Source organism: Shewanella sp. SP1S2-4, assembly GCF_031932075.1.
GTDB classification, from domain to species: domain Bacteria; phylum Pseudomonadota; class Gammaproteobacteria; order Enterobacterales; family Shewanellaceae; genus Shewanella; species Shewanella baltica.
Window position 1 is genome coordinate 1 of record NZ_JAUOET010000010.1, and the last position, 57671, is coordinate 57671.

General features: G+C 45.4%; 48 protein-coding genes (1 of these 48 running past the window's edge). 21 read left to right on the forward strand and 27 right to left on the reverse strand.

All coding sequences use genetic code 11. The annotated features are described in order from the left end of the window. Together Q4Q52_RS11105 and topA are read right to left on the reverse strand one after the other, a co-directional pair. On the reverse strand, window positions 1-233 hold a 233-nt coding region (locus Q4Q52_RS11105), incomplete at its 3' end, for a helix-turn-helix domain-containing protein (RefSeq protein WP_409373422.1). Window positions 234-352: 119 nt separating this feature from the next. Next, window positions 353-2995: a type I DNA topoisomerase gene (gene topA, locus Q4Q52_RS11110; RefSeq protein WP_311990637.1), complete on the reverse strand. Its 2643-nt coding sequence runs from the start codon at window positions 2993-2995 to the stop codon at window positions 353-355. Between the two features lie 330 nt (window positions 2996-3325). Between topA and astB the strand changes: the two genes are divergently transcribed. Continuing rightward, window positions 3326-4660, forward strand: a complete 1335-nt coding sequence (astB, locus tag Q4Q52_RS11115; RefSeq protein ID WP_311990638.1) for an N-succinylarginine dihydrolase — start codon at window positions 3326-3328, stop codon at window positions 4658-4660. A gap of 126 nt (window positions 4661-4786) precedes the next feature. On the opposite strand, the gene Q4Q52_RS11120 is transcribed toward astB, so the two are convergent. Then, a complete protein-coding gene (locus Q4Q52_RS11120) occupies window positions 4787-7243 on the reverse strand; it encodes a hypothetical protein (protein ID WP_311990639.1) in 2457 nt (818 codons plus the stop codon). A 222-nt stretch (window positions 7244-7465) separates the two neighbouring features. Here Q4Q52_RS11120 and Q4Q52_RS11125 point away from each other — a divergent pair, with 222 nt between their 5' ends. The 4 genes from Q4Q52_RS11125 to Q4Q52_RS11140 all read left to right on the forward strand — a co-directional run bounded on the left by Q4Q52_RS11125 (window position 7466) and on the right by Q4Q52_RS11140 (window position 11560). Further along, on the forward strand, window positions 7466-8788 hold the full coding sequence (locus tag Q4Q52_RS11125; RefSeq protein WP_311899639.1) for a dicarboxylate/amino acid:cation symporter: 1323 nt from the start codon (window positions 7466-7468) through the stop codon (window positions 8786-8788). A gap of 210 nt (window positions 8789-8998) precedes the next feature. Then, window positions 8999-9358: a hypothetical protein gene (locus Q4Q52_RS11130; RefSeq protein ID WP_311990640.1), complete on the forward strand. Its 360-nt coding sequence runs from the start codon at window positions 8999-9001 to the stop codon at window positions 9356-9358. Window positions 9359-9545: 187 nt separating this feature from the next. Next, window positions 9546-10220: a response regulator gene (locus tag Q4Q52_RS11135; RefSeq protein WP_006081964.1), complete on the forward strand. Its 675-nt coding sequence runs from the start codon at window positions 9546-9548 to the stop codon at window positions 10218-10220. Continuing rightward, window positions 10211-11560 (forward strand): sensor histidine kinase, encoded by a 1350-nt coding sequence (locus Q4Q52_RS11140; protein ID WP_311990641.1) that lies wholly within the window; start codon window positions 10211-10213, stop codon window positions 11558-11560. Before Q4Q52_RS11135 ends, Q4Q52_RS11140 begins: the two co-directional genes overlap by 10 nt. An 81-nt stretch (window positions 11561-11641) precedes the next feature. Here Q4Q52_RS11140 and Q4Q52_RS11145 read toward each other — a convergent pair whose 3' ends face one another. Beyond that, entirely contained in the window at window positions 11642-12337 is a 696-nt protein-coding gene (locus Q4Q52_RS11145) for a 2OG-Fe(II) oxygenase (protein WP_311990642.1), read from the reverse strand. Window positions 12338-12455: 118 nt separating this feature from the next. Here Q4Q52_RS11145 and Q4Q52_RS11150 point away from each other — a divergent pair, with 118 nt between their 5' ends. Continuing rightward, on the forward strand, window positions 12456-13718 hold the full coding sequence (locus Q4Q52_RS11150) for a DUF3391 domain-containing protein (protein ID WP_311990643.1): 1263 nt from the start codon (window positions 12456-12458) through the stop codon (window positions 13716-13718). A gap of 196 nt (window positions 13719-13914) precedes the next feature. Here Q4Q52_RS11150 and corA read toward each other — a convergent pair whose 3' ends face one another. From corA to cobB, 4 genes are all read right to left on the reverse strand, one after another. Then, window positions 13915-14862 (reverse strand): magnesium/cobalt transporter CorA, encoded by a 948-nt coding sequence (gene corA, locus Q4Q52_RS11155; RefSeq protein ID WP_311989272.1) that lies wholly within the window; start codon window positions 14860-14862, stop codon window positions 13915-13917. A gap of 126 nt (window positions 14863-14988) precedes the next feature. Further along, a complete protein-coding gene (locus Q4Q52_RS11160; RefSeq protein ID WP_311990644.1) occupies window positions 14989-15360 on the reverse strand; it encodes a hypothetical protein in 372 nt (123 codons plus the stop codon). Window positions 15361-15732: 372 nt separating this feature from the next. Then, a complete protein-coding gene (locus Q4Q52_RS11165; protein WP_311990645.1) occupies window positions 15733-16182 on the reverse strand; it encodes an ATP-binding protein in 450 nt (149 codons plus the stop codon). Continuing rightward, on the reverse strand, window positions 16179-16910 hold the full coding sequence (gene cobB / locus Q4Q52_RS11170) for a Sir2 family NAD+-dependent deacetylase (RefSeq protein ID WP_311905710.1): 732 nt from the start codon (window positions 16908-16910) through the stop codon (window positions 16179-16181). The genes Q4Q52_RS11165 and cobB overlap by 4 nt, the downstream gene beginning before the upstream one ends. A gap of 257 nt (window positions 16911-17167) precedes the next feature. Here cobB and fur point away from each other — a divergent pair, with 257 nt between their 5' ends. Continuing rightward, window positions 17168-17599, forward strand: a complete 432-nt coding sequence (gene fur / locus Q4Q52_RS11175) for a ferric iron uptake transcriptional regulator (RefSeq protein WP_106650752.1) — start codon at window positions 17168-17170, stop codon at window positions 17597-17599. An 82-nt stretch (window positions 17600-17681) separates the two neighbouring features. Here the strand turns inward: fur and Q4Q52_RS11180 are convergent, their stop codons facing one another. The 10 genes from Q4Q52_RS11180 to sdhC all read right to left on the reverse strand — a co-directional run bounded on the left by Q4Q52_RS11180 (window position 17682) and on the right by sdhC (window position 28705). After that, on the reverse strand, window positions 17682-18179 hold the full coding sequence (locus Q4Q52_RS11180; RefSeq protein ID WP_106650753.1) for a GNAT family N-acetyltransferase: 498 nt from the start codon (window positions 18177-18179) through the stop codon (window positions 17682-17684). Window positions 18180-18282: 103 nt separating this feature from the next. Beyond that, window positions 18283-18690: a nucleoside diphosphate kinase regulator gene (gene rnk / locus Q4Q52_RS11185; protein ID WP_220590440.1), complete on the reverse strand. Its 408-nt coding sequence runs from the start codon at window positions 18688-18690 to the stop codon at window positions 18283-18285. 380 nt (window positions 18691-19070) lie between these two features. Further along, a complete protein-coding gene (gene sucD, locus Q4Q52_RS11190; RefSeq protein ID WP_107947892.1) occupies window positions 19071-19943 on the reverse strand; it encodes a succinate--CoA ligase subunit alpha in 873 nt (290 codons plus the stop codon). After that, window positions 19943-21109, reverse strand: a complete 1167-nt coding sequence (gene sucC, locus Q4Q52_RS11195) for an ADP-forming succinate--CoA ligase subunit beta (protein ID WP_006081976.1) — start codon at window positions 21107-21109, stop codon at window positions 19943-19945. Before sucC ends, sucD begins: the two co-directional genes overlap by 1 nt. A gap of 105 nt (window positions 21110-21214) precedes the next feature. After that, window positions 21215-22405 (reverse strand): 2-oxoglutarate dehydrogenase complex dihydrolipoyllysine-residue succinyltransferase, encoded by a 1191-nt coding sequence (odhB, locus tag Q4Q52_RS11200; protein ID WP_311990646.1) that lies wholly within the window; start codon window positions 22403-22405, stop codon window positions 21215-21217. Window positions 22406-22436: 31 nt separating this feature from the next. Further along, window positions 22437-25268 carry a 2-oxoglutarate dehydrogenase E1 component gene (locus tag Q4Q52_RS11205; RefSeq protein WP_311990647.1) on the reverse strand — a complete coding sequence of 944 codons (2832 nt, stop codon included), beginning with the start codon at window positions 25266-25268 and terminating at the stop codon, window positions 22437-22439. A 214-nt stretch (window positions 25269-25482) separates the two neighbouring features. Then, the gene (locus Q4Q52_RS11210) at window positions 25483-26190 is read right to left on the reverse strand and encodes a succinate dehydrogenase iron-sulfur subunit (protein ID WP_106650759.1); all 708 of its coding nucleotides are present in this window, start codon (window positions 26188-26190) and stop codon (window positions 25483-25485) included. A gap of 11 nt (window positions 26191-26201) precedes the next feature. After that, window positions 26202-27968, reverse strand: coding sequence for a succinate dehydrogenase flavoprotein subunit (sdhA, locus tag Q4Q52_RS11215; RefSeq protein WP_063884037.1), 1767 nt, complete (start codon window positions 27966-27968; stop codon window positions 26202-26204). Continuing rightward, window positions 27969-28316, reverse strand: a complete 348-nt coding sequence (gene sdhD, locus Q4Q52_RS11220; protein ID WP_311990648.1) for a succinate dehydrogenase, hydrophobic membrane anchor protein — start codon at window positions 28314-28316, stop codon at window positions 27969-27971. Next, a complete protein-coding gene (sdhC, locus tag Q4Q52_RS11225) occupies window positions 28310-28705 on the reverse strand; it encodes a succinate dehydrogenase, cytochrome b556 subunit (RefSeq protein ID WP_012089416.1) in 396 nt (131 codons plus the stop codon). The genes sdhD and sdhC overlap by 7 nt, the downstream gene beginning before the upstream one ends. 415 nt (window positions 28706-29120) lie before the next feature. Between sdhC and Q4Q52_RS11230 the strand changes: the two genes are divergently transcribed. The 4 genes from Q4Q52_RS11230 (at window position 29121) to Q4Q52_RS11245 (ending at window position 38084) form a co-directional block, all read left to right on the forward strand. After that, a complete protein-coding gene (locus tag Q4Q52_RS11230) occupies window positions 29121-30407 on the forward strand; it encodes a citrate synthase (protein WP_071939348.1) in 1287 nt (428 codons plus the stop codon). Between the two features lie 298 nt (window positions 30408-30705). Beyond that, the gene (locus tag Q4Q52_RS11235) at window positions 30706-31770 is read left to right on the forward strand and encodes an efflux RND transporter periplasmic adaptor subunit (RefSeq protein ID WP_311990649.1); all 1065 of its coding nucleotides are present in this window, start codon (window positions 30706-30708) and stop codon (window positions 31768-31770) included. 12 nt (window positions 31771-31782) lie between these two features. Beyond that, complete coding sequence (locus Q4Q52_RS11240) at window positions 31783-35040, forward strand: efflux RND transporter permease subunit (protein WP_311990650.1); 3258 nt, start codon at window positions 31783-31785, stop codon at window positions 35038-35040. Then, window positions 35037-38084: an efflux RND transporter permease subunit gene (locus Q4Q52_RS11245; protein ID WP_311890364.1), complete on the forward strand. Its 3048-nt coding sequence runs from the start codon at window positions 35037-35039 to the stop codon at window positions 38082-38084. The genes Q4Q52_RS11240 and Q4Q52_RS11245 overlap by 4 nt, the downstream gene beginning before the upstream one ends. A 142-nt stretch (window positions 38085-38226) precedes the next feature. Here Q4Q52_RS11245 and yqfB read toward each other — a convergent pair whose 3' ends face one another. Then, the gene (gene yqfB, locus Q4Q52_RS11250) at window positions 38227-38544 is read right to left on the reverse strand and encodes a N(4)-acetylcytidine aminohydrolase (RefSeq protein WP_311990651.1); all 318 of its coding nucleotides are present in this window, start codon (window positions 38542-38544) and stop codon (window positions 38227-38229) included. Window positions 38545-38909: 365 nt separating this feature from the next. On the opposite strand from yqfB, the gene Q4Q52_RS11255 reads away from it, so the two are divergent. Next, on the forward strand, window positions 38910-39107 hold the full coding sequence (locus Q4Q52_RS11255; RefSeq protein ID WP_106650766.1) for a DUF2986 domain-containing protein: 198 nt from the start codon (window positions 38910-38912) through the stop codon (window positions 39105-39107). A gap of 232 nt (window positions 39108-39339) precedes the next feature. Here Q4Q52_RS11255 and Q4Q52_RS11260 read toward each other — a convergent pair whose 3' ends face one another. Continuing rightward, a complete protein-coding gene (locus tag Q4Q52_RS11260; protein WP_311990652.1) occupies window positions 39340-40887 on the reverse strand; it encodes an MATE family efflux transporter in 1548 nt (515 codons plus the stop codon). Window positions 40888-40935: 48 nt separating this feature from the next. Further along, on the reverse strand, window positions 40936-41790 hold the full coding sequence (locus Q4Q52_RS11265; protein WP_311990653.1) for an ion transporter: 855 nt from the start codon (window positions 41788-41790) through the stop codon (window positions 40936-40938). Between the two features lie 172 nt (window positions 41791-41962). Between Q4Q52_RS11265 and Q4Q52_RS11270 the strand changes: the two genes are divergently transcribed. The 3 genes from Q4Q52_RS11270 (at window position 41963) to Q4Q52_RS11280 (ending at window position 43899) form a co-directional block, all read left to right on the forward strand. After that, window positions 41963-42475 carry a murein L,D-transpeptidase family protein gene (locus tag Q4Q52_RS11270; RefSeq protein ID WP_106651838.1) on the forward strand — a complete coding sequence of 171 codons (513 nt, stop codon included), beginning with the start codon at window positions 41963-41965 and terminating at the stop codon, window positions 42473-42475. 175 nt (window positions 42476-42650) lie between these two features. Then, window positions 42651-43331, forward strand: a complete 681-nt coding sequence (locus tag Q4Q52_RS11275; RefSeq protein WP_259510553.1) for a VOC family protein — start codon at window positions 42651-42653, stop codon at window positions 43329-43331. A 307-nt stretch (window positions 43332-43638) separates the two neighbouring features. Beyond that, on the forward strand, window positions 43639-43899 hold the full coding sequence (locus Q4Q52_RS11280; RefSeq protein WP_106650770.1) for a DUF5062 family protein: 261 nt from the start codon (window positions 43639-43641) through the stop codon (window positions 43897-43899). 151 nt (window positions 43900-44050) lie between these two features. Here the strand turns inward: Q4Q52_RS11280 and Q4Q52_RS11285 are convergent, their stop codons facing one another. Together Q4Q52_RS11285 and Q4Q52_RS11290 are read right to left on the reverse strand one after the other, a co-directional pair. Further along, complete coding sequence (locus Q4Q52_RS11285; RefSeq protein WP_311990654.1) at window positions 44051-44914, reverse strand: M23 family metallopeptidase; 864 nt, start codon at window positions 44912-44914, stop codon at window positions 44051-44053. Between the two features lie 442 nt (window positions 44915-45356). After that, complete coding sequence (locus Q4Q52_RS11290) at window positions 45357-46229, reverse strand: 6-carboxytetrahydropterin synthase (protein WP_106650772.1); 873 nt, start codon at window positions 46227-46229, stop codon at window positions 45357-45359. 482 nt (window positions 46230-46711) lie between these two features. Between Q4Q52_RS11290 and Q4Q52_RS11295 the strand changes: the two genes are divergently transcribed. Continuing rightward, on the forward strand, window positions 46712-47710 hold the full coding sequence (locus Q4Q52_RS11295) for a cytochrome-c peroxidase (protein ID WP_311990655.1): 999 nt from the start codon (window positions 46712-46714) through the stop codon (window positions 47708-47710). Window positions 47711-47867: 157 nt separating this feature from the next. Here the strand turns inward: Q4Q52_RS11295 and yejK are convergent, their stop codons facing one another. After that, entirely contained in the window at window positions 47868-48896 is a 1029-nt protein-coding gene (yejK, locus tag Q4Q52_RS11300) for a nucleoid-associated protein YejK (RefSeq protein WP_259212567.1), read from the reverse strand. A 77-nt stretch (window positions 48897-48973) separates the two neighbouring features. Between yejK and Q4Q52_RS11305 the strand changes: the two genes are divergently transcribed. Both Q4Q52_RS11305 and Q4Q52_RS11310 read left to right on the forward strand, forming a co-directional pair. Next, entirely contained in the window at window positions 48974-49192 is a 219-nt protein-coding gene (locus tag Q4Q52_RS11305; protein ID WP_011847036.1) for a YejL family protein, read from the forward strand. A gap of 66 nt (window positions 49193-49258) precedes the next feature. Then, window positions 49259-51046, forward strand: coding sequence for a DUF3413 domain-containing protein (locus Q4Q52_RS11310; RefSeq protein WP_311990656.1), 1788 nt, complete (start codon window positions 49259-49261; stop codon window positions 51044-51046). A 304-nt stretch (window positions 51047-51350) separates the two neighbouring features. Here the strand turns inward: Q4Q52_RS11310 and Q4Q52_RS11315 are convergent, their stop codons facing one another. Next, window positions 51351-52457 (reverse strand): NADH:flavin oxidoreductase/NADH oxidase, encoded by a 1107-nt coding sequence (locus Q4Q52_RS11315; protein WP_311990657.1) that lies wholly within the window; start codon window positions 52455-52457, stop codon window positions 51351-51353. 117 nt (window positions 52458-52574) lie between these two features. Between Q4Q52_RS11315 and Q4Q52_RS11320 the strand changes: the two genes are divergently transcribed. Beyond that, a complete protein-coding gene (locus Q4Q52_RS11320; protein WP_311990658.1) occupies window positions 52575-53441 on the forward strand; it encodes a LysR family transcriptional regulator in 867 nt (288 codons plus the stop codon). A gap of 84 nt (window positions 53442-53525) precedes the next feature. Here Q4Q52_RS11320 and trmY read toward each other — a convergent pair whose 3' ends face one another. Further along, complete coding sequence (gene trmY / locus Q4Q52_RS11325; RefSeq protein ID WP_006086220.1) at window positions 53526-54122, reverse strand: tRNA (pseudouridine(54)-N(1))-methyltransferase TrmY; 597 nt, start codon at window positions 54120-54122, stop codon at window positions 53526-53528. A gap of 773 nt (window positions 54123-54895) precedes the next feature. Further along, window positions 54896-55654 carry a TetR/AcrR family transcriptional regulator gene (locus tag Q4Q52_RS11330; RefSeq protein WP_259520258.1) on the reverse strand — a complete coding sequence of 253 codons (759 nt, stop codon included), beginning with the start codon at window positions 55652-55654 and terminating at the stop codon, window positions 54896-54898. 345 nt (window positions 55655-55999) lie between these two features. Here Q4Q52_RS11330 and Q4Q52_RS11335 point away from each other — a divergent pair, with 345 nt between their 5' ends. Together Q4Q52_RS11335 and Q4Q52_RS11340 are read left to right on the forward strand one after the other, a co-directional pair. Beyond that, window positions 56000-57520 (forward strand): flavocytochrome c, encoded by a 1521-nt coding sequence (locus Q4Q52_RS11335; RefSeq protein ID WP_311990659.1) that lies wholly within the window; start codon window positions 56000-56002, stop codon window positions 57518-57520. A 5-nt stretch (window positions 57521-57525) separates the two neighbouring features. Then, on the forward strand, window positions 57526-57671 hold the beginning of the coding sequence (locus tag Q4Q52_RS11340; protein WP_012089430.1) for a cytochrome c3 family protein. Its footprint extends 223 nt past the window's final position; only the first 146 of its 369 coding nucleotides appear in the window; its start codon is at window positions 57526-57528; its stop codon lies off the right edge, out of view.

Below are 57671 nucleotides of genomic sequence, written 5' to 3' on the forward strand. Positions count from 1 at the left end.
GGGGTTTCTTTTGACTTAGGCATAAGGGGATGCTGAAAAGGTTTCGACCAATCGAGTCTACCATGTTTTCTAAGCCAAACGAGTACAGTTGAACGGCCTTGAATACCAAAATGGGCTTGGGCTTGTTTGTACGTCATTTCGCCTTTTTCAACACGCTCTACAACGCCTAATTTAAAGGCTAAGGTGTAATCTCGTTGTGTGCGCTTACGGCTTGAGTTAATTGATGTTGTCATAAAGAAGTCCTCTTTATGTCAACGTATTTCAGGACGGGACACGAAACAAAAAAAAGCCAAGTCATCATTGACTTGGCTTTTTTGTTATTATCTTGCCGTTAAGCTAACTCAATCCGCCGCTATGCGCTTTTCTTGGCTTTCTTGGTGGTCTCACTTACCCACTTGCCATTAACGTAATGCGCTGACCAACCAGTAGCTTTACCGTCGACTTCAGTCGCAACGTATTGCTCTTTCGTCTTACGGCTAAACTTCACCGCAGCTTTATTGCCTTCGTCATCAGTGACGGGGGCATCGGCTAAATACTGGTATTTAGGCCACAGTAGTTCACGGTATTGAACCAGCTCTTCAACCAGAGGTGCGCGGGTTTCCCGTGATTTAGGGAAAGTGCTGGCTGCTAAGAAGATCCCTGCTGCACCATCACGTAATACGAAATGGGCATCCGATTTGCTGCATTTCAGATCAGGCAAATAGATAGGATCTTCTTTTGGTGGCGCAGCCTCACCGTTCTTCAGTAATTTACGGGTATTTTTACATTCGCTATTGGTACAACCAAAATACTTACCAAAACGGCCGTTTTTCAGTTCCATGTCGTGGCCACAGCGATCACACTCAATCAGCGGACCTTCATAGCCTTTGATCTTGAATTGGCCTTCTTCGACTTCATAGCCTTCACAAATCGGGTTGTTACCACAGACGTGTAGCTTACGCTTCTCATCGATGAGGTAACTGTCCATTGCGGTACCGCAAATACCACATCGATGCTTAGCACGCAGCGCATCAGTCTCGGCATCTTCACTGTTTTCACTGATCGCCTCAACGCCAGGCGTGAGGTTCATCGTTGTCTTACAACGCTCTTTAGGCGGTAATTCATAACCAGAACAACCAAGGAAAACCCCAGTTGTTCCCGTGCGTATCCCCATAGGACGGCCGCAGGTTGGGCACTTGATATCCGTCATCACCATTTGGTTCAGACGCATACCACCTTCTTCGGGATCGAGCTCCGCTTTTTCTAATTGCTTAGTAAAGTCAGCATAGAAACCATCGAGCACTTTTTTCCAGTCTAACTCGCCGCGAGCCACATCATCCAATGTTTGCTCCATGCTGGCGGTAAAGTCATAGCTCATCAAATCAGCAAAACTGCTGACTAATCGCTCGCTGACAATTTCACCCATTTTTTCGGCATAGAAACGACGATTCTCAACTTTTACATAACCTCGATCTTGAATCGTTGAAATGATGGTTGCGTAGGTCGATGGACGGCCAATGCCACGTTTCTCTAATTCTTTAACCAAAGAGGCTTCGCTGTATCGCGCTGGCGGCTTAGTAAAGTGTTGCTTAGGCTGCAACTCTTTCAATGCTAATACATCGCCTTGCGCCACAAATGGCAACGTATTGTCTTCTTCGTTTTTCTTTTTGAGTGCAGTTTGCACCCGAGTCCAACCATCAAAACGTAAAGTACGTCCCGTTGCTTTAAGCTCATAGTCACCCGCTTTTACGGTCAACTTAGTGGCATCATATTGTGCTGGCGTCATCTGACACGAGACAAACTGGCGCCAAATCAGCTCATATAAGCGCTGAGCATCACGCTCCATGTCTGATAAGCTTGCCGCTTGTACCTGAACATTCGATGGACGAATCGCTTCGTGAGCCTCTTGTGCGCCTTCCTTAGAACCGTAGCGAATGGGTTCAGCGGGTAGATATTTATCACCAAATTCTTTGGCAATCATATCGCGCAAGCTTTCAACGGCTTCTTGACTCAAATTGGTCGAGTCGGTACGCATATAAGTGATATGACCGGCTTCATAAAGTCGCTGGGCCATCATCATGGTCTTCTTGACACCGAAACCTAAGCGCGTACTCGCTGCCTGTTGCAATGTCGACGTAATAAAGGGCGCAGAAGGTTTGCTTTGGGTCGCTTTGTCTTCGCGGGCCAGCACGGTAAAACTCGCCGCCGATAACGCTTGAACCGCGGCCATCGCTTGCTGTTCGTTGATGGGATTAAAGGCAGCATCTAGATGCTTAACCACTTCCATCCGCAAAGCTTCTTGAGCTGGCGTATTGAGCTCTGCATGTACATCCCAAAACTCTTCAGGCACAAAAGCTTTAATTTCACTTTCACGTTCAACCACTAAGCGAACAGCAACCGACTGCACTCTACCTGCGGACAAACCGCGAGCGACTTTTTTCCACAGCAGTGGCGACACCATAAAACCGACAACTCTGTCTAAGAAGCGACGAGCTTGCTGGGCATTAACCATGTTAGTGTCGAGTGTCGACGGCTTGCTAAAAGCGTCTTGAATCGCAGACTTAGTAATTTCGTTGAAAACCACACGTTGATACCGTGAAGGATCACCACCAATCACCTCTTGCAAATGCCAGGCGATAGCTTCTCCCTCACGGTCTAAGTCGGTTGCGAGATAGATTTGGTCGGCAGAATCGGCAAGTGCCTGTAACTCTTTAACGACCTTTTCTTTACCCGGCAAAATTTGATACTTAGCTGCCCAGCCCTTTTCAGGGTTTACGCCCATGCGAGACACCAGCGCTTGCTGATCTTTCACCTTTTTATATTGAGCTTTTTCTTCTGGCGACATTTTCTTAACTTCGGCAGCGGATTTAACCTTTTCATTGCCTTCTGAAGTCGATGATGTCGGCAGATCACGGATGTGACCTACGCTCGATTTAACGATGAATTCTTTGCCAAGATATTTATTAATAGTCTTAGCTTTGGCCGGTGATTCGACAATAACTAGCGATTTACCCATAGTTTAATTTGCGCCAAAAAATCTCAAGAAGGTGGAAATTGGCACCATATATAGAGGGTTGTACTGATAGTTTCAAGTTAATCCCTCTTTTATATGTACCAGCGAGTCACTTTTTAATCAAAGTTGAAAAAATGTAAAAATATAATATGCGTAATTAAAAACTAATATTTCATTATTTGCCAGCAAGCAAGAAATAGTTATGCATTTATCGTGAAAAAGTCGCTTTGAGCACAAAACCGTCCGCTTGTGCACTCGAAAAGCTTCAGTATACTGGGTTCCCTCAGGGACCATATGAACAAATAATAACTTTCCCTATCACAAGGATAAGCAATGAAGCACTTTGAAGCGAATTTTGATGGACTCGTTGGACCAACACACAATTACGCAGGGTTGTCTTTTGGCAATGTCGCCTCTCTCAGCAATGCCGCCTTAGTTTCCAACCCCAAAGCTGCTGCGAAACAAGGACTCCAAAAAGCCAAAGCACTTGCCGATATGGGCATGGTTCAAGGCATGTTAGCCCCTCAGGAGCGTCCAGACCTCTACACATTGCGCCGAATTGGATTTTCCGGCTCTGACGCCAATGTATTAAAACAGGCTGCGAAAGAAGCGCCTATGCTGCTTAATGCCTGCTGCAGTGCATCCAGTATGTGGACTGCCAATGCCGCAACTGTCTCACCAAGTGCAGATACGCGTGACGGCAAACTGCATTTCACCCCAGCAAATTTAGTCGATAAACTGCATCGCAGCATCGAGCCCCTCACAACGGGGCGCATATTAACAGCAACTTTCAGTGATCCCCACTATTTTCATCACCATAGTCACTTACCTGAGCATAATAGCTTCGGTGATGAAGGTGCGGCGAACCACACTAGGCTATGTATCGAGTACGGCCATGCCGGTGTAGAATTGTTCGTTTATGGACAAGAAGCCACCAATCCCAATGCCCCTAAACCGCAAAAGTATCCAGCAAGACAAACCTTAGAGGCATCGATGGCAGTGGCACGCTTACATCAGCTGGAAGAGGATAATTGCGTCTTCATCCAGCAGAATCCTGATGTCATTGATCAAGGCGTATTCCATAACGATGTTATCGCAGTCGGTAACCAGAATGTGCTGTTCTATCATGAACAAGCCTTCTTAAATACCCAACATAAAATTGATGAAATTAAACGTAAGCTCGATACCGAACTGTATTTCATTGAAGTGCCCACCGCCAAAGTGGCGATTAACGACGCAGTCAAAAGCTATTTATTCAATACCCAGATTATTACGCTTCCCTCTGGTGAAATGGTCATTGTTGCCCCAACTGATTGCCAAGAAAATCCCGCCGTATTTGCCTATTTGAATGAACTACTGACACTAAACACCCCCATTAAGCAAGTGCTTTACTTCGACGTAAAACAAAGCATGCAAAATGGCGGCGGTCCCGCCTGCCTTCGTTTGCGTGTTGCGATGAATGAGATGGAAGTCGCGGCCGTAAATCAACACACCTTAATGAATGATGCCTTATTTGCGCGTTTAAATCTTTGGGTAGACAAACATTACCGTGACAGATTAACCACCCAAGATCTTGCTGACCCTCAGATAATCATCGAATCACGCACTGCATTAGATGAGCTCACGCAAATCATGAAACTAGGTAGCGTGTATCAGTTCCAGCGATAATGAATAAATATAATTCCAAAAACTAGACAATAAAAGCGCACAATTAAGTGCGCTTTTAACTTATATTATTGACCCGTCCTAAATAGCGTTAACACTTGTCGATAATTTTATTTCATAGACAATAGACTAGTGGATAACGACAGGGATCGTTGCAATCTGCGTTAAAACACCTTTTTTAGTCAGTGCTTCAATCACTAATGACCCTGCATCAGGTTGGTCAGCACCTTTTATAAGAACGCTATACTTTCCTGCCCCGTTATCATTTGAAGATGCGATAGTGAAAGAGCCTTTACTTGCTAAGCTACCAGCTGAGGGGGTAAACGTAATGACTGTTCCTGAAGGCAAAGGCTGATTATGTAAATCCCCAATAATAATAGTTACGCCACCAGTCGACTTACCAATAATGTCAATCGTATTGTTATCGTTTAGACCATCACACACATCAACTATAGCTTTATCATCAATACAACTATCAGTAATTACTGGAACAGAAGCCATAGCATCACTACCCGACATTACCAAGACTAACGAAGCACGCACATTCAGCGAAGTATTACCCGCTGCACATCCGGCATGTTTACTGCCATTAGCATCCAATTGGCACAAACTACCATTGTATAAACCATCTGCTTGGTCATAAACGCCATTACTATTAAAATCAGTAAACACTTCAGCATCCCCTCCCTCTTCACCACCAGCTACACTTGGGTTAAAAGTACGGTCTTCATTATGGTCGACAAACGCTTCACTTAAGTCATATGGATTACCCGATACATCCTTTTTGCTTAAAAAATTCGCCACTTCAGATGCGTCAAAACGTCCATTGCTATTAGTATCTGGGAAAGACTCTTCACCGATAGCCGTAGCTAATATCGTCACGCGTCCACCATAAGGTTGACCCAATTCCGCATCTAACGAAGGTTCTTTACCTTGCATTGCTAACGTATCACCAGTAGGGCGAGGATTTTGGCTTGTCCATTTAACTGAACAAGCACCATTAACTGTCAAACACGAAGACGCTATCACACCGCCCTCTGTGGTAAAGGAAACAGCTGTGCCATCGGGTACAGGGTTGTTGAATGCATCAGCCAATCGTGCCGTCACATCAACCTCAATGCCATCGTAGTCCCAACCTTCAGGGCTTAGGTTTGATGCCGATAAAGAAAAGCTATCTTGGTCAGGTAAACCTGTCGAAATAACTAATTGATTCGATTGACTTGATATTGCTGGCGTACTGCCAGCAACCACTGCAGTAACCCTGACACTTGTTGATACTGAGCCCGAATTAACTACCGTTTGAACAACTCCCTGACCATTTGTAGTAGCAAACTCAGGATCAAGAGTGATATTGCCAACTTCAGTATTGAGTGAGAAATTCACACGTTGATTACTAACCGGAATACCATTTTTATCCATTACTTTAAATTTCACGGTTGAGGCTTCTGCCCCACCGGTTCCTTTAAGCCTAATGACTTCGGGTAATGCCTCTAGGAAAAAGATACTGCCGACACTTGCTGGTAAGACATTTACCGTCGCCTTGGCGGTTAGAGATTTTCCACCAACATTTGCGCTTATATTTATAGTATCGTCCCCCACACAACCTTTTGCTAAGTAGGTGCTGGTTGCAATACCATTAACCGCGACTACAGGCGTGCTTAATTCAGCTTCAGCATTCGCCTTCAAAGCACAAACAGAGGTGAATTGCACTTCAACTGGATCGGCAAATGGATTTCCTGCGTCATCCTGAATAGCTACAGAGACACTTGAAGTCCCACCCGCTGAAACAACCGAAGGCTCAACGGATGCAACACCATTTTGAAATGGAGAACCACTCCCCATAAATACATTAGTCGCACCGATACTAAACACTAGTGGTTCCGATTTTTCTCCCGTTAGTAACGTTGCTGTCGCACTACCTGCACCCGGCTGGGTACCTGCTAAAATTTGAACATAAGCAACACCTTGTTCTGTAACCGCGGTATCAATGGGTAATTCACCGCGCGTACTGGAAAATTGCACAATTGTTTGCTTGGAAATACCTGTCACATTAGCAATGAGATAACCAGGTGAAAGTGACGTTATTGCTTTTATTGGTGTATTTGATTCAAGATCGCTCACCAACATCAAAGATACCTGAGCACCGCCAGTTGATGCGCCACCATCACCTTTAGTGTTAAATTCAATAAGATTTGATGTTACAGCTGTCCCGCTAGCAGGCGTATATGTTGCAGTAATCCCACCAGAACCCAGCTTATTTCCCGGTAAAACATCAATAGAAACTTTGCCATCAGCATTAGTCACACCACTATCAGGTGTTAAAACCCCGTCACCTTCTAAACTAAAAATAATGCGCCCAACATAAGGGCTACCATTTTTAGTTAATGTAGCATTCAATTTTCCAGGGATTGCATTCGAAATATCTGTTATTACCTGACCATCTGAGTTTACTAATTCCAATTTAACAACAAACTTATCAGATGGTGTCGTGCCGGAACCATCATCGGAGATGCTGCCTCCACCACCACATGCAATTAAAAAAAGTGAACACAATCCTGCGAGAAAAACCTTATACGCTGACTTCATTGTCAGGCTCCCTGTTACTCTGATGATGATACTTAAGCTAGACGCTTATTACTTATAGGCTAACATTACACAATTTTCACCAATTTTACTCGCTACAACCTTATTTTATTTCACAAATAACACAAATACTTTAACGCTATTTGTCATTTCATCTTCGCCGTTTTCTTGCTAGTCTTGTGAGCGCCAAAAAATAGAATGTATAAAAAACACACAGGACTCCCCATGGCAATTTCGATAAAAAATAAACTCGGCCTTACAAGTAAAATTCTGATCGGTATGGGAACAGGTATTGTCTTAGGTCTCATACTCCGCAATGCCTTTCCAGAAAGCGATATCGTAAAAGACTATATTACCGAAGGTTTTTTACATGTTATCGGTACCATTTTCATCTCCAGCTTAAAAATGTTAGTTGTTCCTTTAGTCTTTATTTCATTAGTTTGTGGCACTTGCTCACTGAGTGAGCCTTCAAAATTAGGCCGTTTAGGGGGCAAAACCCTTGCTTTCTATTTATTCACCACCGCAATTGCTCTCGTAGTTGCGATTGTCAGTGCCGTACTTATACATCCAGGGAACGCTTCACTCGCTTCAGAAAAAATGGAATACATTGCCAAAGAAGCGCCCAGTCTTTCAAGCGTGATTATCAATATAGTCCCCACCAATCCGATGCAGGCATTGAGTGAAGGCAATATGCTGCAAATCATTATTTTTGCGGTTATTTTTGGCTTTGCTATTGCCCATATTGGTGAACGAGGTAAACGAGTTGCGGCTTTGTTTGAAGATTTAAATGAAGTCATCATGCGCGTCGTGACACTGATTATGCAATTGGCACCTTATGGTGTGTTTGCGCTGATGGCAAAACTAGCATTAACGCTTGGTTTAGAGACCTTTGGTAGCGTAGTTAAATATTTCTTCGTGGTTCTCGGTGTATTACTGGTCCATGCGTTTATTGTTTATCCGACACTTCTAAAACTCTTCTCAGGCCTCAATCCATTAATATTTATTCGTAAAATGCGCGATGTGCAATTGTTTGCCTTCTCAACAGCAAGTTCAAATGCCACTTTACCTATTACCATAGAAGCCTCTGAGCATAGATTAGGGGTCGATAATAAGATTGCTGCCTTCACGCTCCCCTTAGGTGCGACCATTAATATGGATGGCACTGCAATTATGCAAGGTGTGGCCACTGTATTTATCGCCCAGGTTTTTGGCATTGAACTCTCGCTCACCGATTATGCCGCTGTTGTTGTGACAGCAACATTGGCATCCATTGGTACAGCTGGCGTTCCGGGTGTTGGACTTATCATGCTGGCCATGGTATTGAATCAAGTTGGATTACCGGTTGAAGGTATTGCATTGATTATCGGTGTTGATCGCCTACTCGACATGGTACGTACCGCAGTTAACGTGACGGGCGACTGTGTCGCAACAGTGATTATTGCGAAATCTGAAGGTGAATTTAACGAGCAAGTGTTTAACAACACACAAGCGGGTAAGGCTGCTAGAAGTTTTGATGAGCAAGTTCATCATTCAGATAAATCTAACTAGCCTTAGTTAAATACCCATCACGCCCAGCCTCTGTGTTGGGCGTTTTTATTTATATTTTTTGTTCACACTTAAACCTGCGCTGTTTGTTTACATTAATGATGCCAATTCATTTTTCTAAAATTAGTAAAATGTGAACATGCCAATAGTACGGAAGTTTGTTTTTAGATACATTATGTTTACTATTTTGATACGTTAATTGGAGTTGAACAAATGTGGTGGAGAAGTCTTTGGATCCTGATAGCTTGCTGGCTATTGTGTGCCCACTTTGTACGTTATGAACAAATTAGCTTTGCCATCCCCTTTGCAATTGCGCCCTTAGCTTTATGCTTTAATTCGGTTTATTTACTGCGTTTATTACAAGTTCTATTATTTGTGAGTGTCTTTACCGTCTGGGGTGTCACCACGATTGAAGCGATACAAATGCGTTTAGCGCAAGAAGCGCCTTGGTTGAGATTATCTTTTATTATGATGGCGGTGATGTTATTTACCTTAGGTGCAATTATCTGTGGTAACGGTATTTTGCGGATCAGAAAACAAAAGTCTCCTTGGGGAAATTCACCGATACGCTAGCAATTCATCAGTAAAACTTTCATATTCAACAATAAATGAGTACTTATTTTGACCACACGTTCTGCTCGGTCAGCAAAGGTTAAGTTCAACTAAGATATGCTGATACTCTATTTAGTTATCAGTGTGATTTTGCGTAGACTGCTTTGCTAACTAAGGCTTAGCTCATCCACTTTAAGGCATGTATATTATGAGAATTTTGGTTGTTGAAGACGATCCTATTTTATCCCACCACTTAAAAGTGCAATTAAGCGATCTCGGCAATCAAGTTCAAGTGGCGCTCACTGCCAAAGAAGGTTTCTATCAAGCCACGAATTATCCCATCGATGTGGCTATTGTCGATTTAGGTTTACCCGATCAAGATGGCATTAGCTTAATTGAACAACTCAGAGAAGCGGGTCTTAAAGCGCCGATATTAATCCTCACCGCCCGAGTTAATTGGCAGGATAAAGTCGAAGGCCTTAATGCTGGTGCCGATGACTATTTAGTCAAGCCCTTTCAAAAAGAAGAACTCGTCGCGAGACTCGATGCCTTAGTACGCCGCAGCGCAGGTTTTGTTAAACCTGTGATTTGCAGTGGAGAATTAAAACTTGATCTCGCCGCTAAACAAGTCACTCTGAGCGATGAAATCATGGAAGTCACTGCCTTTGAATATTTGATCCTCGAATATTTAATGCGTCATTGCCATGAGGTGGTTGCCAAACAACGTTTGCTCGATGTGATTTATGGCGATAAAGAAGGCGATCCGAATACAATTGAAGTCATGGTCAGCCGCCTACGTAAAAAACTGACCCGCGATGGGATAGACAACCCAATCGTCACCATTCGCGGCCAAGGATATAAATTTAACCTGCCATGCAATTAAGATTAAAATTTAAGAAACGTCTGCTGACGCGGATGTTTCTCACCTCACTATCGATTATTGCCTTAGTGGGTTTTGGGCTCGCATGGATGGTCAATATCCTGCATGCGCAGAATAGTTATAACGAAGAAACCGCACAACTCATTGCAGAAATTCCCCAAGTCGCCGCCGAATTACGGGAGCACGATCTCATCCCCGATACCAGTGCGTGGCTGGAGGAAAATAATAAGCAAGAACGCTATGTGATTGCGAGTTGTGATGAAAAATTCAAACAAGTTTGGACTTCATCCCTCGCAGTAGACCGTGGCTTATTTGATACTTGCGAGCGTTTTAACGAAATTCGCAACGATTCTCCGCCCTATTATCTTACTATGGCCGATGACAGAGGTTACTTCGTCTATTTGCTCGCGGTGGAAATTGCTAGCGTACATTACAACCTGCTCGTCCTCAAAGATGCCGCTAAACTCGAGCAGGAATACAGTAAGTTCAGTAAACGCACTTATATTCGACTCGCCATGGTATTAGCCTTAGCGTTAATTCTATTGGTCAGCGCCGCCTATTGGGGAATGCGCCCCTTAGTACGGATGCAGAATGAACTGCAATCGATTAACCAAGGTAAGAGTAAATCACTTTCTGAGGGTTATCCTGTTGAACTCGAAGGGGTAACCCAAGCACTCAACCAAATGCTGCAACAATCGAGCGCCCAACAACAGCGCTATCAAAATGCCATGAATGACTTAGCACACAGCCTTAAGACCCGCTTAGCCGCTGTGCATGCCATCACAGATGACGCCAGTTTGAGTAAACAATCGGCGAGCGAAAAAATCATGGAACAGGTCAGCCAGATGGATCAGCTGGTCAAATATCAATTAAAACGCGCCATGTTAGGCCGCCAAGGCCTGAAGCAAGAACAGACTGTGATTGCGCCCTTAGTCGATCAATTAGCGCAAATGTTATTTAAAATTTACCGCGATAAGCAAGTGCAGTTCTCAGCGAGCATTCCCCCTTCCTTAATGTTCCCCGGCAACAAGGGCGACTTGATGGAGCTGTGTGGTAACCTGATGGAAAACGCTTTCCGCTTATGTATCAGCCAAGTACATGTATTGGCTAAGCTTAATTCACAAGGTGAGTTTGAACTTATCGTCGAAGATGATGGCCCAGGTGTCGAAGAAAGCCTTAGACAGAAGATTATCCAACGCGGCGTGCGAGCCGATACCCAGTCACCAGGACAAGGTATCGGATTAGCCGTATGTGATGAAATCGTTCACAGCTACGGTGGTAGTTTAAAAATTGAGGAAAGCCGCTTAGAAGGTGCACTCTTTAGGATCAGTATCCCTGTTTAAGGACAGGGATAGCTCACAACAAAGGCTAAATACAAATAGTTAAAACAAGGATGTGTAACTATGTGTGAATAGTGAACTTTATCAGGCAATCACAGCGTATAACTGCTCAGCTCGATTGAACATGATCCAAGAGGTAGCAATATATTTGTCACCACTCACAGGTTTATTACCCCTATGCGTATGAGTAAATCCCGCAGGTGCTATCACCATAGTGCCTTTTTTCGGGGAAATTTTACGCTGCTGATAATAAAATTCGGTTTCACCGCCCTCTTCCACATCATTTAAATAAAACATGTAAAGCACGACGCGATGCAAGGCTTCATTGTGACCATTCTGCGGGAATTGCTCCGAATGCCAGTGGGGATAACCGCCTTTATTCTGCTGATACTTTTGAACATTAATACTGCCACTGCGATACAAATACTTCACTAAACCATCGGCCCTAGGCGCACCCAGCGCCGCAAAATTAGCAGGGTTTAGCGTTACAGGTTGGCCTTGTTCATCACTCACAGACACTGCGACCGCGCCCATTAGCGCCATTGAGTACTTTGTGAAATAATCTACTGCGCCCTTTAAGGTATAACCTAAGAGTTCGTTTCTGAGGGGCTGCAGGTCGACGAAACTATCTAAAGCCAAATCGCGGCTGATCTTCTTCTCCAAATCAACGCCATTGCCCGTTTGTCCATCAACAACGCCAGCGTGTTGCTCAAATGCCAGAATGAGACGGTCACACAAGTCATTCGGCAACGCATTAGGGTATACTTCAATAAAGTCCATACTTCCTCAATGGATTGACTACTTTCTAGGCTTACTATGCTGACATGTTAGTTAAGTAATTGTAAAGCAGCATCATTGAGATAAAATAACTCACATTAGGCTTCACGATAACAAGAATATGAAAAAAAGCTGTAAAGTCTCAGTCCATCAACTTCAAGTCGGCAACTTTGTGCGTTTGCCTGTGGCTTGGAAAGATCATCCCTTTTTATTCAGTAGCTTTCATATTAAACAAGCTGCACAAATCGAGTTGATTAAAAATCTAGGCATCGAGCATGTCATTGTCGATTTAGAACGCAGTGATGTCGCTCCCATAGATGCTGACGCAGTCAACCCAATCAAATTACCGCCAAGTGCTGAGATCAATGTGCTTAAGAACGACATGGATCAGTACAAGGCCGAACAAATCGAAGTGCAAAAAAAATTACGCCGCGATATTCATAAAACCGAGCAAAACTTTACCCGTTCGGTAGCCATGATGCGCAGCCTCATCTCTAAGCTGCGTAATCGCCCCTTAAATGCGGTCGATGACGCCAAAGATTTAGTACACTCCATCGTCGAACAGCTGCTTAATTCAGATAACTTAGTGCTACATTTAATGAGCGATGCTAAGCAGGATGAAAGCATTTACTACCATTCTTTGAACGTCGCGATTCTTTCCATGTTGATCGCTAAAGAACTGGAATGGGATAGAAGTGAGATTGAAACAGTGGGTCTCAGTGCCCTATTCCACGACGTGGGTAAATTAAAAGTCCCGCCACAAATTCTTAAAAAATCGACCCCTTGGTCGGCGCCAGAACTTAATTTCATCAAGCAGCATCCGTTACTTGGGATTGAGCTGCTCAAATTAGCCGATAATTTTCCCCAAGCGGCCTTGGCTCCCATCACCAATCATCACGAGTGTCTCGATGGCAGTGGTTATCCCAAAGGCCTAAAGGAAGAGGCTCTCGATAAAGTTTCGCAATTGATTGCGGTAGTGAACGAATATGACTCCCTGTGTTATCCAAGCCAACAGGGCAAAGCCAGAATGCCCTATGCCGCTCTGGGACATTTATACAAGCAATACAAAACTAAGCTTAATCAAGAATACATTGGCAAGATGATCAAGATGCTCGGCATTTATCCTCCCGGCAGTGTGGTGGAATTATCCAGCGGTCAATATGCCATGGTGATGTCGGTTAACTTAACTAAACTGCTATGCCCTAAGATATTGGTTTACGATGCGTTAGTCCCTAAAGATCAAGCGCCTATCGTTGATTTAGAGATTGAAGGGATAAGCATAGTGCGCTGCTTACCCCCTGCGGCGCTTCCTGAAAAAGTTCACGAGTACTTGAATCCCCGCGAACGAGTGAGTTACTACTTTGGTGGTGACAGTCGTAAATGATGACTGAGTTAAATAGCCTTACAGTTGGTGCATAACTGGCGGCACTGATTTAATCAAAGTCATAGAGTTAGACTCGTGACATAAAGCTCATTAAATCAAGTGAAGTGATTAAATCACAGTGATAAGAATAAGGGTCGAATATAATATTCGACCCTTATTCTTTTATTCGACAAAACCAACACGTCTAGCGGCTGACTTATAACCAATGTTTACGTTTAAAGAAGAAGTAAGTACCGGCGGCACTGGCTAACATCATCATAATCGCCATAGGGTAACCGTATTGCCACTCAAGCTCAGGCATACTGGTAAAGTTCATCCCATAACTACTGGCAATCAAGGTTGGCGGCAGAAACACCACAGCGGCAACCGAGAAGATTTTAATGATTTTGTTCTGTTGCAGGCCACTGAAACCCATGGCCGCATCAAGCAAGAAGTTTAATTTATCGAAAATAAATTGACTGTGGGGCATCAGCGACTCGATATCCGATAACATTTCCCGCAAATCCTTCAAGTGCTCATCGGATAGCTGACCACGATAGTAACGCTGCATATAACGCAGTGAACGCTGGGTATCGAGCAAACTCAAACGGATTTTACCATTGGAGTCTTCTTGCAGAGTGATGAGCTTAAATACATCGTCAAGCTCATCGTTATCAAACACTTGCTCACCGACATTTTCGAGAACAGTGTAAACGTCTTCGATTAAGTCAGACAGATAATCCACTTTCAGATTAAATAATTCGAGAAATAATTCCTGCGGCGTCGACACGTCTAACCGGCCCAAACGTAAATAGTTACGTAGCAAGCGGATAAGACCGACGTCTTCTTCACGGATTGTCAGTAAAAAATTGGCCCGAAGGTTGAAGGACACGTTAACACCACGCACATCTTGGCCGACACGCTGGGGAAATAACGAATTGATGTGCAAGCCGTCGCTGTTTTGATAAAAACGTGCAGAGGCCTCAATTTCATTGATATCTTCTTCGTCAGGCACTTCTTCAACAGAAAAATGACTTAACCATTCTCGCTCCGCATCATCGGGTTTATACAGATCTAACCAAATGGTCGACGCGGGAATACTGTCCAGTATGCCGAGCTCTGTCACAGTAAGGTGACGATTTTCATACACATAAGCAGTAATCATTTGTCCTCCTGAAAAAAACTTAAGTTAACGATCCCACTTAAGTGCAGGCTAAAAAATTGTCGCTAGTTTACCGCATAAGTTGGCAATGAAAAGGCGCGAAGGATAATTTAGTAAAATAAATATGCCTTAATCGGTCTCGATGATCGTCAGCCGTTCTTGGGTCGAAAAGCGAATATGGATGCCATCGATCGTCACCATTTTCGAATCTGAAATATCGCCTTTGCGCACGCGATACTCGCCGTTATTGTCGGTATTGGGTGACACGATTCTTACCGTGACTATTTTGTGCTGATCGCGCCAATACCAAACACTATAACTGAGCACACTCAGTCCAAGCACCACAAACACGCCTGTGAGTAAATAACGACGCCACAGGGGTTCATTTAAACGTTTAGTGCTGATATTCGCGGCCTGAGGCACAATTTGTCGCTGGCGCTTCATCAGCAAAAACCAAGCGCCAGCAATGACTAAGACTGTCAGTAAAATTTTAGTGAGCATGGCCCCTTCCTTTGATGTACTTAGCCTGCGCGCAATAATTAATATAATGCCAACTACAATCGAGCATTAACTCGTTAATGTCACACATAAGTTCGCGCATTATACATTGACCATCATACGCTGACTTAAGTGGATAAACTGTCTTTGGGATCAAGCTTAAGGCTCACAGCTAAAGAGATAAGGAAAATGGCGAGTAACAGTATGCAAAAGCAACAGCTTGAAACAGAGTACAACAGCCTTGTTACAGGACAAAAATGACAGGACGAAAAGTGACAGGGCGAAAACATCGCAGGGCAAAGGTAAAGTAAAGGGCCTAATCAGATTTACCGCGACAAAAGCGTCACAGTACTCATGATGACTTAGCGCCTTATTTTAAAAATCCTCAAATACCTTTGCCATACGTTGAATTTGCGCCAAAGGCACGCCATGACGATTACGTTTTGCGCATTCCAACTGATGGGCAGGATTGCTCGGTTCGCCTATCAGCATAATTCGGACTTGATAACCTAAGGCTTTTGCCGCCGCTTCATAGGCCATGTATTCCCAGCGGCACAGATTAGTGTTATCGCAAATCACCACGGGCTCGCCTGAAGACAGCGCCTGAATAAACCCCGCCAAATTACATTGATGGTACTCAGGTAACTTCTTGGCATCGAAGCGGTATTCATCTTGGTGATAGAAAAAGCTATCGGTCGAAAATACGCAGCGTTGGCGCACGCTGATGGCTTTTTCTAAAGGAAGGGAAAGAATATAAGTTTCAACCCAATATGACTTACCACTGCCCGGTAAACCACGCATAATAATCGCGATTTTATTACTCATGCATTCGACTCACTGCCAATCACTCGGCCCGCTAAAATAGTCTCGACCAACTGAGGCACTAGCTCCCCCGCTTTGCCCGTGAGATGGTACTGGAACTGACTGTGTCTATCGGGTGCCATCATATTCACTTCAACCGTTTGCGCGCCGTGATGATTAGCTGTATCAACAAAGCCTGCGGCAGGATAAACAGTACCAGAGGTGCCAATGGCAATAAACAAGTCGCAGTTATCGAGCGCATCGTGGATACGGTCCATTCCTAAGGGCATTTCACCAAACCACACCACATGGGGGCGTAATCGCTGAGCCGGAATACAACAAGTACAGCAATTATCGGCACCAAAGAGCTCACGTAAAATAAAAGTCTGACGCGAACGCGGACAACGGCCTTTGGATAATTCACCGTGCATATGCAATAAGCGGCGCGAGCCCGCACGCTCATGCAGATCATCAATATTTTGTGTGATGATAAGTAATTGACCTTTAAAGTCCGCTTCCAACTTTGCCAAGGCCACATGCGCTGCATTGGGTTCAACCGTGCCACTGTGCAATTGCTGCCAACGACTATTGTAAAAGCGTTCCACAAGTTCAGCATCACGTTCATACCCTTCAGGTGTGGCAACGTCTTCAATATGATGTTCTTCCCACAAACCATCTTGATCGCGAAAGGTGCGTAATCCCGATTCCGCAGAGATCCCCGCGCCAGTTAACACCACAATTTGCTGGTACATGCCGATTCCTTATTATTTTATTTATTTGAATTATTCTTACTGACTTTGGCAGCCGTGAATATTATTCCTTGGTATAACCATACAAAAACTATGCTTGAATTGCCGCAAAATATTGTGATTTAACGCCTATTGACACAATTTATCTGCATATCGCGCTATAAAGCCAGAACAAAGGTTTAAGTTTTCAACCTGAGCCCCTATAATGGCAAACACTATCCACGGATGAACCTATTGGTTCTGCAATCAAGAGATTAGCAATGACAGATGGAAATCAAGCGCTAAAAAAAGCGGGTTTGAAAATTACCCTGCCACGAGTCAAGATCCTAGAACTGATGCAAGGACCTGAAAACCAACATATCAGTGCAGAAGATTTGTACAAGAAGCTGCTGGATTTGGGTGAAGAAATTGGTCTAGCCACCGTCTACCGTGTGTTAAACCAATTTGATGATGCTGGCATTGTCAGTCGTCACCATTTTGAAAGCGGTAAAGCTGTTTTCGAACTCTCAACTCAGCATCACCATGATCACTTAGTATGCCTGTCGTGTGGTAAAGTGATTGAGTTTTCAGATGAAGTTATCGAACGTCGTCAAGATGAAATTGCCATGAAACACAACATTAAGCTGACGAATCACAGCTTATATTTGTACGGCACTTGCACCAATGATACCTGTGAGCATAACGACGCTTAGTCGACTTCAGCTTTCATCGCCGAGACACAAAAAACCAGCTTTAGGCTGGTTTTTTTATTGGATGATGTTAATCGGCAAATCGTTATAATAGCTTGGCGTAGATATTCACTTTATGGCCCATAAACTCATTTTGCTCGCGCCAGTGCATCCCCACTCGCTTAGCCACGCCTTCTGAACCGAGATTCCCTTCTAAGATAAGTGCAATTGTCTGCTCTATGCCAAAACGCTTAAATTCGGCTAATGCAGCAGATGCGGCCTCAGTGCCAATCCCTGTGCCCCAATACTCAGGGAAATAACGATAACCCAGTTCGACTTCATTAAATTCTGCAATGAATTTCGGGCCACAAAAACCGATCACACGTTTATCGGCTTTATGCTCTACCGCCCAGCGACCAAAACCATGTTGCTGATAATCGGCTTGGATCACCTGGTGAAATAACTCAACCGCCTGCTCACGAGACGTAAAAGCAGCAGTGGGAATGTATTTCAGCATCGCCGGATTACTGTTCATCAAATACAGGGCTTCACAATCTTGCTCAGTAAATGGCCGAATAATTAATCGTTCAGTTTGGGTTATCATCTTTACTCCTTCAAAAATGGATCGCTTAATACATCAGCCTATCGATAAATGGTTACTATTGGCGTAACGTCAACGACACTACGCCAGAACCTTAAGCTTAAGCTTAACGGTGGTAATCACCACTGCGCTCAGGCTGATACAGGATTTCTTCAATACGCACTTTTACCATAGAACCACCAGGGCCTGGCCATTCAATCTCATCGCCTTGAGACAACCCTAATAATGCACTCCCCACCGGCGCCAAAATAGAAATCGTGCCCGCGCCATTGATGTCTTTTGGATATACTAACCGTAAACAGAAGGTTTCATTACTGGATGAAACGCTAAACTTCACTTCCGAATTCATGGTCACCACATTTGCTGGCATCTGAGATGCAGGCACGATATCGGCCCTGTCTAATTCAGCCTCCAATGCCGCTTTGCCCGGAAACGCATTTGCCGGCAGTGACTCCAATAATCGCTCTAGTCTTTCTAAATCGATTTCCGAAATAATGATTTTAGGTGTTTTCACAGTCTTTCCCTCGTAAAGAAACGTGATGTTCAAGCCGTGACTCAGGCTAACATCGACTCAGTGGCTTACCCTCCCCCAATGCGGTAAGCCCCATAATACAAATACGCTCGCAGCGATAGGCTGCAACCGTGTGATAAAAATTTGAATTCAAGATATTTTGCAGAAACAGCACTGAAGCCATAAGCACTTAGCTCATGGTTAATGGCTCTCATCACGCTATGCTCGCCCATGGCGCAGGCGACTGCTGAGTAGAGAAGCATCAATCTAACCCGTAGAAGAAAAAATATCTAGTCTTCATGGTGTTAGCTCAATCCCATTCCTGTCTTATACAGCCAATAAAAAAGGCGCCTTAGGCGCCTTTTAGTATCGAACGGTTTAGCTTACCAACCAGTACGAGTACGCAGCGCTTTGCCGATATCAGCTAGCGAGCGGACAGTTGTCACGCCAGCTGCTTCTAATGCAGCAAATTTGTCTTCTGCAGTACCTTTACCGCCAGCGATAATCGCGCCAGCGTGGCCCATACGCTTACCAGCAGGTGCAGTTACACCCGCAATGTAAGACACAACAGGCTTAGTTACGTGTGCTTTGATGTAAGCAGCCGCATCTTCTTCAGCGTTACCACCGATTTCACCGATCATCACGATCGCTTCAGTCTGTGGATCGTTTTGGAACATTTCCAATACGTCGATGAAGTTAGTACCTGGAATTGGGTCACCACCGATACCTACGCAAGTAGATTGGCCGAAACCTTCATCAGTCGTTTGCTTAACCGCTTCATAGGTCAGTGTACCTGAACGTGAAACGATACCCACTTTGCCTTTTAAGTGGATGTGACCTGGCATGATGCCGATCTTACATTCACCTGGGGTGATAACACCTGGGCAGTTAGGGCCGATCATGCGAACGCCAGTTTCTTCAAGCTTCACTTTAACTTGCAGCATGTCAAGTGTAGGAATGCCTTCAGTGATACAAACGATAAGCTCAATGCCACCGTCGATAGCTTCAAGAATGGCATCTTTACAGAAAGGAGCCGGAACATAGATCACAGAAGCAGTCGCGCCAGTAGCAGCTACAGCGTCTTTCACAGTGTTAAACACTGGCAGACCTAAGTGAGTTTGACCGCCTTTACCAGGAGACACACCGCCCACCATTTGCGTACCGTAATCGATAGCTTGTTGTGAGTGGAATGTACCTTGACCGCCAGTGAAACCTTGGCAAATTACCTTGGTATCTTTATTGATTAAGACAGACATTATTTGCCCTCCGCAGCTTTAACAACTTGCTCAGCCGCGTCAGTCAGACTGGTAGCTGCAATGATATCAAGACCTGATTTAGCTAATACTTCACGGCCAAGTTCAGCGTTAGTACCTTCTAAACGAACCACAACAGGTACTTTAACGCCCACTTCTTTAACAGCGCCGATAATACCTTCTGCGATCATGTCACAACGTACGATACCGCCGAAAATGTTAACCAGAACCGCTTTCACATTGCTGTCAGACAGAATGATTTTGAAAGCTTCTGCTACACGTTCTTTAGTCGCGCCGCCGCCTACGTCTAGGAAGTTCGCTGGCTTGCCACCGTGCAAGTTAACGATATCCATAGTACCCATAGCCAGACCAGCACCGTTCACCATACAGCCAACGTTACCGTCTAATGCTACATAGTTCAGTTCGAACTTAGCAGCGTGAGCTTCGCGGGCATCATCCTGTGATGGATCGTGCATGCCTTTGATTTTTGGTTGACGGTAAAGTGCGTTACCGTCGATACCGATTTTACCGTCTAGGCAGTGTAGGTTGCCTTCAGTGGTAATAACCAGCGGGTTGATTTCAAGCAATGCGAAATCATGATCAACGAACATAGTCGCCAGACCCATGAAAATCTTAGTGAACTGCTTCATTTGAGTTGGGTTTAAACCTAACTTGAAGCCAAGATCACGTGCTTGATAACCTTGTGGACCAGTCAAAGGATCGATGATTGCAGTGTGGATGAGTTCTGGCGTTTCTTCTGCCACTTTCTCAATTTCAACACCACCTTCAGTCGACGCCATGAACACTACGCGACGAGTCGCGCGGTCAACAACGGCACCTAGGTACAGTTCGTTAGCAATGTCGGTGCAGCTTTCTACTAAAATTTTAGCAACTGGCTGACCTTTCTCATCAGTTTGATAAGTCACCAGATTTTTGCCTAACCAGTGTTCGGCAAAGGCTCTGATTTCTTCTTTATCGCCAGTGACTTTAACGCCACCCGCTTTACCGCGGCCGCCTGCGTGTACTTGACACTTAACAACCCATAAATTTCCGCCAATATGGCCTGCCGCTTCTACAGCTTCTTGGGCTGTATCACATGCAAAACCTTCTGACACTGGTAAACCATATTCGGCAAATAAGGATTTTGCCTGATACTCATGCAAATTCATGATGATCTATCCGTATACTTCTAATCAAATCCAACTGGCCCGTTTGGGCCAGTCACGAGGGTATGTCTGGCTATTTCTTTAAGCGCAAACTCTTAGCGAGTTGTCTTACAGATCAAGCAGCAGACGAGTTGGGTCTTCTAGGAAGTCTTTAATCGCCACCAAGAAACCAACAGACTCACGGCCATCAACAATACGATGGTCATATGAGAGTGCCAGGTACATCATGGGCAGGATTTCAACCTGACCATTGACTGCCATTGGGCGATCTTTAATGGCATGCATGCCTAAAATCGCGCTTTGTGGCAGGTTAAGAATTGGTGTAGACATCAATGAACCGAAAACGCCACCGTTAGTCACAGTGAAGTTACCGCCAGTCATGTCAGCCACAGTCAGCTTACCGTCACGGCCTTTAAGGGCTAAGTCACGAACTGCTTTTTCGATTTCAGCTAAGTTCATGGTATCAGTGTCACGTAACACTGGTGTTACCAGACCACGTGGCGTTGATACTGCGATGCTGATGTCGAAGTAGTTGTGATAAACGATATCATCGCCATCAATAGACGCGTTGACTTCTGGGAAACGTTTCAGCGCTTCAGTCACAGCTTTGATGTAGAAAGACATAAAGCCTAAACGGATACCGTGGCGCTTTTCAAAGATATCTTGGTATTGCTTACGGATATCCATGATTGGCTTCATGTTCACTTCGTTAAATGTCGTGAGCATAGCGGTAGAGTTTTTCGCTTCTAACAAGCGGTTAGCGATTGTCTTACGCAGACGTGTCATTGGCACGCGCTTCTCGCTACGGCCAGCCGCTAACGGAGCCACAGCAGGTGCTGCTGGCGCCGCTGCTTTAGGGGCAGACTTAACAAAAGCTTCAACGTCTTCTTTCGTAATACGACCACCCACACCCGTGCCTTTTACTTTGCTAGCATCAACATTGTGCTCGGCAAGTAAACGGCGTACAGATGGGCTTAACGCATCACTGCTTTCATCGCTGGTTTCAGCTGCTGGCGTTGCCGCTTCTGCTTCAGCTTTAGTCACTTCTTGGCCAGAAACTGCACCAGCGATGAACTTAGCGATCACTTGTTCACCTAAAACAGTGGCTCCTTCTTCAAATAAAAACTCGCCAATGTGGCCATCTTCTGGCGCAACCACTTCAAGAACCACTTTATCGGTTTCAATATCAACCAGGTTTTGATCACGAGAAACTTGCTCGCCCACTTTCACATGCCAAGTGGCAATCGTGGCATCGGCAACAGATTCTGGTAGTACAGGTACCTTGATTTCGATACTCATGAAAAACTATCCTTTTATAAAATGTCTATTACTACAGTGTGATTGTAAGTTTCAGGGCAATGTTCACTAAAGATTCTTGCTGATGTGTATGTAACTCAGGGTAACCACATGCTGGCGCAGCTGACGCTTCACGGCCGGCATAAGTTAACTGTGCACCTGCAGGAATCGCGGCCCAGAAATGGTGTTGACTCGAGTACCAAGCACCTTGGTTCTGTGGCTCTTCCTGACACCAAACAAAATCTTTAACATGTTGGTAATCAGCCAAAGCAACGATCATTTCATCATGTGGGAACGGATATAACTGTTCAACACGAATTAACGCTACGTTAGTGATGTTTTCTTTACGACGTTTTTCCAGTAGTTCGAAGTAAACTTTACCACTACAGAAAACAACGCGATCCACTTTGCTTGCTTCCAAGGTATCGATTTCACCGATCACATTTTGGAAACTACCACTGGCCAATTCTTCCAAACTCGACACGGCTAATGGATGACGCAGCAATGATTTAGGCGACATCACGATAAGCGGTCGACGCATTGGGCGCACCACTTGACGGCGCAACATATGGTAAACCTGTGCAGGTGTTGAAGGCACACACACTTGCATGTTGTGGTTAGCACACATTTGCAAGAAACGCTCTAAACGGGCGCTTGAGTGCTCTGGACCTTGGCCTTCATAACCATGGGGCAACAACATAGTCAGACCACATAAACGGCCCCACTTTTGTTCACCCGATGACAAGAACTGGTCAATAACCACTTGGGCACAGTTGGCAAAGTCACCAAACTGGGCTTCCCAAATGGTCAGGCCGCCAGGTTCTGCCGTCGCATAGCCGTATTCAAATGCCAATACTGAGGCTTCAGATAACACTGAGTCAGTAATATCAATCGGACCTTGCTCATCGGCAATGTTGCGTAGTGGCATGTAAGTCGTGCCATCGTTTTGATTGTGCAACACAGCATGACGATGGAAGAAAGTGCCACGGCCAGAATCTTGACCTGTGATACGAACGCGCTTGTTGTCTTCCAGAATCGAGGCATAAGCCAAGGTTTCTGCAAAGCCCCAATCGAGTGGTTTCTCACCCTTTGCCATAGCAACACGGTCGCCATAAATCTTAGCAACACGGGATTGTAATGGATGGCTTTCAGGAACGTAGCTCAATTTGTCCGCAAGGTTTTGTAAACGTTCTGCCGACATCGCAGATTCGAACGCTTCGTCCCACTCACGACCAATATAAGGTGTCCAGTCAACAGAATGCAGCGTCATTGGACGCCATTCTTTCACCACACAATCACCCTGATCTAATGCGTCACGGTAATTATTGATAAGACCAGTCACCTCATCGGCAGCAATCACGTTTTCAGCAATTAACTTGTCTGCATAAATCTTACGTGGCGTTGGGTGTTTCTTGATCTTGGCATACATCAGCGGTTGAGTTGCACTTGGCTCATCGGCTTCGTTATGGCCATGACGGCGATAACAGACTAATTCAACCACCACATCACGTTTGAACTCGTTACGATAATCAACGGCTAACTGCGATACAAATGCAACCGCTTCTGGATCGTCAGAGTTAACGTGGAAAATCGGCGCCTGAACCATCTTAGCGATGTCAGTACAATATTCAGTTGAACGCACGTCCGCATGGTTAGACGTAGTGAAACCCACTTGGTTGTTCACTACGATGCGAATACTGCCGCCCACTTTAAAACCGCGGGTTTGAGACATGTTGAATGTCTCTTGTACTATCCCTTGACCCGCAATGGCTGAGTCACCGTGAATAGTAATAGGCATGACTTGTAAGCCATCCTTACAACCGCGACGGTCTTGGCGGGCACGTACCGAACCAATGACCACAGGGTTAACGATTTCAAGGTGCGATGGGTTAAAGGCTAGTGCTAAATGCACATTGCCGCCCGGCGTTTCGAAATCAGAGGAGAAACCTTGGTGGTACTTAACGTCACCCGAACCGTGGGTATCAGCATGCTTACCCGCGAACTCATCAAACAGTTCAGCAGGACGCTTACCTAATACGTTAACCAGTACGTTTAGACGACCACGGTGAGCCATACCAACGACGATTTCTTTAGTACCCGCTTCACCTGCACGATAAATAATTTCGCGCATCATAGGCACTAACGCATCGCCGCCTTCTAACGAGAAACGTTTCGCACCAGGGAATTTAGCACCTAAGTATTTTTCAATGCCTTCTGCGGCGTTTAAGCCTTCAAGAATGCGTGTCTTAACACTTTTATCGTAGTTAGCTTTACCTAAGGAAGGTTCGAGACGTTGTTGGATCCAGCGTTTCTCATCGGTATCGGTAATGTGCATATATTCAGCACCGATAGAACCACAATAAGTGGCTTTCAGTGCTTTTACCAAATCCGCAAGCTTCATGGTTTCGCCACCATGAGCAAAAGAACCAGTATTAAACTCACGATCCATGTCTTCTTTAGTCAGGCCGTGGAAGGCAGGATCTAAATCGGCCACAGGTTCGCGTTTCCACAGTTCTAGGGGGTCAAGGTTAGCACCTTGATGACCACGGAAACGATGGGCGTTAATTAACTGCAGGACTTTAACTTGCTTAGCATCCAATTCAGGATCCGTCACACGAGCAGAGCTCTTATGGCGTCCTTCTAACGCTAAACTGCGAAAATAATCACGTACTTTTGAGTGAGCAGCTTCAGGCGCATCAACAGAGGCACCGTTCACAGGAGGGAGATTATCAAATACCGCACGCCAATCATCAGCGACTGACTGTGGGTTTTCTTGATAGGCTTCATACATCTCTTCTACGTAGGTCGAATTTGCACCACTTAAGTGAGATGATTCGAGCCAGGCTTTCATGATGCCTTGGTGCATTTCTATTCCTTTCAAACTTTATACACGTGCTTAGCCATAGTATTAAATATGCAGTCTGTAGAGATTACCTTCGACGCATAATTTCTGCCGCCCCTAGATGTCCAGATATACGGCGCGTTGTCTTCCATTACATACGCAAAAGAGTCACCTTCTGCTACCAGAAAGTGACTCTTCAAGAGCTATATTATTATTGGTTTCAGCTCGGGTTCTCGCATTACACTGCTCGCTTCAACAGCATGGACTTAATATGACCAATTGCTTTAGTCGGATTAAGACCTTTTGGACACACGTCAACGCAGTTCATGATGCCGTGGCAACGGAACACACTATAGGCGTCGTCCAGCTCAGATAAACGTTCTTCTGTTGCTGTATCGCGACTGTCGATCAAGAAACGATATGCGTGAAGCAGACCGCTTGGACCGATAAACTTATCAGGATTCCACCAGAATGATGGGCAAGCCGTAGAACAACAGGCACACATGATACATTCGTACAGACCATCTAAATGAGCACGCTCTTCAGGTGATTGTAAGTGTTCACGGGCTGGTGCTTTCTCATCATTGATGAGGTAAGGCTTGATCTTCTCATACTGCTTATAGAACTGAGTTAAATCAACAACTAAGTCACGAACAACTGGCATACCTGGTAATGGGCGTATTTCTAATTTCTTGCCTTTAAAGGTTGAAATTGGGGTAATACACGCCAGACCATTTTTACCATTCATGTTCACACCGTCAGAGCCACACACACCTTCACGGCATGAGCGACGGAATGACAGAGTTGGATCTTGCTCTTTCAACTTAATCAGTGCATCGAGCACCATCATGTCAGAGCCGTCAGCTACTTCTAAGCTGTAATCCTGCATATACGGTTTAGTATCTACGTCAGGATTGTAGCGATAAACTGCAAATGTCAATTTCATCTTTGCAACTCCTAGTAGGTACGTTTCTTCGGTGGGAATGCTTCACGTAACTTAGGTGCCATGTTCACTGCACGACGATCCATCGTTTCAGTCACAGGGTCAAATAAGCTGTGGCATAACCAGTTCTCATCATCACGCTCTAAATAATCTTCACGTGAGTGAGCACCGCGACTTTCAGTACGGAAGTTAGCAGCATAGGCCGTAGCGATTGCTGTTGCCATTAGGTTATCTAACTCTAAACATTCAATACGTTGAGTATTGAATTCACGAGAGTTATCAGACAATTTAGCATTTGCAAGACGTTCACGAATCACTTTCAACTGCTCTAACCCTTCAGCCATAGCATCGCCACGACGGAATACAGAGAAGTTTAATTGCATACACAGTTGCAGATCCTTACGGATTTGCGCTGGATCTTCGCCATCTTTGTTGCTTTCCCAACGATTTAGACGAGCCAGTGATGCTTGAATATCCGCATCGCTTGCGTCTTTTGGATCGTCAGTCTCATCCAAAGCTTTACCTAAATGCTGACCCGCTGCGCGGCCAAAGACCACTAAATCGAGCAATGAGTTACCACCTAAGCGGTTTGCACCGTGAACAGATACACAGGCAATCTCACCCACAGCAAACAGACCGATAACATCTTGTTCAGTGCCGTCTTCATTCTTACGAATAACTTGACCACTGACCTTAGTTGGCAGACCGCCCATCATGTAGTGACAGGTTGGTAATACTGGGATTGGACCATCGGCCGGATCGATATGGGCAAAGGTACGAGACAATTCACACACGCCTGGTAAACGTGCTTCTAATGTTTCTTTACCTAAGTGATCAAGCTTGAGTAAACAGTGTGGACCTAATGGACCGTCTAAACCACGACCTTCGCGGATTTCAGTCATCATTGAACGCGCTACCACGTCGCGTGATGCCAAATCTTTCGCGTTAGGGGCATAACGCTCCATAAAGCGCTCGCCGTCTTTGTTCAGCAGATAACCGCCTTCACCACGACAACCTTCAGTCACAAGTACACCCGCGCCGGCGATGCCAGTTGGGTGGAATTGCCACATTTCCATGTCTTGCATTTGCACGCCAGCACGCATTGCCATACCGACACCGTCACCGGTGTTGATATGCGCGTTAGTAGTAGAAGCGTAAATACGCCCTGCACCACCGGTCGCTAGAATCGTTGCTTTGGCTTTGAAATAAACGATATCACCCGTTTCAATTTCAATCGCAGTACAACCCACAACAGCGCCATCATCGTTTTTAACGAGATCTAATGCATACCATTCTGAGAAGACTTGCGTCTTATGCTTAACGTTTTGTTGGTATAAACAGTGCAACAAAGCATGACCAGTACGGTCGGCAGCTGCCGCAGTACGTGCAGCCTGCTCGCCGCCAAAGTTCTTAGATTGACCACCAAATGGACGTTGGTAAATCGTGCCATTTTCGAAACGAGAGAAAGGCAAACCCATTTGCTCAAGTTCAATAACGGCTTCAGGACCGGTTTTACACATGAACTCAATCGCTTCTTGGTCACCGATAAAATCGGAACCCTTCACGGTATCGTACATATGCTGTTCCCAATGATCTTCATGGGCGTTACCTAACGCAACAGTGATACCACCCTGCGCAGATACGGTATGAGAACGAGTTGGAAATACTTTTGATAAAAGCGCACAGCTTTTACCTTCTTTGGAAATCTGCAGCGCTGCACGCATACCAGCGCCACCGGCACCGATCACTACAGCATCAAATTCGCGTACTGGAATACTCACTTAGACACCCCACACAATAACAATGCCGGCCGCAAAATAACAAAATACGGTAACGACAAAGGTGAACTGTAAAACACCACGTAACGACGTGCACTTGACGTAATCTGTCAGCACTTGCCATACACCAATCCAAGCGTGTACGAGTAATGCAACCAGCGTCAGAAGTGTAAACACTTTCATTGGCAGAGCGCTAAAAAGGCCATGCCAGACGTCGTAGGTGAGAGGGGAACTACATGCAATAAAGCCAACCAAGAAAATGGTGTAACAGGCGAGGATCACTGCACTAGCGCGTAGTAGAATAAAGTCATGAACACCACTGCGTCCAAAACTTGCTGCATTGGTTACCATACCCAAATCCCCGCTATGATTGAAAAGGCTACCGTTAAGGCAAATACAGCTTTCGCTGATGCGGCACCCGATGACAATTCTTCCCAACGACCGGTATCCATTACTAAGTGACGTAGGCCACCAAACAAGTGATACGCCAGTGCAGTCATAATGCCCCACAGGATGAACTTCATAACGAAGTTATCAAATAGAGATTGCACGCCAGCGAAACTTTCAGCTGATGCTAAAGATGAATTTAGCAACCAAATGAGAATGCCAACTGCGAACAGCATGATGACACCGGAAACACGGTGAAGAATTGACACAATCGCTGTTGCAGGAAAGCGAATGGTCTGCAGATCTAAATGGACAGGTCTTTGCTTTTTCACGTTCTGCTCACTCAGCTCCATTGAGCATTTTTTTTGTTATGTGAACCGCTTTTGTACAAACTTTAAACTGGGATGTGAATCACGGCAAAAGTAAACACAAAAGCAAAGTTTAAACAAACAGTTAACTATCTGAGCACGCACTCATTTAACATGTAAACAGAGGGTGCTTTATAATCGTTGTTTGCGGCCCTTATTGGGCGAGGCAAGTATACTCGCGGCAAATGTCAAATACAAACATCACAGAATGCAAATTATGTTTTTTTGACGAATTTTTACTGTAAGTGCCAGTTCCGCATGGGAAAGTAAAGGCATTTATACCATGGTCTAACAAATTTAAACGCTTATTTAAATTGAAATGTGATCTAGAATGGCTGTAAAGTAATGGCGGTTTGACATGCCGCACTCACAGATAAGAACTAAGTAAGGAGAACGGGGTATGGCTGATTTAAAAGCCAAATTAGAATTACCAGGGAACGACTCGATAGAATTGCCAGTAAAGCAGGGAACCGCTGGTTTTGACGTAATCGACATCAGTAAACTTGGCAGCAAAGGTTACTTTACTTTTGATCCAGGTTTTCTTGCGACTGCCTCCTGTGAATCTGCAATTACCTACATTGATGGTGATCTGGGTATATTGTTACACCGTGGCTATCCAATCGATCAACTAGCCGTTGACTCCGATTACCTAGACCTGTGTTATCTGCTGCTTTACGGTGAACTGCCGACGAAAGCGCAATATACTGAGTTTGTACATACAGTTAAAACCCACACTATGGTTCACGAGCAGCTAGCCTTCTTCTTTAGAGGTTTCCGTCGTGATGCTCATCCTATGGCCATGTTATGTGGTGTGACGGGTGCATTATCTGCATTTTACCAAGACTCTCTGGATGTTAACGATCCACGTCACCGCGAAATCGCCGCTTATCGCTTAGTCTCAAAAATGCCTACGATAGCAGCCATGTGCTACAAGTATTCTTCAGGCCAGCCATTCGTGTACCCACGTAATGACTTAAGCTATGCGGGTAACTTCTTAAGCATGATGTTTGCTGTGCCATGCGAAGAATACATAGTTAACCCTATCGTTGAACGTGCAATGGACAGGATCTTCATTTTACATGCTGATCATGAACAAAATGCATCGACTTCAACCGTACGTTTAGCCGGTTCTTCAGGTGCTAACCCATTTGCGTGTATCGCAGCGGGTATCGCGTCTCTTTGGGGCCCTGCACACGGCGGCGCTAACGAAGCCTGTTTGCAAATGTTAGAAGAAATCGGTTCAGTTGACCGCATTCCTGAATTCATTGAACGTGCTAAAGACAAGAACGATCCATTCCGTCTGATGGGCTTTGGACACCGTGTTTACAAAAACTTTGACCCACGTGCCAAAGTTATGCGTGAAACCTGTCACGAAGTGCTGAAAGAACTGAAAGTTAACGATCCACTATTGGATGTGGCAATGGAGCTTGAGCGCATTGCGCTTGAAGACGAATACTTCATTTCTAAGAAGCTGTATCCAAACGTCGACTTCTACTCTGGCATCATCATGAAAGCCATTGGTATTCCAACCAGTATGTTCACTGTGCTGTTTGCACTGGCTCGTACTGTAGGCTGGATTGCTCACTGGAAAGAAATGTTAGATCAACCAGGCCACAAAATCAGCCGTCCACGTCAGTTATACACTGGCGAAACTGCACGTGATTTCGTCGCACAAGACAAACGCTAAGTCCCACGACTTACGCATTAAAAAGCGCCTGAGGGCGCTTTTTTCATATCGAACAATCACCTTTTACACTCCCCTTGTTAGACAAAATACATTGTTGCAATTGCCTACTTGCATAACCGCTGTTAACCGCCTTTAGTTATTCTCATCACTTTTTAAACTTTTTAGCTACATTTAGTGAAATCCACACATTAGCCCTAACTTAAATATAGCTTAACTATATGAAATTAAGCTACATTTAACATTGGCATGGTTTCTGCTATCAAATGGCATCACAATAAAGACAACAGGTAACACACTTATGGAAAAGTCAAACATTGCTAAATTCGCCCTACCCCTGCTCATGATTTCAATGCTAGCAGCCTGTGGCAAGGAAGAAATGGCTAAAAAAGAAGAAAAATATGCCATTCCCGTCGAAACCACCACAGTGATGCAAGGAAACGTTTCATCTTTCTACAGCACAACAGCCACCTTAGAAGCACCTCAAGAAGCCAATGTCGTCAGCCGCATTTCTGGACTCATTGAATCATTGGCCGTTGAAGAAGGTGACCGCGTGCAGAAGGGGCAAGTGCTCGCCGTTATCGATGCCAAAAGACAGCAATACGATTTAGACCGCTCAGAAGCCGAAGTTAAAATCATTGAGCAGGAATTGAATCGTCTGAAGAAAATGGGCAACAAAGAATTTATCAGCGCTGATTCGATGGCCAAACTTGAATATAACTTGCAAGCCGCCATCGCTAAGAAAGATCTTGCCGAGCTACAAGTTAGTGAAAGCCGCGTACTGTCCCCTATCAGCGGTGTCGTCGCTAAACGTTATGTGAAAGCAGGCAACATGGCGAAGGAATTTGGCGACTTGTTCTACATAGTCAATCAAGATGAACTCCACGGTATAGTCCATCTGCCAGAGCAACAACTTGCCAGCTTAAGACTTGGCCAAGAAGCACAAGTGTTCAGCAATCAACAAAGTAAAAATGCTATCCATGCCAAAGTGCTGCGGATAAGCCCGATTGTTGACCCGCAAAGTGGCACGTTTAAAGTGACATTAGCCGTACCGAATCAAGAAGCGCGCCTAAAAGCAGGGATGTTTACCCGTGTTGAGCTTAAGTATGACACCCACGAAAACGTGATTACGGTTCCCTACAGTGCACTGATCAACCAAGATAACAGGCAAGCTCTGTATGTTATCGATGGCACCAATGCGAACCGCCGTGAAGTCGAAATTGGCTACCGTGAAGGTGACTTTGTGGAAGTAGTTGCAGGCATTAACCCAGGCGAACAAGTCGTTACCCGCGGCCAGCAAAACTTGAAAGACCAATCCTTAGTCGAAGTGATCACCCCACTCGATCTTGCTTCCGCTAAGAACTGATAGGAGTCTTTCATGTCAATTATCAGCACTTCCGTTAAACGGCCAGTCACGGTATGGATGTTCATGCTGGCGGTGATTTTATTCGGCATGGTGGGATTTTCCCGCTTAGCGGTAAAGTTACTGCCAGACTTAAGCTATCCCACATTAACCATCCGCACTATGTATGACGGTGCGGCGCCAGTAGAAGTTGAACAGCTCGTCTCTAAACCGATTGAAGAAGCCGTTGGCGTGGTCAAAGGCTTACGTAAAATCAGTTCTATTTCGCGCTCAGGCATGTCAGATGTAGTGCTCGAGTTTGAATGGGGCACCACAATGGACATGGCGAGTTTAGATGTGCGCGAAAAACTCGACACTATCGCCCTGCCTTTGGACGTTAAAAAGCCCTTATTACTGCGTTTTAACCCCAACCTTGACCCAATCATGCGTCTCGCGTTGTCTGTCCCCAATGCTTCAGAAGCCGATCTTAAGCAAATGCGCACCTACGCAGAAGAAGAGCTTAAGCGTCGCTTAGAAGCGCTTTCTGGGGTCGCCGCCGTGCGTTTATCCGGCGGCCTAGAGCAAGAAGTACACATTCAGCTCAATCAAGAAAAACTATCGCAACTTAATCTCAATGCCGACGACATTAAACGTCGTATTAATGAGGAAAACATCAACCTCTCTGCCGGTAAAGTGATCCAAGGTGATCGCGAATACTTAGTGCGCACACTTAATCAATTCAATTCATTGGATGAACTTGGCCAAGTGATCGTCTATCGCGACGAGCAAACCTTAGTGCGTTTATTCGAAGTCGCCACCATTACCGATGCCTTTAAAGAGCGTAGCGATATCACCCGTATCGGTAGCCAAGAATCGATTGAACTGGCGATTTATAAAGAAGGTGATGCTAACACTGTCGCCGTCGCCAAAAAACTGCGCGATGAACTCGTCAAAATTAATCAAGATCCTAAGCAAAACAAACTCGAAGTAATTTACGATCAATCCGAGTTTATCGAAAGTGCGGTCAGTGAAGTCACCTCTTCGGCGCTGATGGGCAGTTTATTATCTATGCTGGTGATTTACCTGTTCCTGCGTAACATCATTCCAACGCTGATTATCTCCATCTCGATTCCCTTCTCGGTTATCGCTACCTTTAACATGATGTATTTTGCCGATATCAGCTTAAACATCATGTCATTAGGTGGTATTGCACTCGCCATTGGTCTGTTAGTCGATAACGCCATTGTGGTATTAGAGAACATCGACCGCTGTCGCAGGGAAGGCATGAGTAAGTTAGACGCTGCAGTCACAGGAACTAAAGAAGTAGCGGGCGCGATTTTCGCCTCCACACTGACGACCCTTGCGGTATTTGTACCCTTAGTGTTTGTAGATGGGATTGCCGGTGCCCTGTTCTCCGACCAAGCGCTGACGGTCACCTTTGCTTTATTAGCCTCGCTGTTAGTCGCCTTAACCTCTATCCCTATGCTGGCATCACGCGAAGGCTTTAAAACCTTACCCGCGCTGATAAAAACCACGCCAAAGGATAAACCCACCACTAAAATGGGTAAACTTAAGCACTACAGCGCGACTGTGTTCTCATTCCCTATTCTGTTGATATTTAGTTACTTACCTAGTGCATTACTGACCTTAGTGCTGATTTTAGGCCGCTTCTTCTCCTGGCTAATCGGTCTTATCATGCGTCCTTTGAGTTCAGGGTTTAACTTTGTCTACCACAGTATCGAGAAGGTTTATCACAAGCTGCTAGCCTCGGCGCTGCGTCAACAAATGACCACGCTGCTGCTCACCATTGCGATAACAAGTGCGTGTATTAGCCTATTACCTCGCCTAGGTATGGAGCTTATTCCACCGATGAATCAGGGCGAATTCTATGTAGAAATCCTACTGCCACCGGGTACTGCAGTGAGCGAAACCGATAAGGTATTGCAACAATTCGCGTTGTCTATCAAGGACAGACCCGAAGTCAAACATGCCTATAGCCAAGCTGGTAGCGGTGGTTTGATGACCTCGGATACTGCTCGCGGTGGTGAAAATTGGGGCCGCCTACAAGTGGTGCTGACAGATCACAGTGCCTATAACGCAATCACTCAAGTGCTGCGTGATACCGCACGCCGCATTCCTGAACTTGAAGCGAAAATCGAGCAACCTGAGTTGTTCAGCTTTAAAACGCCACTGGAGATTGAGCTCACGGGCTACGATTTGAACTTGCTCAAGCGCAGTGCCGATAGTCTAGTCAAAGCGTTATCCGCATCGGATCGTTTTGCTGATGTGAATACCAGTCTGCGTGATGGTCAACCTGAGCTGAGTATCCGTTTCGATCATGCAAGGTTAGCAGCGCTCGGAATGGACGCGCCAACGGTGGCGAATCGCATTGCCCAGCGGGTTGGCGGCACTATTGCCAGCCAATACACAGTACGTGATCGTAAGATTGATATTCTGGTGCGCAGTGAACTCGCCGAGCGCGATCATATCAGCGATATCGATGCCTTAATCATCAACCCGAACAGCAGCCAACCCATTGCCTTAAGCGCGGTTGCCGAAGTGTCATTACAATTAGGCCCCTCGGCGATTAACCGTATCAGCCAGCAACGTGTGGCATTGGTGTCGGCGAACCTCGCCTACGGTGACTTAAGCGATGCAGTGGCACAGGCGCAGCAAATACTGTCGCAACAAGTGCTGCCCGCATCGGTGCAAGCCCGCTTTGGTGGTCAAAATGAGGAAATGGAGCACTCGTTCCAGTCACTCAAAATTGCCCTTATCTTAGCGATTTTCTTAGTGTATTTAGTGATGGCGAGTCAGTTTGAGTCACTACTGCATCCCTTGCTTATCCTCTTTGCCGTGCCTATGGCATTGGCAGGTAGCGTGCTGGGTCTGTATATCACCCAAACCCATTTGAGTGTGGTGGTGTTTATCGGCCTTATCATGTTGGCGGGTATCGTGGTGAACAACGCGATTGTGCTTGTGGATCGCATCAACCAACTGCGCAGTGAAGGCGTTGAAAAACTCGATGCTATTCGCGCCGCCGCTAAATCGCGCCTACGCCCCATTATGATGACAACGCTCACCACCACCTTAGGCTTATTGCCGATGGCGCTGGGGTTAGGCGATGGTTCAGAGGTGCGTGCACCTATGGCGATTACGGTGATCTTTGGTCTGAGTTTATCCACTTTACTGACCTTAATTGTGCTGCCGGTGCTCTACGCCCTGTTCGACCGTAAAGTGTATGACGTTGCAGCCACAGATATCGCGCATGACGTTGAGGAGGCTCGCCCATGAACCTCACCCGTTTAGCCATTAAGCGTCCCGTGACCACCAGCATGTTCTTCTTTGCTATCTTGCTATTTGGTCTCGCCTCGAGTCGTTTGTTACCGCTGGAAATGTTCCCCGGTATCGATATTCCGCAGATTGTGGTGCAAGTGCCCTACAAGGGCTCAACCCCCGCTGAAGTAGAGCGCGATATCACCAAAGTGCTGGAGGAATCCCTCGCCACTATGGGTGGGATTGATGAGCTCGAATCTGAATCTTCCCAAGAAGGTTCTGAAATCGAAATCAACATGAAGTGGGGTGAAAACGTTGCTACTAAGAGCCTAGAAGCGCGGGAAAAAATCGATGCGGTGCGGCATTTACTGCCAAAGGACGTTGAGCGGGTCTTTATCCGCCAATTCTCCACCGCCGACATGCCTGTGCTCACGATACGTATATCGAGCGACCGCGAGCTGTCAGGCGCATTCGATTTACTCGATAAACAGCTCAAGCGTCCACTTGAACGTGTTGAAGGTGTCTCTAAGGTTAGCCTGTACGGCGTTGAACAAAAGCAAATTGAAGTACGTATAAATGCCGACCGTCTTGCCGCCAGTGGATTTTCAGCTACCGACTTGCAAGCCCGCCTCGGCAGAGAAAACTTTGTGATTAGCGCAGGCACACTCAGGGCCAGTAACATCGTTTACCAAGTGTCGCCGAAGGGCGAGTTTAGAAACCTTGAAGATATCAAAGCACTGGTGCTAATCCCAGGATTGACCTTAGGCGATGTTGCAGATGTGCAGTTTGCTTTGCCCGAGCGTATCGAAGGCCGGCACTTAGATCAGCACTATGCTGTCGGTTTAGATGTGTTTAAGGAATCAGGCGCTAACTTAGTCGAAGTGTCTGAACGCGTACTAAAAGTCATTGAACTAGCGAAACAAGATCAGCAATTCCAAGGTATTCGTCTGTTTATCATGGAAGATCAAGCCTCTGGGGTTAAATCGTCACTGATGGACCTTTTACTTTCGGGCTTAATCGGTGCCCTGCTGTCCTTTGTGGTGCTGTACTTGTTCCTACGTAATTTGAAAATGACCTTAGTGGTCGTGTCGTCTGTGCCGATTTCCATCGGTATGACGCTCGCCGCCATGTATTTACTCGGTTATAGCTTGAATATCCTGTCTATGATGGGACTCTTACTCGCCATTGGTATGTTAATTGATAACGCTGTAGTAGTGACCGAGAGCGTGTTGCAGGAGAAACAGGGCAAATCACCCAAGGATAATGAAGAGTCAGTGATGACTGGGGTCGATAAAGTGTCCCTCGCCGTATTGGCGGGCACTATGACCACTGCCATCGTATTTTTACCCAATATTTTTGGCGTGAAAGTGGAACTGACGATTTTCCTCGAGCATGTTGCCATCGCGATTTGTATCTCGCTTGCGGCATCACTACTGGTTGCTAAAACCTTGATCCCTTTGATGTTGACTAAGTTCCACTTCGATATCGCGCCCGAAAAGGATGCCGGTAAGTTACAGCGCTTCTACAACAATACGCTTAACTGGGTATTGCTGAGGCCTTGGCGTTCAGGCTTGATTGCGGTGGCCATTCTCGCCTCTACCGCCCTGCCGCTGTCTATGGTCAAACAAGATCAAGAAGACAGCCAGAGCAAGGAGCGGATTTACATCAACTACCAAGTGGAAGGTCGGCATAATCTCAATGTGACTGAAGCTATGGTCAATCAAATGGAAGAGTATCTTTATAAAAATAAAGAGGAATTTCATATTGATTCTGTCTACAGCTACTATTCATCCGACGACGGTTCATCGGTGATATTGCTGAAGAAAGACTTACCTATACCATTGGATGAGTTGAAAAAGAAAATCCGTAGCGGCTTTCCTAAGTATTCCATCGCTAAACCGCAATTTGGTTGGGGCAATGACAACTCTGGTGTGCGCGTGACGCTCACAGGGCGCTCAACCTCTGAGCTGATTAACTTAAGCGAACAAGTGATCCCTTTGCTGCAAAATATCAAAGGAATGCAAGACGTTCGCTCTGAGCTTAACGGTGCGCAACAGGAAGTGGTTATCCGCATCGACAGGCAAATGGCGGCGCGGTTAGATTTAAAACTCAATGAAATCGCTTCGAGTATCTCTATGGCACTGCGCGGTTCACCGCTGCGCTCGTTCCGCCACGATCCTAATGGCGAACTGCGCATCGAAATGGCCTATGAGAAAGAGTGGCAAAAGTCGCTCGAAAAACTCAAGCAGTTACCAATAGTGCGCATCGACCAAAGGGTGTACACCTTGGATAACTTAGCGAAGATTGAAATCCAACCTCGCTTCGATACGATCAAGCACTTTAATCGCCAAACCTCTTTGTCGATTGGCGCTAACTTAGAAAACCTCACCACGGAAGAAGCGCAAACTAAGATCAAGCAAGTGATGGAAAATATCCATTTCCCTAATGGTTACGACTATTCATTACGCGGTGGATTCGAGCGTCAAGATGAAGATCAGAATGTGATGGCAACCAATATGCTATTGGCTGTCGCGATGATTTATATCGTCATGGCGGCGCTATTTGAGTCGCTGTTATTGCCGACGGCGATTATCACTTCAATCCTATTTTCTATCACAGGTGTATTCTGGGCGCTGTTTATCACGGGCACGCCTATTTCTGTGATGGCCATGATAGGCATCTTGATTTTAATGGGAATTGTGGTGAATAACGGCATCGTTCTGGTGGATCAAATTAACCAGATGACGCCGGATCTCGACAAATTGTCCGCCACCATTCGAGACGTGTGTATCACGCGTTTGCGGCCAGTATTGATGACAGTGGGCACCACAGTGTTGGGCTTAGTGCCACTGGCGATGGGTGAAACCCAAATCGGTGGCGGCGGCCCGCCGTATTCGCCCATGGCAATCGCCATTATTGGTGGCTTGTCGTTCTCGACTTTGACTAGCTTGTACTTAGTACCCTTGTGCTACCAAGCCTTGTATCGAATGCGCCATCGTGCCGCCATTCGTTTAGGCCAAGCCGACCGCGTAGCTCAAAAGCTACTACCTTGGACAGTGTAGCCAGCTTCAACAACTGAATATGCTTTTGAAGCAAGTGACATTAAAACAATGAACCAAAAGGCTGCAGCGCAGCCTTTTCTATTTATGAATCGAACCAGAATATCTTACAACACTCATTGCTGCGACATACTACGGCGACAAATTACTGCGGCAAAATCCTAAAACGGATCATAAACAATTGCTCAAGACCGGGGTAAATCTCGGCAATCACATCGCGTAACTGTGGCAGAGTCATATTCTCTTGTTTGGCATGCACTTTGGTGAGCTCAGTTAACTTTACTGGCGTGACATCGATAATCTGGATATCACAAAACCAGCGGTCCGTTTCGAAGGTGGACACAGGTAGAATTTGCCCCGCTATCACATGGGACTCGGCTTCATCGCGCAGGGTAATGGTTTTCGAACCACTTAGGATATCGTGTTCAAAACGCTCGAAAAAAGTGATTTTATTAAGTAACACAGCTTTTCCTCAGATTGTACATAAGCAATAAAAAATGACATTGGCGTCAGTTTATCGAACGAATCATGCGGGGCAATATAATGGCTTTTAACGCCTACTGACAGCATATAGCGGTAAATACTCGGCATCGATTGCACTCATCCCTGTACTGCCCATTGAGTCAAACTCCCGTACAAACGCGCTATTGCCGAATTGACTACCAATTATTAGACGCCCAAAAGTTGCAGTTCTTTTCGACAGCTTTCAGTAAAACAATTCAGCAAAACATGGTCAGTTCGCTCAGATTGAGTTAGAATCCGCCCTCAATTGAGCCCTTGGCCTCATATTCCTGCGCATAGCGGGTGCGAAACGAAATTAGAGACGTCATGAACAAGAAACAAAAGATCATCAAGAAAATTGCTAAACGCGCTAAGGCCAGACTGAATAAAGTCGACCCAGTGACTATCGGCTCGCCAGCAAAATCAGGTTACATCTCTAAGGCCGAACGCGCAAAAATGGCGGCATTAGAAGCCACGACTGAACAAGTCGAAGGCCAAAAAGACACGCCAAGCATTGAAGAATAAACAGTACCGCAGAATAACGCTTTCTAGCGGCCTATTTTTGCATTGTTAACCCGACTCGATTAACTGCAAACGCCGCTTAAAACAAAAATGCCACAAGCAAACTTGTGGCATTTTGTTTTTCAGTATTCCTAACGGTGCGCGGTGAAGCAGCTGGAGTATTTATGTTTGATTCAATAACGTTATTTGACAGTTTGGAGCGTCACTAAAACAAGTGAACTATTAACTGATAAAGTCAGTTCGGCTTTTTGCCTTCTTCTAAATACGTTATTGGCAATACCGACTCACTCTCTTGCTCCTCGGCTAATTGCGCCATCTGCACGCAAGAAGATGAAAGTGGATTGGTCGCACTCGGCAGGTTCTCCGCCACACAGTTCGCGATTTCCTCCTCTTCACTCAGCGCAACATTACGGGGAGCGGCATTGATGCCGCCAACATTCGCCATCGCGGACAACTGGGCCTGCGCCGCCACTTTATCCACTAAACGGTAGGCAACCCACACACCTAAAGTACCAAACAAAATAGACCCTAAAACTTGCCCAATCAACACGCCATAAACCCCGCCCCAAAGTGCACCCAAATACACAAAGGGCACTGTGCCTAAGGTGGCTTTACCAACATTAAACAAGGTGGAATATTTAGCCTTACCGAGGTTATTAAAGGACGCATTAGCCACGAATAAAATCCCCGAAAAGATAAAGAAAACCGCAATATAACTACAGAAAAAGTGGATAAGGTCGGCGCTATCGCCCTTCATATCAAACACATTGACCAAATGTGACTTAAGCGCAAACAGCAACAGAGACATTACCAGCACATACACAGCACAAAACTGAATCGCCCGCGTTAAACTCTCGCGCACTCGGTCAAACTGTCCCGCACCAAAATTTTGCCCAACAATAGGGCCAATCGCACCCGAAAGCGCAAAGATCATCCCAAAGGTCACAGGGATTAAACGCCCTAATACCGCCCAGCCCGCCACGTAAGCGTCACCGAAATCGGCAATGGCTCGGGTCACAAAGGCATTACCGATAGGCGTCGCCACGTTGGTTAACATCGCGGGTCCCGCTATGGCAAAGATGGGTTTTAGATCGGCGATAAAATGCGCCTTATCGAAATGACCTAACAACTTATGCTTAACTACAACGCCGCGGCCAGCAATAAAAAATACCGCCACCCGCGCTAAAACGGATGCCAATGCCGCGCCTTCAATCCCCATGGCGAACAGGAAGATAAAAATCGGGTCGAGTACAGCATTAACGCCGCCGCCCGCTAAGGTCGACATCATAGATAACTTTGCATCACCCACGGCGCGCAAAGCCCCGCCGAGCGCCATCGCAAGACAAATAAAAGGCAAGGAAGGCACTAAGATATACAAGTAGCTGGCAGCGAGCTCAGCCGTATGGCCACTTGCGCCCACTAAGGCAACCAACTCAGGGATGAAAGTAGTGACCACGCCGGCCACCAGCACGCTAATCAGCGTTGTCACCACTGCGCTATTGAGCAATAACCGCTTTGCCAGCACCACATCTTTTGCGCCAATCGAGCGAGACACTAAGGCGCCTAAAGCAATTGATAAGCCTATCCCAATGGACGTAGTGAAAAAGGAGATACTGCCCGCATACCCCACAGCCGCCGCAAGCTCATGCTCCCCCAATAAACTCAGGAAAAAGATATCCAGTAAATCCACCACAAATAAGGCAGAAATCCCCACCGCGGCGGTCGAACTCATCACTAAGATGTGGCGTAATATGGGGCCTTCAACAAACTTGGCTTGCGTCATACGTGTGTTTTACCTGCAAAAAATAATAAGTGTCCGCCAACGCAATGACTAAGCGCCTTTTTCAACGGGGGTATCTAGACTATCTAACTCGCATCCGCAGCGGCTACAGTACATAGCATCAAGATCGTGGCCGGTTTTATGGCATTGATTGCACGAGCGTAAATCTCGATGGCGCCCCACTTCTTGGGAGATTTCCGCGGTTAAAATCCCAGTTGGGATCGCGATAATTGAGTAACCAATCAACATAGTAAAAGCGGCAATCGCCTGACCTAATCCCGTTTTTGGGGTGATATCACCGTAACCGACAGTAGTAATAGTCACAATTGTCCAGTAGACAGCTTTAGGTATTGAACTAAAACCATTATCAGGCCCTTCAACAACATACATTACCGCACTGAGCACCATAACGATCAAACTGACCGAGAAGAAAAATATAAAGACCTTACGACTCGACTGCATCATGGCTCTAAGCAACACATTCCCTTCACTCAAATAACGCAGTAATTTGAGTACGCGGAAAATCCTGAATAACCTGAGAATTCGGATGACTAAGGTAAAGTTAGCACCAGGGATCAGTAACGCCAGATAACTTGGCAATACAGATAACAAATCGACTATGCCATAAAAGCTGCGGGCATATAACACGGGATGAGTCGCACAATACAAACGTAGGCCATATTCAAGGGTGAATATAATCGTAAAGACCCACTCCAAGACGCGAATAATCTGCCCGTATTCACGATGAAACACTTCTACCGTATCGAGAAACACTAGAGCGACACTCAGCACAATGCACACCATTAAGGCGATATCAAAATAGCGGCCAGCGGGAGTATCAGTGCCAAAAATAATGGTGCGTAATTGACGTTTTAGTGGGCTTTCGGATTCAATGTTTTCAGACATAAAAGCTTTTACTTCCTTGCAACAAACTGAGTAACTCTGGGATTACATCATAAATATCCCACGAGTCTGCCATGCAATTGCATTCAGCTCAAAATTATCTACTCACAGCAAGATAAAATTGCGGTATGATGCCGAAAAAAGCCAACAACTAGTGTTAATTTTCGAGGAATTCATGCGCGCCACCCTACTTTCCACATTGACCACCCTCACTGTGACTATCGCGGCACTCGTTTCACCCGGATTACATGCCTCAGGCATGGGTAAAGTGGATCTTGTGGTGATCACAAAATCCGAATCCAGTATGGCTTTATTGCGCGATGGCAAAATACTCAAACAATATCGCATTGCCATGGGTGACTTACCCGCAGGACACAAATTAAAGGAAGGCGATCAACGCACACCACAGGGACGTTATACCCTAGATTATAAAAAGCCCGACAGTGCCTATTATAAATCGATCCATATTTCCTATCCCAATGAAGAAGATAAACTCAGAGCCAAAGCCTTAGGCATTAGACCCGGAGGCATGATCATGATCCACGGTCAGAACCCTAAGTCGCCGTTGCCGCCAGAACAAGCCCAGCAATACAACTGGACCGACGGTTGTATCGCGATAACCAACGCCGAAATGGATGAAGTGTGGAAAGTGGTCGATGAAGGAACGCCAATTGAAATTTGGCCGTAACCTAAGCCTACTTAGCCATGGCAACACGCCGAATAGATAATGTCACAACATCAAACACGCCCAGCTTAATGGGCGTTTTTATTTAGCCATTTACATCATATCGTTAGCCGTATTATCCCCGTGATTTTGTGTAAAGGATAAAAACTAACGGCAATACACATGCCTTGGAGCCTATATGTCATCATCCAATGAAGCTGCCACGCCGCAGAGCACAAGCATCAGCTATGAGCAATTAACCCAAAGCTGGCCCGCCTTCGAAGCACAAATTTTAGCCTTGCTTGAAACCTTAGACTTAGCGGATAAAGCACTGGTTTGCGATCATGTCGCGCTGCGCGTCAATTCCATCGCCAGTGCAGATGCGCTGCGCTATGCCTTTAGCCGCGTCGGTAAGATCATTTCAGACAATATCATCAATGGTCGTACGATTCTGATTATCGAACTGGATATCCCACTTACGCTGGGTCAATTTAGCATTGCCTGTGTCGAACTTCCCTACCCCAGCGACAAAGTCTATCCGCAGGAAGGCTGGGAACACATTGAGCTAGTTATTGATTCAAAAGCGACAGAGTGCGATACCCTGAGCCAAGATTTGCTCGCACTATGTCCCAAACTCAGCGCTTTACTGCCATCGGAGCACACTGCAGAGCCCGTTCAGTCAAGCTCACCAGACTTGAGTTCACAAGGCTTGATCTCACAAAGCTTAGCATCCCTTGCTGGGATAAAAATTAAGATGAGCTCGCCCAAAGGGGATAAAGAGCGTTTAGCCAATCCGACGATTGCCTTTAAGCGCGATGATGTGTGCATTAAAGTGCATCCCCATGGCATAAAAGCAGTGATCGCCAGCGAGCAAACGTAGGCAGCCTATTTTAGGCGAGCTTAATATCTGCAAGAAGATAGCATTGAGCTTAGATTTCCATTGGCACTTACCGCACTTGTCTTAACGAACAAATCTGTTGATGACTATATCAATCAGGTTCAGTGTTCAGACTCAGTATCCAGATCATCTTTAGGCCCTTTTTTTGGTAGTTTTGTCAAAAATTGCCAAAATTAAATCTCGAAAACAGCATATTTAGCGTAACTTAGGACGTATAACTCGCAGATGCCATCAGACGTACATTATCGAGTCCACTTGATGGATTCGATGTGCAAACAGAGGATCGCCAATGAAACCACACAAGAACGAAGCGCAAATATTGAAGTTCGCCATGGAAATCGGTATTGGCTATGCCAAAAAACGCGGATATGCGGACTTCGACAAGGGCATCTCGCCCAAAGATAAAGTGGAATGTATTTACCGTTTATTGGTCACAGACAACTTAATCCAGCCACTGGCCAAAGATAAAGAAGATGGGCCAAACATGAAACACAAACTGATTTTATGGATCACCCGCCAGCTACCTGCCGATCATCCATTATTGAAGTAATCTTTTTGAGCTAAGCGGTTGAAACTCATTACCTGCAAGCGGGCAGTGAAAGCAAATATAAAGAATCCAACTTGTTGAGTGCTAACGATAAGAATCATAAAAAATGGCGCATCATAGCGCCATTTAATTGAGCCAGAGCTGGATATCGAACCTAGCCCTTTTTAGCCGCTTTACTGGCTTTCTCATTCGCTAGCACTGTTGCCATGGGTGGCACTATGGTTGTGGGATCGAGGCGCATTTGATACCAGTTCACTCGCCAATCTAAATGCGGGCCATTAGCACGACCTGTTGCGCCCACCTCTGCCACGGCTTGACCTTGCTTAACCGCTTCACCCGCGTTGACGTACAGCTTACTCAAGTGCAAAAAGCTCGAACTTACGCCATAGCCATGGTCGATCACCATAGTCCCACCCGAATAAAACATATCTGGAACAGAAAGGCTTATCACACCATCGGCGGGCGCTACCATGACAGTGCCGGTTTTCGCCGCCACATCCACACCAAAGTGTGGATTACCGGGTACATCATTATAAATACGTTGGCTACCATAAACCCCGGAAATACGCCCAGTCAGCGGCCAAATAAACGCCTGTAAAAAGGCCGTTTGCTCGCTAAATGTGGCCCGCGCCGCTTTTACCTGCGCCGTGTCTTTCGCCGCTCTTTCCTGCGCGACGGGATCGGGCTTCATGATCTTAGAACTAATGCCCTTGACACTTTGAATCTTGTACTCACGCTTGGTTAACGTTAGAGGCTTGACCTCAGTCAAACCATCGGGATAAACCAAGGTTAACTGCTGACTCAGTTCTCCGTCACGATCAAAACCAAAGGCAAAATGACCGTCAGGCGTGACCTTAATGGCTTCACCATTTAAGCTAATCTGAGTGCCCGCTGGCGCTTGACCCCGCATTAATGCGCCTTGCTCTAACTTACCCTGTAAACTCACCGCTGCTTGCACCTGAGGCGCAATGAGCACTAGGCCCAAGGTTAACCATGCCGTTAAACGATTTCCCAACATCTTATTTCTTCCCGAAACGTTTCCCAAACCAATAGTTTCCAAAATCTGAGTTCCTAATATTCTATTATCGGGCATCTTAGCCTCGAACATCATAGCCCTAAACATCTTCACAAAAAATCTTATCGATGGTCAACTCAGGGCAATGCCCATTGAATGCGTTCTGCACGACACTAACGCATCACTAGCACACCACTGACTCATCGCTAACACTGAATCACTAAACTCTGACCGATTAACCCCATGCGTCACGTTAACCTAACCCACCCTAAAAATCGATCCACAGCGGCGCAAATACCTAATGATGTATTGCATACAATAGCAATCGCGCTTTATCTAAGGTTATGACACAAAAAAGCCCCGACAATCTGCCGAGGCTCATTCAGCAAGTAATTTATATTTACTCGGCTCTATTTACCTAAACTTAGCTACCCAAACTTAGCGCTTATCCCTTAGACACAATCGCGCCTTTACCTACACCTTCAAACGCCACCACTTTAAACTGACTTCCTGGCACTTTAGCGACTAATGTCGTGGCAATATAATCGGCTAACAACTCAACCGTGGTGTCGTGGGGAATTAAATCACAACATTCCTTTGGCATTGCCAATTGGAAATCCCCTTGGGGCGCTTGATAGTGAAAACCATAGTGGCTGCTATCGGTGATCCGTGTTTGCGACGAAAGATTGAGAGTGTCAACTGAAACTAAATCCTCTTCACTGCCCAAATAAATATCGTGCCATCGCTTGGCCCAATACTCATCCCACTTTGGTGCTGGGCTGCCATTTTCATAAACGTGAATAGGGCTACGATGTCCATGGGCGATACGCTGACAATTACCATCGTGTTTACGTAAACCATGGCTGTAATGGTAGTAAGGCGTATCGAGGATTTCATGTCTCAAGGTGAGCGTGATCCCTTCGACATTCTTAGGTAAAGCTTCACGTAACGCTTTCTGTAAAAAGGCATTCACACTGGGAATATCAATCTCTTCGGTCGGCACTAAGGCAAAGGCTTGGGAAGGACAGGCCAAATGAATTTCACCTAACTGACTATCAAAATCCATCCACACTCTATCGCCCTGCTGTTGCCATCGCACACTGCTGCAGGCCGTAGGCACTAATAAACGATGATCGGCCACCGCATCTATGGTCTGCTTGATCGTACGTTTGACTTTAGCAAAATCGAGCACCATGTTTTGCTCGTCTAATCCGCCCTCAAGCAGAACATCGACAATCCAACTCTCCCCCACCATGCCGCGCTTTGGGCACAAATAGGAAAAATCGATCACAGTTAAATCTTTGACAAACAATTGCATTAACGCTCCTCGGCAGAAAAACAGTCCACCTATGTAATTTTATAGCACCGCTTGGCGATGGCCGAACGTGCTAACTTGAGGCACTCAACACGAGTCAACTCAACATGAACAGAGATTCTAATCAATTCCGTCTGTTGTCGCGACAAATGAATCCACTCGGCTCAATATTTTGTCTCAGATGTTTGTATCAGATGTGTATATCAGGTAGTCGAAAATCCAGCAATGTAACTCATTGCAACCATCAAATGTCGTTAGACAGAAAGCAACAATGCATCGACCTTGTCGATTAACAGATAAAGCCTTAACAGGAACACAGTTCAACCTAGCAAAATAACAGAATAAAAACAGAGAATTAGATCGCAAAAGCTTAATCCGCAACAGCGATAGACCCAATCGAAACAAAGCATTATCACTCAGCCTTATTAACCGCTAGCATCCCAATTAAACCATACAAATATCAAGGTTATATAGGGAGAAATAAGATGACCAAACTTACAACTATCGCCATTTTCATCGCAGGTATGTTAGCCAGTGCCCATGCTATCAGTGCAGAACCCATCGAAGTGATCACAGCAGCCAAGATCACTGAACCTGAAAAAGTTGAATTAGGTAAAATGCTGTTCTTCGAACCCAGACTGTCTAAATCTGGCTTTATCTCTTGTAACTCTTGCCATAATTTATCCACTGGTGGTGTCGATGCTCTACCCACATCCATTGGTCACCATTGGCAGGAAGGCCCAATTAACTCCCCCACAGTGCTAAATGCCGACTTTATGCTGGCTCAATTTTGGGATGGTCGTGCCAGTGATTTGAAAGAGCAAGCCGCGGGCCCTATCGCCAACCCGAAAGAGATGGGCTTTACCCATGAACTCGCAACTGAAACTATCGCCTCTATGCCAGCCTACAGAGCGCACTTCGCCAAGGTCTATGGCGATGACAAAGTCACAATTGACCGTTTAACCGATGCAATTGCCACCTTTGAAAAAACCTTAGTCACGCCAAATAGTCCGTTCGATCAATATTTATTGGGTAAGCAAGATGCGATCAGTGTGAATGCCAAAGCGGGTTATCAACTCTTCAAGGATAAAGGTTGCGTGAGTTGCCATAACGGCCCGGCCGTCGGTGGCACTATGTATATGAAAATGGGCCTCATCAAACCGTTCCACACCAATAATCCTTCAGAAGGTCGTAAGGGCGTCACAGGTAAAGAAGCTGATAAATTTGTGTTTAAAGTGCCGACACTACGCAATATTGAGCTCACCTATCCCTACTTCCATGATGGCAGCGTCTGGACCTTAGAAGAAGCAGTGAATACCATGGCAGACATTCAATTAGGGCAAAAACTCTCTGACCAAGAAGTGAAAGAAATGGTCGCCTTCCTTGAGTCCTTAACGGGCGATCAGCCGCAAATTACGCTACCTATTTTGCCACCATCGAATAAAGATACGCCACGTCCTGTGCCATTTAGCTCCAATAATTAACATAGGCAACGAGTCACTGACTAAGAAGTTCTCACTTAAAACTGAGTCAGCGCGACACTTAGTGATTTGGTGATTGGGTTAGCAAAAAGGCCGAGAGTAAAAACTTTCGGCCTTTAGTTATTCGTTCGCTTAAAAAAAACGATGGATGAATTAAGTGCTATTCGCCTTTAAGACGACGATCAAGCTGATCTTTTAAGTTTGCTGGCACACCTTTGATTAAAATCGTGTCAGAGATGGGATCGTAAATCACCCGTTGGCCTAAGTGGCCGCCATCAAAACTTAACGTTACGCCGCCACCCGTACCAGAAAACTTCTTCAATTGGCGCAGGGTTGATTTGTCGGCCGGAAACTCTTCATCGAGATCATAACTGCCGCCACGAGCAAAATCATAGAAGGAGTCCATGCCTTGATCGGCTAACTCATCGGCCAAGTCTTTGATCTCAATGTCAGCGCCTTCATCGAAGCGCTCACTGCAATATTCAAACACTTTATTGCGGCACTGCTGACGCTCGTCTTTCGTCAACTCACTGCTGGCAACAAAATCTTCAACCGCATTCATTAAGGTTTTGTTTTGCGCCTTAGTGTTGACGCCTTCTACGCAGCCCATAAAGTCGAGGAAAAAGTCGGCGACTTTACGTCCCGCACGGCCACGGATAAAGGAAATGTATTTACGCGATTCTTTATCGGCTTGCCACTCGGTCAAATCGATGCGTGCCGCCAGTTGGATATTGTTTAAATCCAAATGATTATTTTGCGACAGTTCCATATCGTCTAGCACAGTCATCGATGACTTAGCACTTAATAAGGCGACAAACAGATAATCGCTGGTGATGCTGGTGTAGCAAGACATCAGCAAAAAACCGCCTTGACTGAAATCGTACTTCGACAATTCTTCTTGCAGCAATTTACTGGCTTGGCCCGAAAATTCCACAAACCCTAAATCGCCGCCACGGTATTGAGTTAACGCATTGGCAAAAGCAGGATTGGCCTCACCGTCGTCGCCATGGATACCAAAATAGCCAAAACCTTTACCGGCCTTTCCCGTATAAGTCTGGTGTAATTCGTCGAGCATCACCTCGACCGCCTGACCGTTCAGCAGAGGTTGAGGACGCAAACGGCAGCGTAATTGCCCCTGACTGTCCTGAGAAATCTCGTGAATAATTGCGTGTTCGATGTTAATACTCATAAGCCCTGATAGTGATACTGGGATAAATCCGCTATTATATGCCGCTAATCCATTCCAAAGTGAAACATTTTTTGATTATGGCAATCCAATCGAAATACTCAAACACCCAAGTTGAATCATTAATCGCCGAAATATTGGCTGTGTTAGAAAAGCATAAAGCACCGACTGACCTGAGCCTGATGGCATTGGGTAACTGCGTGACAAACCTGCTAGAACGTAAAGTGCCAAGCGAATCGCGCCAAGCCGTGGCCGAACAATTTGCAAAAGCACTCGCACAATCGGTTAAATCCCAGTAAGTTAACTGGGTAATAATCGTCAAAAGAATATAAGATACAAGGTCTTTTAGGAATAAGCGGATCACTATGGTCGAGCGAAAAAAGCAAATGAGCCGCGATCGGGTTTCCCGGCTCATCAACTGGGGACATTGGTTCGCCTTCTTCAATGGCATATTAGCCATGATAGTCGGCAGCCGATATCTTGGCAGCGTGGGTTATCCAGAAACTTGGTATGGCTGGGTTTATCTAAGCGTCAGCACTATTGGTCAGTTTAGCTTTCTCGCCTTTATCGCCTATTTGATCTGCCTGTTCCCACTGACCTTGATATTGCCTTATTCGAAGATATTAAGAGGCGTCGCGGCGGTGATCGCGACCCTAAGTCTCTGTATCTTATTGTACGATACGATTGTTTACGCCGATTACGGCATGCACTTGAGCCCCTTCGCCTTCGATTTGGCCTGGGCGGATCTCAATGCCCTGCTCCATGGCACTTCCTATATCGTCACGCCACTCGCCATTATTGCTATTGAGCTTACGGCAGCGAACTTTTTGTGGAAGCGAATAGAGAAGATCCAAAAGCTGAATTTAGGCAATAAAGTCATCACCTTAGTGGGTATCTGTTTTGTCAGTAGCCACTTGGTCCACATTTGGGCCGATGCCGCCGACATCACTGAAATTACCCGTTTCGATGATACTTATCCTTTATCATACCCTGCGACAGCGCGCTCCTTTATGGAAAGTCACGGTATTGATGGCTCGTCACAAGGTGACGATCTCAATCACAATACCAGTGTACTCAATTATCCAGAGCAACCACTGACCTGCCAAGCTGACACTAAAATCAATGTGTTGATGATCACCATCGATAGTTTGCGTGCCGATATGGTCGATGGCAAAAGCATGCCATTCTTGCAGCAATACACTGAAAGTAACCAGTCTTTTACCCAGCATTTCAGCGGCGGCAACCAATTTAGAACCGGCATGTTTTCGCTACTCTACGGCCTGCAAGGCAGTTATGGCGATGCGCGAATTTTTAATAGCACCAGTCCGCTAATGACCCGAAGCTTCCAGCAAGCGGGTTATGAACTGGGATTGTTCCTGCCAGAAACCAATCTTAATTTGCGTTCTTCACAGGCAATGTTTAATGACTTCAATCCTGTGATAGCTAAAGAAACCAATGGCAGCGCCGATGCCGACTTGCACACAGTGGCCAGTTTTAACGAGTGGCACAGCATCCAAAATAAACCTTGGTTTGCGCTCGTTAATTTAAAAGCGCCGGAAAATTTCGATACTCCCGTGGGTTTCCTTGGCATTGAAACCGTGAAAGCCAATCCCGACCTTATGCCAGCGCAAAAGGTACTGTTTAATCAATATCGCCAATCACTGTATTTTGTCGATCAACAACTTAAGGCAATGCTGGCCAATGTGCCCAAGGATACCTTAGTGATTATCACAGGGGTGAATGGCAAGATGTTCACCAGTAACAGTGACGAAGCGAATCGCAACCTGTCACCACAGAGTGTCAAAGTGCCCTTAGTGATCCACTGGCCTAATACGGGCGCGTCTAAGGTCAAATACCGCACCAGCCATTACGGCATAGCGCCGACTTTGATGACCCACGTGCTCGGCTGCACCAATAACACCACAGATTACAGCGCTGGCCGCAGCTTATTGCAACCGAGTAAAGAAACATGGATCTACATAGGTGATAGCCGTATTTTTGCTATCTATCAAGAAGCGGAAGTGACAGTGATTGACCGCCACGGCAAATACCGTATTTACGATGAAAACTATGAACATAGGCTCAATAAGAAAATGAGTGCGCCTGAGTTGATTGAAGTGATGCGCGAAGGTCGACGTTTCTATAATCACTAATCTCAATCCTCTGCTTGAAGAAGCCCCACTCCCTGCGGATTGGGGCTTTTTTATTCCCCTAGCGACAGAAGAAATGCTTAGAAATCAGAGTTAATCACAAGATGATTAACCGATTCCCCTTCCACCTGAGTTTGCGTATCCCCAAAACAAAAAGCCGCTATCCAGAGATAACGGCTTTTTAGACTAGGGCTAAATATTAAGAACTTAACTTACGCCAATCCACAATAAAACTAAGTCACAATCAAACCAATCAACCATAAAATTAGCTCGCAATGAACTCACTCACGATCAAGTCTATTCGTAATCAATCGGCTTTAACCGTGGAGTAACGCTCTAACCAATGGGCGTAAGATGGGGGTAATACCCAAGATGGGCGCGCTATCTTTAAGGTTTGCGCCGCTTGATATGGCCAATGTGGATTCGCTAAAAAGGCTTTACCTATCATCACTAAATCCATTTGTTCATCTTCAATAGCCGCATTGGCATGGTGTGGATTATCCATGCCCCACGACGTCGCAACAGGGAAACCTACTTCTTGGCGAACCCGCGCAGCAATAGGCGCCAAGAACGCCGGACTCCATGGAATATTTGCCGTTGGGGTCGAGAAACAAATGCTGACGTTTAACATATCGAGCCCAGCTTGTTTAAATTGCTTCACCAAGGCGATTGATTCAGTTAACGTTTCTTCATCTTTATGGTCGAATTCAATCACGCCAAATCGCGCCGTTAAGGGTAAATGCTGTGGCCAAACGTCTCTGACTGCGGCAATGGTTTCTAACAAAAAACGTCCACGCCCTTCGGCATTACCACCATATTGGTCGGTGCGTTCATTGGCATAGGTTGAAAAGAAACTTTGGGCTAAATAACCGTGGGCGAAATGCAGTTCTAACCATTCAAATCCTGCGGCTAAAGCGCGCTTTGCTGCCGCCACAAAGTCGGCTTTAACCCGCTCAATGTCCTCAATCGTCATAGCGGTAGGCACTTTAGGTAAGTTTGCGCCAAATGCGACAGCTGATGGTGCAATCGGTTGCCAACCTCGCGTGTCATCATCGGCAATATGGTCATCCCCTTCCCACGGGATATTGGCACTCGCTTTACGGCCTGCATGACCAATCTGAATGCCTGCAACAGCACCGGCATTTTTAATCGCACTAGCCACTTTTGCTAGGCCTTGGGCTTGTTCGTCATTCCATAACCCAAGGCATTTGGGTGTGATACGGCCTTCAGGAGAAACCGCTGTGGCTTCAACCACAACAAGACCGGCTCCGCCACGGGCAAGGCCAGTGTAATGCACCTGATGCCAGTCGTTGATGAGTCCATCTGTGGCTTGGTATTGGCACATGGGTGCAACGGCAATACGGTTTTTGAGTGTGATGTCTTTAAGTTTGAAGGATGAAAATAGATCGGCCATGGTGTTTCCTGTGTCTATTAAGATCAAAAGGTATTTGAATACTGAATGACGACAGACTAGTCTTATCGTGCCATAATTAAAAGCACATACGGATTATAGATTTGATAAATTTTACTTATGATAAATCCACAGTGGTTACACACCTTTAGCGTGCTAGTCGAGAAAGGGAATTTCACCCGCACCGCCGAAGCCATAGGTATCACCCAAGCGGCCGTGAGTCAGCATATCAGTCGCTTAGAAGAAACCTACGGCACACTGTTTTTACGCCGCACCCGCCAGCTTGAAATCACTCCCATAGGGGAAAACCTGCTGACCTACGTTAAAGAAGTTGAATGCGCGCAGAAACGCCTACAACAGAAACTTATCCATGATGACGCCAATGCCGGTGATATTAGCCTTATCACTCCAGGTAGCATTGGTTTAACGCTTTTTCCATTATTAATCGAATTACAACAAGCCTTTCCGGCGTTAAGCATTCACCACCGTTTTGCCCCTGACAGTGAGATAGTGGCCTCAGTGTTGGCCAATGAACATGAAATCGGCATGGTAACCTTAAAACCATCCGATCCTCGTATTCACAGCACGCATTTCACCGAAGAGCCGCTTGAGCTTGTGGTACCTGCAAGCCATAAACAACATGAGTGGATTGATTTACAACGGCTAGGGTTTATCTCCCATCCCGATGGCGAGGCCATGGCCACTCGGCTGCTTAGCCGTAAATATCCAAGTCATCCCGGTATTCAAGACATTCCCTGTAGGGGATTTACTAACCAAATCAGCCTGATCCTCGAACCTGTCGCGAAAGGACTAGGATTTACAGTCATCCCGCAATACGCCCGCAAAGCCTTTGAACGACAACAAGATATCTATGTTGTTGAATGTGGCAGCCAAGTTGTAGACACCATTTGGCTTATCCACCGCGCGGAATGGCCCTTGTCACGCAGAGCCCAAAAAGCGATCACATTTTTAAAGGGGAAAATATAAAACCCCATTAAAAAATGGGGTTCGACACACAAGTTGCGACACAAGGATAGTCAGCGTTAGCAACGGATACATAAGACTCAGAGGCTATTGATTAATATCTAATTCATTATGGATCAATACCACGCACTGGGAAGCAAATAGCATCTTTGGCCCTAGGCTAATCTTTTGCGCGCCGAGTCGTTTCAAGGTATTAAAACTTTTCTTCGGCATAGGAATATGATCGGTCAGCAAAAAGCACGGATTCCCCACAAATTCTTGCTCACGGATTGAAGTGCCCTTCTTATCCATCATAAATAATTGATAATCCACCGCGAGGTCCTGCACCAGCTTTTCAAAACTGATGGTGCTCACAGTAATGCCCTCGTCCACAACGCGAGTTTGCTCTTTCGTCATACCCCGAGAAATATCTAAGGCCTTGGCAATTTTGGTCAGCAAAGCTTGTTCGTGAAAACCGCCAATATGGCAAATATTTCGCGTATCGAAGCAAATAGTGCGAGAAAAATCATGGGTACTTTCTAACACCAAATAAACGACAACATCGTTTCGATGGGACTGAGCCACAAAGATAGTGTTCATTAGGGTATGAGCCAAAATTTCGGTGTGCGCCTCTTGGCCGACAGAAGCCAAAAACAACTGACTGTCAGTAGGTGCAGATCTTGCTCGTAAAACAAACGCGCGCATAGGTAAATGTCCTACTCAATAATGTCTTAAATGCTAAATGGCGAATTCAAATATCTGTGTGAAACTTGTCATTTCACGTTGAGGATTTTTGTCTTAGTGGTACCAATGACGTCGACTACTGGAGCTTAAACGATTAGCGTTCGTCCTCATGACTACAAAAAAGATATAAAAAAACAAAACCCCGTATAGCAATGCTACCACGGGGTTTTGTTTTTACTTAACTGTCACTTATCTTAATAATTAAAACAGCCTAACAATTAAGCATTTAATTTGGTCGGTATGAGAGGATTCGAACCTCCGCCCCCTGACACCCCATGACAGTGAACCGTTTAATCATAACCTGCTAAATTTAAACATAAATCATGTAATTTTGCACGTTTTAATTACCCTAATAATTTATGTGCATTTACATGCAAATGCGAAATGTGCAGCCTGTGCATTCAATAGCTTACACTGTATTTGACCGTACAATTTGCACTATTTTTAGCACAAGCAAATCTAATCTATTTTTTAAACGAATATTTCATGCTGAAAATATGAACAGCGAACGAATTATTTGCAGGCATACCTAGCCTGATGACTTTCATTCAGGCCAACGTCGCTCCGACTTTATCTAGAAGCATAATAAAGTTTGATCAAAAACTAGATTGCTATGAAGAGCCGCAACACACTAGTTTGATAAATTATTCGTAAAAGCAGCCATTACTTCTGAATTGAATTTTGGCACAAGTATAAAATCTACTGAAACAGAGCTTTGTTGATTTCAATCACCGTTAACCCTCAACACCATTTGTACAAGACAGCGCACTACATGCAGCACAACTCATATGATCACGATAATGTTGGTCGAAGAACTTAATCGTTCTGGCCTCTAAAGAATCATATAATTCTGGGGTTAAGGGCATTTTCCACTTATATTGCCCCATCAATTTAGCCAAATGTCGGTAACAGGTTTCGCGACGATTAGAAAGGTATTCTGGCGCGATAAGCTGACTCTCAAATTGAGTTAACGCCCCGGTTAAATAAAAGGTGATGCCCTGTACTAACTCCTTTACCTGTAATGGTGTCGCCTCTAATTCCCCTTTTTCTACTGCTAGATTGAGCGAGTCAGTAAACCAGCCCCAGAACGCATTGATGCGCTTTTTAAAGCGTTCGACTTTTTCATCACTAGCAAGTTGCCATACCATGGTATTAACAGAAACAGAACGTAACGTTGCAAAGCTTTTGCTGCGTTTTATCGTTTCAAAGGTAAATAGAATTGGCAACAATACTCGTTCTTTAGCCGTTAATTCAGGATTTTTATTAATAAAAATTGGCAAGTGATTAGAGGTTGCACTTCTTAGGAACAAACAAACTAAAACGTCTTCCTTACGTTCAAAAAATTTGTACAAGGTGCCAGTAGAACAACCGACTTCTTTGGCCAGTTGAGAAAACTTAAAAGAGACGATGCCTTGCGACTCAATCAACAGCTCAGCTGCATCCAGTATTTGATTGCACCTTAAAATAGATAGTGTGTCAGAAGGACATTTCATGCACTAAACCCAAATAAAACGCTAAGTAAGCGTGAATTATGCGTTGTTAACTTATGCCTGTTATAGGGTAAAGATGACTAATCGGGATAAAGCTCACGCAAGTGAGCATTTTATTTATGTTCTTTGTGAGTTACCTCAAGCATACATTGCAACAACAAGTTTTTTTCATAGATTAAAATCCCTTCACTTACATTTTTGTTGCAAAAACATTCATTTTCAAAAAAGATTATTCTAGACATAACTCACGAATAAGTTTGCCACTCCAAAAAAGCCGTGACTTAGTTCACCTTTAGCCTGCCCCATAGCCTCTATCTTGCTTGCATACTGAAGTAGAGGGTGAACAACATGCATAATAGAAGAAACTTTTTAAAACTGGGTGCAGGTGCAGCTATTGGCGGTATTGCAGCCGCACTGCCAAGTGCAGCATCAGCTAACGAGTGCGCATCAAACATAAAATGGGATGAAACACGCGATGTTATCGTCGTGGGTTCAGGTTTCGCGGGTTTATCTGCTTCACTCAATTCTAAACGCCAAGGTCTTGGTTCCGTACTTGTACTGGAGAAAATGCAAGTCATTGGCGGTAACTCTGCGATTAATGGCGGTTGGCTAGCCATTCCCAAAAACCCAATCCAATTAGCCCAAGGCATTCAAGATGATTCGCCAGAGGAACTGGTTAAAGATCAGATCATTTCTGGCCGCGGTATGCAAAATACTGACATGTTGCGCCAAATGGCTAATCGCGCACTGGATGCCTATAACCTGTGTATTAATGCAGGAGTAAAGTTTCGCGAAGGATTTAATCAGCAAGTGGGTGGACATAATAAAGCACGAGCAATTCGTACCCAACACGGTGTGGGTGGCGATATCACCACTAAACTTTATGAAGTGGGTAAAAAAGAAGGAGTTGAATATCGTCTGCAACACTATGTTGAAGATTTCATCATGGATGGTCAGGAAATTATCGGCCTCAAAGTTCGCCAAAATTATCGTTTCCCCGATCTCAAAACTGGCAAAACAATCTATATCAAAGCTAACAAGGCCGTTATCCTTGCCCACGGTGGTTTTTCTCGAAATTTAAAACTGCGTGAGCTGGTTGATCCATCGCTTGATAAGACACTCGATTGCACCAATGCGCTAGGAGCGACTGGAGAAGTCACCCTTACAGCCATGGCACACGGTGCACTGCCTATACATATGAGCTTTATTCAAACTGGCCACTGGGGTTCGCCTGATGAAGGCGGCTTCGGTTGGTCAAATGCGTTACTATCGATTGGTTTCCATAAGGGCATTTCCGTCAATGTTCTTGATGGTAAACGGTTTATGAATGAACGTGCCGACAGAAAAACCTGCTCTGACGCCATAATGAAAAACCGTAATGCAGATGGTTCCCCCGCTTATCCTGTCGTGTTTTTTAATCATGATGACCATGTTGGCGATGAACGCGTCACCCGTGCCGTGCGTGACCAAATTGCCTGGAAAGTCGATAGCCTAGAGCAATTAGCTAAGCAGTTTAATATCCCACTAAATGAGTTAAAACAAACCGTTACGGAGTACAACCAACAAGTACCTAAAGGTGTTGATCCACTCTTTGGCCGCATGATGGATACGGCTGTACAGCTGAAACCTCCCTTTATTGTCTCGCGGATCTGGCCAAAAGTGCATTACTGCATGGGAGGATTAAAAACCGATTTAGGTGCCCGTGTTATGCACAGTCAATCGTTAACGACAATTAAGAAACTGTATGCAGTTGGCGAAGCGACCGGTGGTACACATGGTGGAACACGTTTAAGTTCAACGGCATGCCTAGAGTGCTTGACGATGGGAATTATCGTATCTGAAACCATCAAATCTGACATGCAGGCTTAAATATTATGAATAAATTACTACTCACACTCCTTATTGGATTCGTATTTGCTGGCAATGTAAACGCCGGAGAGCTGGTCAAAATGAAAGGCAGTACTCAAGGCCGAGTAAATCATGAGTCTCTCTATCAAGAAGGCTGTAAAAGCTGTCACCA

Coding starts and splice junctions, on each gene's coding strand:
- topA (WP_311990637.1), bottom strand. CDS start 2,995: ATGGGTAAATCGCTAGTTATTGTCGAATCACCGGCCAAAGCTAAGACT.
- astB (WP_311990638.1), top strand. CDS start 3,326: ATGAAGCACTTTGAAGCGAATTTTGATGGACTCGTTGGACCAACACAC.
- Q4Q52_RS11120 (WP_311990639.1), bottom strand. CDS start 7,243: ATGAAGTCAGCGTATAAGGTTTTTCTCGCAGGATTGTGTTCACTTTTT.
- Q4Q52_RS11125 (WP_311899639.1), top strand. CDS start 7,466: ATGGCAATTTCGATAAAAAATAAACTCGGCCTTACAAGTAAAATTCTG.
- Q4Q52_RS11130 (WP_311990640.1), top strand. CDS start 8,999: ATGTGGTGGAGAAGTCTTTGGATCCTGATAGCTTGCTGGCTATTGTGT.
- Q4Q52_RS11135 (WP_006081964.1), top strand. CDS start 9,546: ATGAGAATTTTGGTTGTTGAAGACGATCCTATTTTATCCCACCACTTA.
- Q4Q52_RS11140 (WP_311990641.1), top strand. CDS start 10,211: ATGCAATTAAGATTAAAATTTAAGAAACGTCTGCTGACGCGGATGTTT.
- Q4Q52_RS11145 (WP_311990642.1), bottom strand. CDS start 12,337: ATGGACTTTATTGAAGTATACCCTAATGCGTTGCCGAATGACTTGTGT.
- Q4Q52_RS11150 (WP_311990643.1), top strand. CDS start 12,456: ATGAAAAAAAGCTGTAAAGTCTCAGTCCATCAACTTCAAGTCGGCAAC.
- corA (WP_311989272.1), bottom strand. CDS start 14,862: ATGATTACTGCTTATGTGTATGAAAATCGTCACCTTACTGTGACAGAG.
- Q4Q52_RS11160 (WP_311990644.1), bottom strand. CDS start 15,360: ATGCTCACTAAAATTTTACTGACAGTCTTAGTCATTGCTGGCGCTTGG.
- Q4Q52_RS11165 (WP_311990645.1), bottom strand. CDS start 16,182: ATGAGTAATAAAATCGCGATTATTATGCGTGGTTTACCGGGCAGTGGT.
- cobB (WP_311905710.1), bottom strand. CDS start 16,910: ATGTACCAGCAAATTGTGGTGTTAACTGGCGCGGGGATCTCTGCGGAA.
- fur (WP_106650752.1), top strand. CDS start 17,168: ATGACAGATGGAAATCAAGCGCTAAAAAAAGCGGGTTTGAAAATTACC.
- Q4Q52_RS11180 (WP_106650753.1), bottom strand. CDS start 18,179: ATGATAACCCAAACTGAACGATTAATTATTCGGCCATTTACTGAGCAA.
- sucD (WP_107947892.1), bottom strand. CDS start 19,943: ATGTCTGTCTTAATCAATAAAGATACCAAGGTAATTTGCCAAGGTTTC.
- sucC (WP_006081976.1), bottom strand. CDS start 21,109: ATGAATTTGCATGAGTATCAGGCAAAATCCTTATTTGCCGAATATGGT.
- odhB (WP_311990646.1), bottom strand. CDS start 22,405: ATGAGTATCGAAATCAAGGTACCTGTACTACCAGAATCTGTTGCCGAT.
- Q4Q52_RS11205 (WP_311990647.1), bottom strand. CDS start 25,268: ATGCACCAAGGCATCATGAAAGCCTGGCTCGAATCATCTCACTTAAGT.
- Q4Q52_RS11210 (WP_106650759.1), bottom strand. CDS start 26,190: ATGAAATTGACATTTGCAGTTTATCGCTACAATCCTGACGTAGATACT.
- sdhD (WP_311990648.1), bottom strand. CDS start 28,316: ATGGTAACCAATGCAGCAAGTTTTGGACGCAGTGGTGTTCATGACTTT.
- sdhC (WP_012089416.1), bottom strand. CDS start 28,705: ATGGAGCTGAGTGAGCAGAACGTGAAAAAGCAAAGACCTGTCCATTTA.
- Q4Q52_RS11230 (WP_071939348.1), top strand. CDS start 29,121: ATGGCTGATTTAAAAGCCAAATTAGAATTACCAGGGAACGACTCGATA.
- Q4Q52_RS11235 (WP_311990649.1), top strand. CDS start 30,706: ATGGAAAAGTCAAACATTGCTAAATTCGCCCTACCCCTGCTCATGATT.
- Q4Q52_RS11240 (WP_311990650.1), top strand. CDS start 31,783: ATGTCAATTATCAGCACTTCCGTTAAACGGCCAGTCACGGTATGGATG.
- Q4Q52_RS11245 (WP_311890364.1), top strand. CDS start 35,037: ATGAACCTCACCCGTTTAGCCATTAAGCGTCCCGTGACCACCAGCATG.
- Q4Q52_RS11255 (WP_106650766.1), top strand. CDS start 38,910: ATGAACAAGAAACAAAAGATCATCAAGAAAATTGCTAAACGCGCTAAG.
- Q4Q52_RS11260 (WP_311990652.1), bottom strand. CDS start 40,887: ATGACGCAAGCCAAGTTTGTTGAAGGCCCCATATTACGCCACATCTTA.
- Q4Q52_RS11265 (WP_311990653.1), bottom strand. CDS start 41,790: ATGTCTGAAAACATTGAATCCGAAAGCCCACTAAAACGTCAATTACGC.
- Q4Q52_RS11270 (WP_106651838.1), top strand. CDS start 41,963: ATGCGCGCCACCCTACTTTCCACATTGACCACCCTCACTGTGACTATC.
- Q4Q52_RS11275 (WP_259510553.1), top strand. CDS start 42,651: ATGTCATCATCCAATGAAGCTGCCACGCCGCAGAGCACAAGCATCAGC.
- Q4Q52_RS11280 (WP_106650770.1), top strand. CDS start 43,639: ATGAAACCACACAAGAACGAAGCGCAAATATTGAAGTTCGCCATGGAA.
- Q4Q52_RS11285 (WP_311990654.1), bottom strand. CDS start 44,914: ATGTTGGGAAATCGTTTAACGGCATGGTTAACCTTGGGCCTAGTGCTC.
- Q4Q52_RS11290 (WP_106650772.1), bottom strand. CDS start 46,229: ATGCAATTGTTTGTCAAAGATTTAACTGTGATCGATTTTTCCTATTTG.
- Q4Q52_RS11295 (WP_311990655.1), top strand. CDS start 46,712: ATGACCAAACTTACAACTATCGCCATTTTCATCGCAGGTATGTTAGCC.
- yejK (WP_259212567.1), bottom strand. CDS start 48,896: ATGAGTATTAACATCGAACACGCAATTATTCACGAGATTTCTCAGGAC.
- Q4Q52_RS11305 (WP_011847036.1), top strand. CDS start 48,974: ATGGCAATCCAATCGAAATACTCAAACACCCAAGTTGAATCATTAATC.
- Q4Q52_RS11310 (WP_311990656.1), top strand. CDS start 49,259: ATGGTCGAGCGAAAAAAGCAAATGAGCCGCGATCGGGTTTCCCGGCTC.
- Q4Q52_RS11315 (WP_311990657.1), bottom strand. CDS start 52,457: ATGGCCGATCTATTTTCATCCTTCAAACTTAAAGACATCACACTCAAA.
- Q4Q52_RS11320 (WP_311990658.1), top strand. CDS start 52,575: ATGATAAATCCACAGTGGTTACACACCTTTAGCGTGCTAGTCGAGAAA.
- trmY (WP_006086220.1), bottom strand. CDS start 54,122: ATGCGCGCGTTTGTTTTACGAGCAAGATCTGCACCTACTGACAGTCAG.
- Q4Q52_RS11330 (WP_259520258.1), bottom strand. CDS start 55,654: ATGAAATGTCCTTCTGACACACTATCTATTTTAAGGTGCAATCAAATA.
- Q4Q52_RS11335 (WP_311990659.1), top strand. CDS start 56,000: ATGCATAATAGAAGAAACTTTTTAAAACTGGGTGCAGGTGCAGCTATT.